The sequence below is a fragment of the Pseudooceanicola marinus genome (assembly GCF_002786295.1).
Taxonomy (GTDB): domain Bacteria; phylum Pseudomonadota; class Alphaproteobacteria; order Rhodobacterales; family Rhodobacteraceae; genus Pseudooceanicola; species Pseudooceanicola marinus.
The window spans coordinates 166361-222435 of the sequence record NZ_PGTC01000009.1; the positions used below are offsets into that span (position 1 = coordinate 166361).

A 56075-nucleotide genomic window follows, 5' to 3' on the forward strand; every position below is an offset into this window, starting at 1 on the left:
AGGATCCGCGGTCGGACATGCCGGCCACGCAGTTCAACATGAAATGGGTCGAACAGGCCGGCCTGGTGAAGTTCGACTTCCTCGGCCTGAAGACCCTGACGGTGATCCAGAACGCGATCCAGCAGATCCACCGCTCTGGCCGCGACCTGCACGTGGCCGCCGACGGCACCCAGCTCTATGAGCCCACGCCGGGCGGCGAGAACCAGATCAACCTGATCCCGCTGGACGACGAGAAGACCTACAAGCTTTACGCCCGCGCCAAGACGGTGGCCGTGTTCCAGGTGGAATCCACCGGCATGATGGATGCGCTGAAGCAGATGAAACCCACCTGTATCGAGGACATCGTGGCGCTGGTGGCGCTCTACCGTCCCGGTCCGATGGAAAACATCCCCGTCTACTGCGAGGTGAAGAACGGCCAGCGCGAGATCACCTCTGTCCACGAGTCGATCGACCATATCCTGGCGGAAACCCAGGGCATCATCGTCTACCAGGAACAGGTGATGCAGATTGCCCAGGAAATGGCGGGCTACTCGCTCGGTGGCGCCGACCTGCTGCGCCGCGCCATGGGCAAGAAGATCAAGGAGGCGATGGACGCTGAACGTCCCAAGTTCGAGGCGGGGGCCGCCAAGAACGGGGTCGACAAGAAGAAGGCGACCGAGGTTTTCGACCTTCTGGAGAAATTCGCCAACTACGGCTTCAACAAGTCCCACGCCGCCGCCTATGCGGTGGTCAGCTATTACACCGCCTGGCTGAAGGCCAACCACCCGGTGGAGTTCATGGCCGGGGTCATGAACTGCGATATCCACCTGACGGACAAGCTGACCATCTATTTCCAGGAGGTGAAGAAGGGGCTGGAACTGCCCTACGTGCCGCCCTGCGTGAACCGCTCGGACGCCATGTTCAAGGTGGTGGACGGCGCGCTGGTCTATGGCCTCGGGGCGCTGAAGAACGTCGGTGTCGAGGCGATGAAGCTGGTCGAACTGGGCCGGATGCAGGAGGGTGGGGGAGAGAAGCCCTTTGCCACGGTCTTCGATTTCGCCCGCCGGGTCGAGCTGAAGAAGGTCGGCAAGCGGCCGTTGGAAATGCTGGCGCGCGCCGGTGCCTTCGATGAACTGGACCGCAACCGCCGCCGGATCTTCGAGAGCCTGGAGCCGCTGATGGCCTATTCGGCCGCCTTCTGGGAGCAGAAAAGCTCCAACCAGGTGTCGCTGTTCGGCGATGCGGGGGACGACCTGCCCGAACCGCGCCTGGCGCCGGTCAATGACTGGATGCCCGCGGAACGGCTGGCGGAAGAGTTCAAGGCCATCGGGTTCTACCTGTCCGGCCATCCGCTGGACGACTACATGGGCGCGCTGAAGCGCAAGCAGGTGAAGACGCTGGACGAGGTGCACAAGCTGGCCATGGACCAGCCGGTGATCGCCAAGCTGGCCGGCATCGTGACCGGCCGGCAGGAGCGGAAGTCGGCCCGCGGCAATCGGTTCGCCTTTGCCCAGCTAAGCGACCCGACAGGCGCCTACGAGGTCACCATCTTCTCCGAGACGCTGGAGAAGTCGCGCGACTTCCTCGAAAACGGGTCGAAGGTGGTGATCCAGGTGGAGGCCAACGTCGAAGCCGACCAGCTGAAGCTGCTGGCGCGCTCCATCGCGCCGATGGATGGCGTGGTGACGGATGCCGGCGCCGTGGGGCTGAAGATCTTCATCGAGGGGACGGAGGCGATCCCCTCGGTCGCCACGGTACTGCAGGGCTCCGCCGAAACGGTGCGCGGGGTGACCAAGGGGCCGATCCTGTTCTGCCTGATGGATCCGGCCCTGCCCGGCGAGGTCGAGGTCGACGCCCATGCCGAGTTCCCGGTGACGCCCCAGATCAAGGGGGCGATCAAGTCGCTGCCGGGGGTGCTGGCGGTCGAAGAGGTCTAGGCCTGGGGGCCGGGGTGTGCCTGGCCCCCTGCGGTCTGGGTCGGGGCCGCCGCGCCCTGCGCCCTCAGTAGTGCGGCGGGCGTTCGTCGCCGATGAAGAGGCCGCCGGCGGCATTGGCCTCGCGCTCCGCCTCGCGTTCCATCAGAAGCTGGACCCGGCGGGTCAGCATCATGATCTCTCCCTGTTGCCGCGCGATCGTGTCGGACATGTCGTCGACCGCCCGGGTCAGGTGCGCGATCTTCTCTTCCAGGGCTGTCATTCATTATCCTCCGAAACCAGTAAACACTGCCCGGCGATGAGGCCGGGGCCTGTGACTCTAGCACGTCCATAGTCAGGTTCTACGGGAAACTCGGCGGTCTGCGCGGGCCGCCCCTGCTTGCCCCGTCCCCGCCCATGGGCTATGCCCCGCACGCGATAGACCGCGAGGGAAAACGATGGCCAAGGTGAAGAAGACCCCGCGTCCCAAGGCGGAGACCCCCAAGGGGTTCCGTGACTACTTCGGGACGGAGGTGACGGAACGGACGGAAATGCTGGCAAAGATTGCCGCCGTCTACCATCGTTACGGCTTCGAGGCGCTGGAAAGCTCGGCCGTCGAAACCGTCGAGGCCCTGGGCAAGTTCCTGCCCGACGTCGATCGCCCGAACGAGGGTGTCTTCGCCTGGCAGGAGTTCGACGAGAAGGATCAGGGCGACTGGCTGGCCCTGCGCTATGACCTGACGGCGCCGCTGGCGCGGGTCTATGCGCAGCACCGCAACGACCTGCCGACCCCCTACCGCCGCTTCGCCATGGGGCCTGTCTGGCGCAATGAGAAGCCGGGGCCGGGGCGGTTCCGCCAGTTCTACCAGTGCGATGCGGACACCGTGGGTTCCGCCTCCGTCGCGGCGGATGCCGAGATCTGCGCCATGCTGGCCGACTGCCTCGAAGAGGTGGGGATCCCGCGCGGAGACTACATCATCCGGGTGAACAACCGGAAGGTGTTGAACGGCGTGCTGGAGGCCATGGGCGTCACCGACGACGCCCAGGCCGCCGACGTGCTGCGCACCATCGACAAGTTCGACAAGGTCGGCGAGGAGGGCGTGCGCCAGCTGCTCGGCAAGGGCCGCCTGGATGCCTCCGGCGCCTATATCGACGGCGTGGGGCTGGACGAGGCCCAGGCCGAGCCAGTGATCGCCTTCCTGACCTCCAAGGGCGCAACCGTGGCTGAGACGCTGGAAAACCTGCGCGCCGCCGTGGGCGAGAGTGGCGTGGGCGCCGAGGGCGTGGACGAACTGGCCGAGATCGCGGGTCTGGTCGAGGCACAGGGCTATGGCGCCGATCGCATCGTCATCGACCCTTCGGTCGTGCGGGGTCTGGGCTACTACACCGGCCCGGTCTTCGAGGCCGAGCTGACCTTCGAGATCCTGGACGAGAAGGGCCGCAAGCGGCAGTTCGGCTCGGTCTCGGGGGGCGGGCGCTACGACGGTCTGGTGAAACGCTTCACCGGGCAGGAAGTGCCGGCGACCGGCATCTCCATCGGGGTCGACCGCCTGCTGGCCGCCCTGCATGCCAAGGGTCGGCTGGGCGGGACGCCGCAGGGGCCCGTCGTGGTCACCGTCATGGACAAGACCCGCATGGCCGACTACCAGGCCATCGTCGCGGAACTGCGCCAGGCGGGCATCCGCGCCGAGGTCTATCTGGGCAACCCCAAGAACTTCGGCAACCAGCTGAAATACGCGGACAAGCGCAACTCCCCCGTCGCCGTCATCGAGGGCGAGGACGAGAAGGCGCGCGGCGTGGTGCAGATCAAGGACCTGATCCTGGGCGCCAAGATTGCCGAGAACGCGACGCTGGAAGAGTGGAAGGAACGCCCGAGCCAGTTCGAAGTGCCCCGCGCCGAGATGGTGGCGAAGATCGCCGAGATCCTGGCCCTCTATGCCGATGCCGATGCCGGTGACGCCGAAGGGACCGCCTGATGGCCTATAGCCCCCCTGATCGCGCCCGGGTGAAGGCGCGCGCCGCAGACCTGCGTGCGGGGTTCGAGGCCGCCGGCGCCGCCGTGGTCGAGGCGCCCGTGCTGCTCTCGGCCGAGGCGCTGCTGGATCTCTACGGCGAGGACCTGCGCGCGCGGGCCTACACCACCTCCGACGCGCTGCGCGGTGAACAGATGCTGCGCCCCGACTTCACCGTGCCCGTGGTGCAGATGCACATGGCCGGTGGCGCCGAACCCGCGCGCTACACCTATTCCGGCGAGGTCTTCCGCCGCCAGGAAGAGGATGAGGCGCGGGCCAATGAATACCTGCAGGTCGGCTTCGAGATTTTCGACGGCTCCGACACCGAGGCCGCCGATGCGGAGGTCTTTGCCCGGATGCGCGACGCGGTGGAGCCGCTGCGCGAGAAGGTGGGCCTGCGCGCCACCACCGGCGACATCGGCATTCTTCGGGCGGCGGTCGAAGGTCTGTCGACCTCGGACGCGCGCAAACGCGCGCTGCGCCGCCACCTGTGGCGTCCGGCCCGCTTCAAGCAGTTGCTGGACCGCTTCGCCGGGCGCACGCCGTTCCCGCCCAGCCGTCTTGCCCTGCTGGAAAAGTCCGACCCCTTCGCCGAGGCGGGCCCGGAGATCGGCCTGCGTGATCGGGCGGAGATCGAGAGCCGGCTGGAGGCCCTGCGCGCCGATGCGGCGGAGACGCCGATCCCGGCCGCCGAGATCGAGCTGATCGAGGGCCTCCTGCAAGTGCGGGAGACGCTGCCCAATGCGCTGGAACACATGCGCGACATCGCCGTCGACCTGCCGGCCATCTCGGACGCTGTCGAGCGGCTGAAACGGCGCGCCGCCGCGCTGGCCCGCCACGGGGTCAACGTGGAGGCGCTGGAGTTCGAGGCCAGCTACGGCCGGACCCACATGGAATACTACGACGGTTTCGTCTTCGGCTTTGTCGTCGCTGGTCGCCCGGATCTGCCAGCCATCGCTTCGGGCGGGCGCTATGACGCGCTGACCCGCGAGTTGGGCCGTGGCGCGGGCAAACCCGAGGGCATCCCGGCCGTGGGAGGCATCCTGCGCCCGGGCCTGATGGTCGAACTGGAGGACGCGGCATGAGCCTGAAGCTGGGTGTGCCGTCCAAGGGGCGGCTGATGGAGAAGACCTTCGACTGGTTCGGCAGCCGGGGCATCACCCTGGGCCGCGCCGGGGGTGATCGCGAATACGCCGGCAAGGTCGAGGGAATCGACGGGGTGGAGCTGGTCCTGCTGTCGGCGGGAGAGATCCCGCGCGAGTTGAACGCGGGCCGCATCCATCTGGGCGTCACCGGCACCGACCTGGTGCGTGAAAAGCTGGGCCAGTGGGAGCAGCGGGTCGAGGAACTGGCCGAACTGGGCTTCGGCCATGCCGACCTGATCATTGCCGTGCCGCAGCTCTGGGTCGACGTGGAAACGCTGGATGACCTCGACGAGGCCGCCGCAGTCTTCCGTCGCCGCCATGGCTTCCGCCTGCGGATCGCGACCAAGTACCACCGCCTGATCCGCGATTTCATGAAATCGCACGGCGTGGCGGACTACCAGCTGGTCGACAGCCAGGGCGCCACCGAGGGCACGGTGAAGAACGAGACCGCCGAGGCGGTGGCCGACATCACCTCCACCGGGGAGACCCTGCGCGCGAACCACCTGAAGATCCTTGGTGACGGCCTGGTTCTGAAAAGCCAGGCGACTCTCTTCCGCTCGCGTACCGCGCCGATGGCGGAAGAGGATCGGGCCGCGATGGCACAGCTGATTCGACGTCTCGACCTGGACTGAGTGCCGTCTGGCGGCGGGACACAATCAGATCAGGCCAATTGAACGCGGGCGCCTTCGGGCGCCCGTCGGCTTTTTCGGCCAGGGAAATCCCGCCAGCGTGGCGTATTTGCCTGGTTTTGTGACGTGGGGGTGACATCTGGTAAGGGAGTCGTGTTTCAGCTTCCATGTTGCGAATTTGCCACGAACTCAACTGAACATCGCAGTTCAGTTTTTCGTTACTCGAACTCCGCGATGCCATGGCGCACAAGCAGCCCTGACGCAGGTTGCGTCGGTCAACCTTCCCTCGGTTCGGCCTTCCTGCGACACTCTCATACTTAGGACTACGATCATGACTGCATTCAAGCATACCGTCGCCCTGGCCGCTCTGCTGGCTGGCGTGGCAGGCACTGCCTCCGCGCAGGTCGCCTACACCGGCGCAGTGAACCTCGGCTACGCCGACATCGATGGTGACACCGACGCCACCAACCTGACCACCGATTTCGATGCCAACATCGCGTTCAACTCCGGCTTCGAGCTGGACCTGGGCCTGTCGATGAACCGCGTCGACGTGGACGAAGTGCCCTTCGACCTGCACATGGACCGTGCCAGCATCGCGCCGAAGTACAACTTCTCCAACGGTCTGACCGCTGGCCTGTACGTCGAGAAGTCGGAGCTGAGCATCGGCGAAGACGTTGACATGCTCTCCTACGGCCTGAACGGCGAATTCGCCATCGCCGGTGCCACCATCGGCGCCTTCTACGGCGAAACCGACATCGACGGCCTGGACGACGACACCACCGACTGGGGTCTGAACGCCACCTACGCCATGGGTGAAACCCTGGCCGTGGCCGGCGGCTTTGCCCGCACCGAGGTCGACGCCTTTGGCGAAGATCTGGACCTGGACCTGTGGAAGCTGGGCGCAGCCTACGACTTCGGCAACAACATCACCGTCTTCGCCGGCGCCAACTGGGGTGACTTCGAAGGCATGGACGTCGACACCTGGGGCCTGGGCGCCAGCTACGACGCCTCCGCCTACACCCCGATCCCCGTCATCGCGAGCATCGAATACGCCGAGACCGACGCGGACATGCTGGGTGACGTCGACGTGTGGCGCTTCGGCGTGACCCTGCCGTTCGGCAACAAGGGCACCGCCTCCGCACCGCTCAACAGCGTTGCCGGCTCGGCCTTCAACCAGTCGCCGAACACCATCTCCGACGCGCTGGTCACCGCCTTCTGAGGCTGTCACCGGACGGAATTTCGCGCCTCGGCGTGAAACGGAAACGGCCCGCGCATCGCGCGGGCCGTTTTTCGTTTCCTCGCCGCAATTCGCGGGCGGAACGGTCAGTCAAAGGGGCAGGCGGGATGGCCCGGTGGCTCAGATCACGCCGATCTCGGCCAGGGCCGCGTCCAGTTCGGGCGGCAGGCTGTCATCGCTCTTGCGGGCGGCGGACAGGTCGCGGGGGGCATCCTCGGGCTTCAGGTAGCGCCAGCCCTGGAAGGGACGCCGCTGACTGGGCGCCACGCGGTAGATCGTCGGGTCCAGCACGATGGCGCAGCGGCGGATGCCGTCGCCCCGGTCCACTTCCTCCAGCGCGACGACCTTCTGGCGCGCCTGGATCTGTCCCTTGATCACCCAGTAGATCGACCCGCCGTCGAGGAGTTCCGCCTCGCGCTTGGGCCACATGCGGGTGACGTGGCGCGGGGCCTGGCCGGTCTGTTCGATCCGCACGGCCTGCCAGGCGGCCAGATCCTCGACCGAGTCGGTGCCGACGGAGAGCTTGATCAGATGGACGGACATGGGCAACCTGTTTCAGTTTCTTTGACGGAGCAGCGCTCGCGAGTTATGGTGGCGGCAGCGCAGCAGAATACAAGATGTGGTGTGTGTTCCGCCACCATTCCTGATTGCAGCCGCGTTGCGTCACGACTAGGAAGGTAGCCCGCCCGACCGGGCGCGCAAGTCTCCGCTGCTGGAGGCTGGCCGCCAGCGGGTCGAATATGTAATCCTTTCGCTCGACCACTGCCACCCTGAAAGGGATCCCGATGAGCCGCTTTGCCGCCCCGATCGCCGAACAAGTCTGGGACATGAAATACCGGTTCAAGGAGGCTGACGGCAGCCCCGTGGACCGCAGCGTCGAAGACAGCTGGCGCCGCATCGCCCGTTCGCTGGCGACGGTGGAACAGGACGCGGATCACTGGGAAGAGGTGTTCTACGGCGCGCTGGAGGACTTCAAGTTCCTGCCCGCCGGTCGGATCACCGCCGGCGCTGGCACCGAACGCAAGGTGACGCTATTCAACTGCTTCGTCATGGGCACCGTGCCCGACAGTATGGCGGGCATCTTCGACATGCTGAAGGAAGCCGCGCTGACGATGCAGCAGGGCGGCGGCATCGGCTATGACTTCTCGACCATCCGGCCGCGCGGCGCGGATGTGAAGGGCGTGGCGGCGGATGCCTCCGGCCCGCTCAGCTTCATGGATGTCTGGGATGCCATGTGCCGCACCATCATGTCTGCCGGCTCGCGCCGCGGCGCGATGATGGCCACCATGCGCTGCGACCACCCCGACGTGGAGAAGTTCATCGAGGCCAAGAGCGACCCGGCCCGCCTGCGCATGTTCAACATGTCCGTGCTGGTCACCGATCCCTTCATGGAGGCCGTGAAGGCTGACGGCCCCTGGGAGCTGGTCTTCGACGGCAAGGTGTACCAGACCCTTCCGGCGCGTGAGCTGTGGAACAAGATCATGCAGGCGACCTATGATTATGCCGAGCCCGGCGTGATCTTCATCGACCGCATCAACCAGGCCAACAACCTGGCCTATTGCGAGACGATCGCCGCCACCAACCCCTGCGGCGAACAGCCCCTGCCGCCCTACGGCGCCTGCCTGCTGGGGTCGATCAACCTGGCGCGACTGGTGGCCCAGCCCTTCCAGGAGGGGGCGAAGCTGGACCTCGCCGAACTGGATCGCCTGGTGCGGACCGCCGTGCGGATGATGGACAACACTGTCGATGCCTCGGGTTTCCCGCTGGAGGCCCAGGCGCGCGAGGCCGAGGCCAAGCGCCGCATCGGCCTGGGGGTCACCGGCCTGGCTGACGCCCTGCTGATGGTCGGCCAGCGTTACGGCAGCGACGAGGCCGCCGCCCAGACCGAGGAATGGCTGCGCCAGATCGCCCGCTCCGCCTACCTGGCCTCTGTCGATCTGGCGAAGGAAAAGGGCGCCTTCCCGCTCTTCGACCGCGACAAGTACCTGGCGTCGGGCACGATGCAGGCCATGGACGAGGACGTGCGCGCGGCCGTGGCCGAGCATGGCATTCGGAACGCCCTGCTGACCTCGATCGCCCCCACGGGCACGATCAGCCTCTACGCGGGCAACGTCAGCTCCGGCATCGAGCCGGTCTTCGCCTATGAATATACCCGCAAGGTCCTGCAGAAGGACGGCTCACGCACTGAGGAGAAGGTCGTCGACTACGCCGTGCAGATGTGGAAGGACGTGAAGGGTGACGAACCTCTGCCGGACTACTTCGTCAACGCCCAGACCCTGGCGCCCGCCGATCACGTGAAGATGCAGGCGGCCGCGCAGAAATGGGTCGACTCGTCCATTTCCAAGACCATCAACTGTCCCGAGGACATCGACTTCGAGGCGTTCAAGGATGTCTACATGCAGGCCTATGAAACGGGCTGCAAGGGCTGCACCACCTATCGTCCGAACGACGTCACCGGGTCGGTGCTGTCGGTCGAGGACAAGAAGGAAGAGGCCAAGCCGGAGATGCCCGAGGAGGGCGGCGAGGTCGTCTACATGGCCGAGCCTCTGGACCGCCCGCAGGCGCTCGAAGGCAATACCTACAAGCTGAAGTGGCCCGACAGCGAACATGCCATCTACATCACCATCAACGACGTGGTGATCGGCGGCCACCGTCGCCCCTTCGAGGTCTTCATCAACTCCAAGAACATGGAGCACTACGCCTGGACCGTGGCGCTGACGCGGATGATCTCGGCCGTGTTCCGGCGCGGCGGCGACGTGTCCTTCGTGGTGGAAGAACTGAAGGCGGTCTTCGACCCGCGCGGCGGTGCCTGGATCAAGGGCAAGTACATCCCCTCGATCTTGGCGGCCATCGGCGGCGTGATCGAAACGCACCTGATCGCCACCGGCTTCATGGAAAGCGAGGGCCTGGGCCTGAAAACCGACCCGGCCGCGAATGTGGTGGGCCTGGACACCGGCGCGGGCGGCACCAGCCAGAACCGCGGCAAGGCCTGCCCGAGCTGCGGCCAATACAGCCTGGCGATGATCGAGGGCTGCATGACCTGCACTTCCTGCGGGCACAGCAAATGCGGCTGAGGCGCGGGCAGGGTGAAAGTCAGAGAAAGCAGATGAATGCGCAAACGGAAGCATAAGTCTGCGCAAGGGGTGTCAAGGGCGAAACGTACCGCCTGGTGTTCTTGGGCTACTCTCTGAAAGGCGGTGATAGAGGCGCTGGAGCTGACGCTCCGGCGCCTTTCGCGTATGAAGGGGATGTGCGGTTCGTGGTATGAAGCGGCGGATCTGGCGGAGGACCGTTGTGCCCTCCCTGTATGAGGCTGCGCGTGGCGCATTGGGGCTGGCGCAGCGCGAGACCCAGGGCCCAAGGCCTGGTCGCCTTAGCCCTGATCCCGCAACTGGCCACCTGCCTACCGCGTTTGCCGCAGCAGCGACGTGCCCTCCGGGCACTACAGCCGCCGCAGCAGGTAGGTGTCCATAATCCAGCCGTGCCGCGCGCGCAGCTTGGCACGGCGCTCCACGATCCGCCCGCCGACCTCGGCCAGAGATCCGGCCTCGAGCGCCTGCGCCTCGGAGCCCAGATAGGCGCCCCACCAGATCTGCAGTCCTTCGGGATCAAGGCCCTGAAAGCTGCATTCGGCGTCCAGCATCACCACCACCGTTTCCTCGCCTTCCGGCCAGCCATGGTCGCGCAGCTGCCGTCCAGTGGTGATCTTGACCGGTCCGTTCAGCGTGTTGAGCGGGATCGCATGGGCCGCCGTCAGCGCCTGTATCGCGGTGATCCCGGGCACCACCCTCAGACGGGGACGCGGCACTATCCGTTCGGCGATCCGCAGCGTGCTGTCGTAAAGCGCGGGATCTCCCCAGACCAGCAGCGCTACCGGCCCCGGCGGAGCGCTCTGAATCGCGGCGATCCAGCGCCGTGCAATTTCGTCGTGCCATTTGATGACCCGTTGACCGTAGGGCAGGGCGGGATCGCGCACAGGGTAGTCAAAGCTTCGGACTTCGGCCTGCGCCCCCGAGGCCTCGATAATCCCGTATCGCAGCGCGGCAAGCGTGTCCTTTCCCTCGCCCTTTTGGGGGACGAGGATCACCGCTGCGTCGCGCAGCGCCTGCAGCCCTTCGAGCGTGACATGCGCCGGGCTTCCGGTGCCGATGCCGATGAGCCAGAGATCGTCCATCCGTGTGATTCCTGCGTGAAAAGGCTGGCCTGCATGAAAGGCCGGAGCCCCGAATGAAGGGGCTCCGGCGGCAATGGCGTCAGGCCGCGTAGAGACGCGGGGTGAGCAGGCGGGCGATACCGCTGTCACGGGCGGACTTGGCTGCCGCGAGGGCTGCCAGGTCGGCCAGCGGCTCGATCAGGATCACCATCATGTAGGCCGCGCCGAAGGTGCCGACCGACGCCAGCGTGGTGGCCGAAACGCCCTGGCCGTAGAAGGCCCAGAACGCCACCCAGGCGACAACGCCGCCCTGGTAGACCGCCGAGAGTTTCAGCACGTCCGCATAGCGCAGATCGACATAGGCGGTGCCCGGTGCGACGACGCGGCTGGCCAGCGCGGAGGCTGCGAACAGCGGCACCAGCAGCGTGGTGACGTTGACGAAATACATCGGCAGGTCGGTCGGTGCAAAGAACATCCCCTGGATCAGCAGGCCAAGCGCCAGACCCATGGCCGCAGGAGCGGTGCCCAGCAACAGGAACAGGGTCGAGCCGAGGATGAAGTGCACCTCCGAGATGCCGACCGCGAAATGCGGCAGCAGTTCAAAGAAGACAAAGGTGCCGGCGGCCGCCAGAACGGTGCGCGGCAGCAGCGACAGGGCACCGCCCGCCTTGATGTCCTGGATAACTTCCTTCGCGGTATAACCTGCCGCGCCCGCCGCCGTGGCAACCGCGAGGATCATCTTGGCGCCGTCGACGACGCCGGGTTCGATATGCATTGATATGTCCTTTCTCGTTATGCTGCCCCACCGGCAGCGATGGCCCCTTGCGGGGCGGTTGAGGTGCCGAAGGGCAGGTCTCCTGACTTGCGTCTCATCGCGCCTCGGCCCTTCCCGGCAGGGTTGCCAGTGGGATGATCCTTGGCGCTCTTCGCTTACAGTTGCGGGGGCAGTCCGGGCCTTTCACCCGGTTCCCTGCGGCCGCGCATGGCGGCACACCCCCTCGGCGGTGGCCCCTTGCGGGGCCGGGTCGTGTCACTCCTCTGCCAAAGCTCCGAACAGGATGAGCCCGGCCTTGTCGCCGGGCTCGGTCGTAAGCCGCTCGGCCAGGCTCGCGACGGTATGGCGCGAGATCTCCTGGTCGGGGCGGCTGATGGATTCCGCCAGCATCGCGGGCGTATCGGGCGGCAGCCCACCGGCGATCAGGCGCGCGGCAAGGCTGGGAAAGGTGCGTTTGCCCATGAAAATGGCCGTGGTCGCCGTTGGATCGGCGAGGGCCGCGATATTGGCATCCTCGGGCAGGGCGCCGGTGATGTCGTGGCCGGTGGCGAACTGCACCCGCCGCGCGGTCAGCCGCCGGGTCAGCGGGATGCCCGCCGCTGCCGCCGCGGCGCAGGCCGAGGGCACGCCGGGGATGATCTCGTAGTCGATCTCGGCCTCCCTGAGCGCGGTCAGCTCTTCCTCGAGCCGCCCGAAGATGCCGCCATCGCCGGATTTCAGCCGCACCACGCGCTGACCGACCCTGGCATAATCCACCAGCAGGCGGCTGACGTGATCCTGCCGGGGCGAGGGCCGCCCGGCCCGCTTGCCGACGCCGACGAGGTCCGCCCCCTCACGCGCATGCTGGAGGATCGGCCCGGCCGAGAGATCGTCGTAAAGAACCGCATCGGCGCGGCCCAGACGGTCCACGGCCTTGAGTGTCAGCAGCTCGGGATCGCCGGGGCCGGAGCTGACGAAACTGACGAAACCGCTCATGACGGGGTCTCCTGCGAAATAAGGTGAAAGAAGGTGCCGGTGACGTTGCCGCGCACCGAACCTGTCTCGGGCACGGGAGCGCCGTCGGCATCGCTGACGCTTGCCAGCGGGGCGTCGGGCTGTTCAAGAATGGTCGAGTAGTGGAACTCGTGCCCGCGCAGCGCCGCGCCGGGGGCGATGCCGGGCATCGGCGCGCTCAGCACCGCGCGGCGGTAGCCGAGGTGGAACTTGCGCTTTTCGTAGCTTGTCACGAGACCGAGCAGGCCGGCCATCTCGTGCCGCGTGCCCTCCTTGTCGATCAGCCCGGCGCCAAGCGCCATGTAGCCGCCGCACTCGCCATGAACGGGGCGGGTCTCTGCGAACGTGCGCAAGCCGTCCCGGAAATTCCGGGCCGCAGCAAGTTGCCCGGCATGCAACTCGGGGTAGCCGCCGGGCAGCCACGCAAGATCGGCATCGGCGGCAGGAGGCTCGTCGGCCAGCGGCGAGAAGGGCAGGATCTCGGCCCCCGCCGCGTGCCAGCCTTCCAGCAGGTGCGGATAGGTGAAGGAGAACGCCGCATCGCGGGCAATCGCGATGCGCTGCGCCGGGGGGCCGGGCAGGGCGCTTGCAGCCGGCAGCGCATGTCCGCGCGCCGTCGCCCGGATCGCGCCAAGGTCCACGTGTTCGCGCAGGAATGCGGCATAGCCCGCGATGGCCTTGTCGAGGTCGGGATGTTCGACCGCTTGGATCAGCCCCAGATGCCGCTCGGGCAGCGCGAGGTCTCCGCGCCGTGGCAGAACGCCCAGCACCGGCAGCCCGGCGCGTTCCATCCCCGCACGGGTCAGGCGTTCATGCCGGGGCGAGGCGCAGCGATTTAGGATAACGCCCGCAAAGGGCAGCTCGGGCATGTAGTGCCGGAACCCAAGTGCGGTGGCGGCGGCGCTTTGGGCCTGGCCGCTGACGTCGATCACCAGCACCACCGGCCAGCCCATCGCAACCGCCGTCTCGGCGCTGCTGCCGAAGCCGCGCAGGCCTTCGGTGGCAACCCCGTCATAGAGCCCCATCGACCCTTCGGCGACACAGATATCTGCCCCCGCCGCCTGCGCCGCGATGGCGTGCCAGAGTCGGTCGCCCATCGCCCAACCGTCGAGGTTGAAGCTGTGCCGCCCCGCCGCCGCAAGGTGGAAGGCCGGGTCGATGTAATCTGGGCCGGACTTGAAGGGCTGCACCTTGAAGCCGTCCTCGGCCAGCGCCCGGAGCAGGCCCAGCATCACCGTGGTCTTGCCGGTCCCCGAGGCGGGGGCCGAGATCATCAGCCCGTCAGACATCCTGCGGCTCCGGGGTCCAGTTCTGCCACGGGCTGTCTGCGGTTTGCGGCCTGTAGCGCCGGTCGTAATCGGCAGCATAGAGGCAGCTTTCCGTGAATCCTTCGCCTTGCAGCGCCGGGCCGACGAGGATCAGCGCGGTGCGGGTGATGCCGGCGTCGAGACGGGTTTCGATGTCCGCCAGCGTGCCGCGAATGATACGCTCGTCCGGCCAGCTGGCTCGAAAGACCACGGCAACAGGGCAGTCCGCGCCATAAGCGGGCGCGAGGTCACGCACCACTGCGGCGATGTTCTGGATCGACAGGTGAATCGCCAGCGTCGCCCCGGTGGCGGCGAAATTGGTCAGCGTCTCGCCCTCGGGCATCGAAGAGGCCCGCCCCGGCGTGCGGGTCAGCACCAGCGATTGGGCCAGGCCGGGCAGCGTCAGCTCGGCCCCCAGAGCGGCGGCGGCGGCGGAAAAGGACGGAACGCCCGGCGTCACCGACACAGGGATTCCTTCGGCCTTAAGGCGACGCATCTGCTCGCCCATGGCGGACCAGACCGAAAGATCGCCTGAATGCAGCCGCGCCACGTCCTGACCCGCATCATGGGCCGTGCGGATCTCGTCGATGATTTCGTCGAGGCTCAGCGACGCGGTGTTGACGATGCGCGCGCCGGGCGGGCAATGGGCAAGGATCGCCTCGGGCACCAGCGATCCGGCATAAAGGCACACCGGACAGGAGGCGATGATGTCGCGGCCGCGCAGGGTCAGCAGGTCGGGCGCGCCTGGACCGGCGCCGATGAAGTGAACGGTCATGTGTCCTGTCCTTCGTGATCTTGCAGGGCGAGCGCGCAGCTCGCCATGCGGTCGGATGAAAAGACGCGCGTCCCCAGAAGCCGCGCACCGGGGCCTGCTGCAGCCAAGGCGGCGGCCTCGGCCACCGAGCCGGTGCCGCGTTCGGCCAGCACGCGGGCCGAACTGGTGGCGGTGGTCTGCGCGCAAAGCGCCTCGGGCGGAATCGCCCGGGTGGGCAGTGCCACGGCGCTGGCAAAGGTTGCAAAGGTCGCGGTCGCGACCTTGTCCTGCGCCGTGGCCAGCTGCGTCACACGCCGCCCCTGGCAGGCCTGCGCAAGCGCGTCGTGCAGGCTTTCCGGCCGGGCCTGCGCGCGGAATCCGAACCCCGCGACGATCATGAGACCGTGCTCCATTGCAGGATCGGGAAGGCGGTCTGCCAGCCCCGCTTGCGCCCCAGCGGGCGAGTCTCGGCCAGCTGCACCCGCAACAGATCGCCGCCATGCGCCGCCTGCGCCGAAATCAGCAAGTTTTCAGCTTCCAGCGTCACCGCGTTGGCGACGATCCGGGTGCCGCGCGGCAGCCGCGTGGTCAGCCATTTCAGCAGGTCCGCATCCAGCCCGCCGCCGACGAAGACCGCCTGCGGAGGCTCCAACTCCTCGAGCGCCGCCGGGGCCGCGCCGGGCACCACGCGCAGCCGCTCGACCCCTAGCCGCGCGGCGTTGGCGGTGATGCGCGCAGCCCGGTCGGGGCGGGGCTCGATGGTCGTGGCCGTCAGCGAGGCATCGGACAGCAGCCATTCGATGGCGATGGACCCAGAGCCGCCGCCGATGTCCCATAGATGCTCGAAGGGCCGGGGCGCCAGCGCCGAAAGTGTCAGCGCGCGCACCGGGCGCTTGGTGATCTGGCCGTCACTGTCGAACCAGTCATCCGCCCGGCCCGAGGCCAGAGGCAGCACCCGGCCCGCGCCGTCCACCTCGACGCCGACACAGACCGGTGCCTCGTGCGATCCGACAGCGGCATCGGCGCGCTGGCGGGCAAGACGCTCGGACGGGCCGCCCAGGCGTTCCATGATGTGCAGGTCCGACGCGCCGAACCCTTCCTGCGCGAGGTAGCCCGCAAGCTGCGCCACCGCCGCGCCGTCGCGTAGCAGCGCCAGCAGTCTGCGGCCCGGGGCCAGAGCGGGCCGCATCCGTGCCAGCGGCGCGGCGTGCAGGCCGAGGCAGACGGTATCCTCAAGCGGCCAGCCCAGTCGGGCGGCGGCCAGCGCGAAACAGGACCGCCCGGGCAGGGCGCGCCAGTCCCCGGGCGACAGCCTGCGTGCCAGTACCGCACCCGCGCCGAACCAGAACGGATCGCCCGAGGCCAGCGCGACAACCCGCCGGCCGCGCAGGCCAAGCAACTGCTCCACCCCGTCGGCAAAGGGCACCGGCCAGGACAGGCGTTCGGCTTCCCCCTCGGGCAGCAGCGCAAGATGACGGGGCGGTCCCATGACCACCTCTGCCGCGTCCAGCGCGCGTCGGCTTGCAGAGCACAGCCCGTCCGGGCCATCCTCGCCGACACCGACGATGGTCAGCCACGGAGCCTCAGACATGACATGCAACCTTCTGGTGCTGGGCGGTACCACCGAAGGCACGCGCCTGGGCCGCGCCCTCGCCGAGGCGGGGGTGACCGGCACGATCTCGATGGCCGGGCGCGTGGCCAGTCCCGCCGAGCAGGCGCTGCCGCTGCGCATCGGCGGTTTCGGCGGGGTCGAGGGGCTTGCGCAGTACCTGGTCGAGGCGCGCATCACCCATGTCATCGACGCCACCCACCCCTTTGCCGCGCAGATGAGCGCCAACGCCGTGGCTGCCTGCGCTCGGGCGGGCGTGCCGCTGATCGCGCTCACCCGCGCCCCCTGGCACGCCGGGCCGGCGGACCGCTGGATCCACGTTCCGGACATTGCCGGGGCGGTGCAGGCGCTTGCGGGCCCGCGCCAGCGCGTGATGCTTGCCGTGGGCCGCATGCACCTTGCGGATTTCGCGGACCAGCCGCAGCACCGTTACCTGCTCCGGCTCGTCGATCCGCCCGAGGCGCGGCCGCTGCCCGATTGCACCGTCATCGTGGACCGCGGCCCCTTTGCCCTCGACGACGATATCGCCCTCATGCAGCAGCACGACATCGAGATCGTCGTCTCGAAGAATTCCGGCGGCGCGGGGGCCCATGCCAAGATCGAGGCGGCGCGCCGTCTCGGCCTGCCGGTCCTGATGATCGACCGGCCGCAGGTGCCGCCCCGGCATGAGACACACGAGATCGCGCAGGTGATGGCGTGGCTGGCTCATGCGGGGACCGATCTTGGGGTGTAGACGATGGGCGCCCCCGCGCGTTCGATGATCCGTGTCGCAGAGTTGCCGACGATCACCATCGTCCGCATGTCCGCCATCTCGGGCCTGCACCGCGGAAGCGGCACCACGCGGATCTGTTCCTCGGGGGTCGAAACCGCCCGGGCAAAGATGACCGGGCGTGCGTCGCCGCAAGCCTCCCTGAGAACCTCCAGCGTGCGGGCGAACCCCTCGGGGCGGGACTTCGAGCGCGGGTTGTAGAAGGCCATGGCGAAATCCGCCTGAGCGGCAAGCTCTAGCCGGCGCTCGATCAGCGCCCAGGGCTTGAGGTTGTCCGAAAGGTTGATGGTGCAGAAATCATGCCCGAGTGGAGCGCCGGCCCGCGCCGCCGCTGCCAGCATCGCGGTGATGCCGGGCAGAACGCGGATATCGAGGTCACGCCAGGCGACCGGTCCCGCCTCCACCGCCTCGAACACGGCCGAGGCCATGGCGAAGATGCCGGGGTCCCCCGAAGAGACCACCACGACGCGCCGCCCCTCGGTCGCCAGCTCCAGCGCGTGACGCGAGCGGTCGAGTTCGACGCGGTTGTCGGACGGGTGCAGCGTCAGGCCGGGGCGGGGCGCGACGCGGGCGACATAGGGGATGTAGCCGATCACGTCGGTGGCCTCGGCCAGCGCGGCGGTGACCTCAGGGGTGACGAGCGCCTCGGCCCCGGGCCCGAGCCCGGCGATGGTGATGCTGCCGCTCATGGCCTGCGCCCCTGTCCGTGCACGATGACGATGGAGAAATACGGGGTCACGCGGCCCTCGGCCTCGGCGAGGCGTTGCACCGTCTGGTTCGGCATGGCGGCGTATTCCACCAGCCAGGCGTCCTCGTAGCGGCCCGCGCGGCGCAGGGCGCGGCGCACCTTGTCGATATTGCGCCCGATCTTCATGACCACCAGCGCATCGGCGTTGCGCATCTGCCGGGTCAGCACCTCTTCGGGCAGTGTGCCCATCAGCGTGCTGAGGATGTCGTCGCCCCAGGTAATCGGCGCCCCGGTCGCCGCCCAGGCCGCGGACATGCCGGTGATCGCCGGCACGATCTCGAGCGGGACCAGCCCGGTCAGCCGCGTGTAGAGATGCATGAACGAGCCGTAGAAGAAGGGATCGCCCTCGGCGAGCACCAGCACGTCATGGCCTGAGTCCGCCAGCGACTTGAGCCGCGCGGTGCACTCTGCATAGAACGCCGACAGGATCTGGTTGTAACGCGGATCGTCCAGCGGGATCTCCGTGGTGACCGGATACTCCATGGCGATCTCGACGACACCCGCGGGGAGCATCCCCTCGACGATGCGGCGCGCCTGACCCGCGCGGCCGGCCTTGCGGAAATAGGCGACATGGCGCGCGCTGCGCAGCAGCCGGTCCGCCCGGACCGACATCAGATCGGGATCGCCGGGGCCGAGCCCCACGCCGCGGATGGTGCCACGGACAGGGTTTGCCTGGGTACGGGCCAGGTCCCCCCGCACGTTCATTCCGCCCGGCTCGCGATGGCGTTGATCGCCGCGACGGTGATCGCGCTGCCGCCCAAGCGGCCCTGGACGATGCAGCAGGGCACCGGCTGCTCGGCCCAGAGCGCCTCCTTGCTTTCCGCCGCGCCGACAAAACCGACGGGGCAGCCGATGATCGCTGCCGGGCGCGGGCAGGCGGGGTCTTCGAGCATGTTCAGCAGATGAAACAGCGCGGTCGGTGCGTTGCCGATGGCCACGAGCGCGCCGTCGAGATGCGGCCGCCAGAGTTCCAGCGCCGCCGCCGAGCGGGTATTGCCCATCTCCTGCGCCAGCGCGGGCACGGAGGGATCGTGCAGGGTGCAGATGACCTCGTTCTCTGCCGGCAGGCGCTTGCGGGTGACACCTTCCGAGACCATGCGCGCATCGCAGAGGATCGGCGCGCCCTTGGCCAGCGCGGCGCGGGCAACGCGGGCAAAGCCGTCCGAAAAGCGCAGATGACGTTCCAGCCCGACCATGCCCGAGGCATGGATCATGCGGACGGCGACGGGCTCTTCATCCGCGTCAAAACGGCCAAGGTCGGCCTCGGCGCGGATGGTCGCGAAGCTCTCGGTGTAGATGGCAGCGCCATCCTTCTGGTAATCGTAGGGCATTCAGGCGCTCCGGATGGCGTCGGATATTTGCGATGGGTCAAGGCCCGTCAGGCTCGGCGGGTCCCAGGGCGCTCCGCCCCGGACAAGATCGAAACGGCCATCCCGCCCCACCAGCGTGAGGTCTGCACGGCGCGGATGGGCACAGCCCTTGGCGCAGCCCGACACGTGCAGGCTGACCCCGGTATTGGTGTCGGTGTCGGCACTGGCGCGACGCGCAAGCCTGCGGGCCAGGGACCGGGTCTCGACGCTGGCGGCGGGGCAGTAGGGGGCGCCGGGGCAGGCCGAGGCGCGCATCTCGGGCGCGCCCGGCGCCGCGACAAAGCCGGGGTGCAGCGCCGCTTCGGGCTGCGGGCAGAGAAGGCGCAGCATCCGGCCGGGCAGGGGGCGCAGCGCCGTCGCGCCGCATTGGGCGATGAGGCCGCGCAGCGCATCCGGTTCAAGCGCGCCGAAGGGGACGCCAAGCACCGCGCCAAGTTCAGGATCGATGCCCGGCTCCGGCCAGCCTAGCGCGCGCGGGGCGGCCCGCTGCCACATCTCGGGAAGCGCGGCCTTTGCGACATGGCGCGCCACGCGTCCGTTGTCGCGACCGCCGGTGGCGACGAACCATTCCGCAAGTTCGATGATCGCAGGGACCGCCTCGGCCTCGGAGACGGGCCGCCCGAGGGCCACACCGTCGGCGCGCAGCAGGAGCGCGCCGTTCTCGGCCAGTTCCAGCCGGAAGTCGCCGATCGCCTCGCCGAGCCAGGCCCGGGCGCCGGTGTCGATCACGTAGCCCATTTTTGCGGGCAGGTCGGGAAGCTGTGGCAGCGCCTCGATCAACCTGGTGCAGAGACGGTCCGTGAGATCGCCCGGGGACCGGTCCGGCGCGACAAGCATGTTTCGCCGCGCCTCGAGCGATGGATCGAGGTCGAGCAGGCCCAGCCCTTGCAGCGCTGCAAGAAGCGCCGGGTGATCCTCATGGGCGATGCCCCGCAGTTGCAGGTTGGCGCGTGATGTCAGCTCGATCAGCCCATTGCCGAACCGCTCGGCAAGATCGCACAGCCCAAGAACCTGCGCCCGGTTCAGCTCACCGCGAAAAGGGCGAACCCGGACGACGAGCCCGTCCCCGGACAGCATTGGCCGGTGGGCCCCCGGACACCATCCCTTGACCACACTCATGCTACCCCCCGCGCGTTGCGCTGCGACGTCCAGAGCCCTGCTGCCTGCAGCGCCGCAAAGCGGTCCAGCATCGCCGCATGGGCGCCGGGGTTTGCCCCGCGCAGGAAGGCGTCGGTTTCGGGATCGCCAAGCGTCTCTTCGTGGAAGAGATCGAAGAGCTGCGGGGCCACTGCTCCGGCGAGCTGCGCAAAGGCGGCCATATGATCGAGCGTCGCCGCGATCTCGGCGGCCCCGCGAAACCCGTGGGCGCGCATCGAGGCGATCCATGCGGGGTTCGCGGCGCGGGCATGCACGGTGCGGGCGATTTCTTCCGGCAGCGCACGGGCGCGGGGCCGTGCCGGATCCGTCGCATCCAGATGCCACAGCCGCGCATTGCCCCCCGTTACCGTCTGCGCGGCGGCAAACCCGGCTTCGTGGGCGGCGTAATCGGCCGCCATCAGGAGGTCGGTTTCGGGCAGGTCCTGAAGGTGCACGAAGGCATCCGCAGCCGCGACCTGCGCGCACAGCGCCTCGGGCTCGTGGCGCGCGGTCTCGCCGTCGAGTGCCCAGGACGACCCGGCAAGCCAGGCCTGTCCGGCGGCATGGCGGTCCCCCTCCGGCAGGTGTCCCATCCCGAGCCCGTAGCGCCCCGGCTCCGGCCCGAAGACCCGCGCGCCGGCATCGCGGCCGGCATAGGGGTTCCAGTCCGGCGCCTCGTCGCGTTGCGACAGCGCGCGCACCGCCTGCGAGAACAGAGACGAAAGCGGTGCGAACACGTCGCGAAAGAGGCCGGAGACCCGCAGCGTCACGTCGATGCGTGGACGGTCCAGCTCTGCAACGGGGAGGATTTCGAAACCGCTCACCCGGCCCGAGCCTTCGTCCCAGCGCGGGCGCACGCCCAGAAGGTGCAGCGCCATGGCGAATTCCTCGCCCGCCGTGCGCATCGTGGCCGAGCCCCAGAGATCGACCACCAGCCCGTGCGGCCAGTCGCCTTCGTCCTGCAGGTGGCGGCGCACCAGCTCTTCGGCCAGCGCGACGCCCTGCGCATGGGCGGCACGGGTCGGAACGGCGCGGGGGTCGGTGGTGAAGAGGTTGCGCCCGGTGGGCAGCACATCGCTGCGCCCACGGTAGGGTGAGCCCGACGGCCCCGCCGCGATCCGCCGCCCGTTCAGCGCGGCCAGCAGCCCATCGCGCTCCTGATCCGCGCAGGCACCGGTGCGGGCCCAGACGTGCAGCCCCTCGGGAAAGCGGCTGTCCTTGATGTCGCAAACAAAGCGGTCGATGCGGGTGATCGCCTCGGCGCCGCAGACCTCGCCCAGTCCCAGATCGGCCCCGAGACCCCGCGCCTGCGCCTCGGCCCGGATGTCCTGCATGAGCCGGTCACGGCGGCGCGGGTCGAGGCCGTCGGCGGTGGAGAACTCGTCCAGCAGCGCCTCCAGCGGGCCGAGCTTGTCGGGCGTTCCGGTCTCGCGCAGGGGCGGCGGCAGATGCCCGAGGGTCAGCGCCCCGATGCGCCGCTTGGCCTGTGCCGCCTCGCCGGGATCGTTGACGATGAACGGGTAGAGCACCGGCAGCGCGCCGGTCAGCGCCTCGGGCCAGCAGCCATCCGACAGGGCGACCGACTTGCCCGGCAGCCATTCCAGCGTGCCATGGGCGCCGATGTGGACCAGCGCGTCGGCCTCTTCGCGCAGCCAGAGGTAGAGGGCGACATAGGCGTGGCAGGGCAGGCGGGAGAGGTCGTGGTAGTCCTCCGCACGCCGCGCCGGGTTGCCGCGTTCCGGTTGCAGCAGCACCAGCGCCTTGCCAAGGCGCAGTCCGGAAAGGTGGAACGCGCCGTCGTGGCACAGGGCGTCCTCTTCGGGCGCCCCCCAGGCCTCGGCCAGACCTTTGCGCAACTGCGGCGACAGGGTCTGCAGTGCGGCGCGGTAGCGCTCCAGCGGCAGGCGGATATTCGCGGCCTGCAGGTCCGCCTCGAGCCCGGCAAAGGGCGGCACGTCGTGGCCGGCATCGCGCAGGTCCGACAGTATCGCCTCGGCGGAGGCGAGCGCGTCGAGGCCCACCGCATGGCCGACGTTCCAGTCCTTGCCGGGATAGGTCGAGAGCATCAGCGCCACACGGCGTTCCGAAGGCGCCTGTCCCGCCAGCGCCATCCAGCCGCCGATCCGCGCCACCAGCGCTGCGATGCGCGTGGGCTCGGGGCAGTGACGGTTGCGCGCATGCTGCAAATCGGGGTCGCGCCGGCCCGCCTGCTTGAACGAGATCACGCCGCCCATCAGCCGCCCGTCAACCTCGGGCAGCACAACGTGCATCGCCAGGTCAGCAGGCGAAAGACCGCGCTCCGCCTCTGCCCAGGCGAGCCGGGAGGAGGTCGCCATCACCGCCTGGAATACCGGCACGCCCGCCGCGTCCAGCACCGGTGCGGTTTCGCCCGAGGCGGCGGAAAAGGCGGTGAGATTGACGATCACGTCCGGTTCCGCATCACGGATCGCCTCCGCCAGCGGCCCGGATTGCGCCGCACCCTTCAGCGACGGCGCGTAAAGCCCCGTCACCTCGGCCCCCTCGGCGCGGAACGCCTCGAACAAGGCCTCCACCGGGGCCATGTCGGCGGCCATGAGATAGGAGCGGTAGAACACGATGAGCACCCGCCGCCCCTTCATCTTTCCGCACATGCTCCGGCAGGCGCGAGGGGCCGCGCCTTTCGCCGCCGCAGGCGCCAGTGCGCCGCCTTCGGGCGTCCATAGGCCGACCGTCGGCAAGGCCTTCGAGCCGGGAACCGGCGCGGCGTAAAGCCCCGAGGCAAGTGCCATCTGCGCCAGCGCCGCCTGCGCGGCCACCGCGCCGCCAGTGTCGCACAGCTCCGCCAGCCGGCGCAGGGTCGAGACCGGCAGGGTCGAGACCGCATCCAGCCGCGCATCTTCCCGCCCGTCGGCCGGCAGCACCGCCAGCGCGATGCCACGTGCCTGGGCCAGCACCTGCACCTGCCGCAGCCCGTAGTCCCAGTAGGGCATCCCGCCGATCACCCGCACGAGGATGCCCTTCGCCCCCGCCAGCGTCTGCTCGACGTAGGTGTCGACCGACAGCGGGTGCCGCAGCGCCGAGAGGTTCGCCAGCCGCAGCGAGGGCAGACCGCCGTCCGCCCGGTGCCAGCCTTCCGCAAAGGCCCCCAGATCGCTGTCCGAAAAGGACAGAACCACCAGATCCGCCGGATCCTGCGCGAGGTCGGTCGGAACCGCGCTGTCCTCGAGCCCGTGGCTTTCGCGGAAGACGACGTGCATCGGTCAGCCCGCTGCTACGGGGGCCAGCGCCGCGCGCAGTGCCGCGGCGTCGAGCCGGTCGTCCTCGGCGATGAACACCAGCTGACCATTGCGCGCCTCATCCGCGGCCCACATGCGGTCGTACTGGTGACGCACCCGTGCGCCCACCGCCTGCACCAGCAGCCGCATCGGCTTGCCCGAAACGGCGGCGTAGCCCTTGATCCGCAGGATGTCGTGCTCGCGCGCCAGACGTTCCAGCAGCGCGGCGAGACCCGCCGCGTCGGGCACCTCGGGCAGCGGCAGCACGATGCTCTCGAAATCTTCGTGGTCATGCTCGGGCACGCCATCGTGGTGGCTTGGACGCGCATCGAGGTCAGTTTCGGCGGCGGCCCCGAGCCCGAGGATCACCCGTGCATCCACCACGCCCTCGGCGACCTCGACCACCGGCAGCGGGCGGGGGGCTTCGGCTGCGATGATATCGCGCGCCTTGGCGACGCCTTCCGGCCCGGCGAGGTCGGGCTTGGTGAGAAGCACGATGTCGGCGCAGGAGAGCTGGTCCTCGAAGACCTCGGACAGCGGTGTCTCGTGATCGATGCTGTCATCCGCGGCACGCTGCGCGTCCACCTTCGCCACGTCGGGGGCAAAGCGGCCTGCCGCCACCGCCTCGGCATCCGCGAGGGCAATCACGCCGTCGACGGTGATCTTCGCGCGGATCTCGGGCCAGTCAAAAGCCTTCAGCAGCGGTTTCGGCAGCGCCAGGCCCGAGGTCTCGATCAGGATGTGATCGGGGCGCGGATCGAGCTTCATCAGCGCCTCGATCGTCGGGATGAAATCATCGGCCACGGTGCAGCAGATACAGCCGTTGGCCAGCTCGACGACGTTCTCGGCGGGGCAGTCGGGGATCGCGCAGCCGCGCAGGATCTCACCGTCGACACCGACATCACCGAACTCGTTCACCACCACTGCAAGCCGCCGCCCGCCGGGATTCTGCATCAGCTGCGAGATAAGCGTGGTTTTGCCCGAGCCAAGAAAGCCGGTGATCACGGTGACGGGAAGCTTGGACAGATCGCTCATGGATCAGGACTCCTTGGGGCGGACGGGAGGAATGCGCGCAAGGCAATTGCGCTTGAAATGCTCGGGGCGCTCGCGCCAGGGGATCACCCCGTCGGGCGCGGCATGATACTGCGCGGCGCCGGCGACGATCATCGCGGCATGATCGGTCTCGTCGACGTTGGAAAAGACGTAGGTCCATTTAGCATCCCCCCCGCGCAGCGCGACGGTGCAGGATTGCGAACAGTTCTGCAGGCATTCCACAGGGGTCACCCGCAGGCCCTCCGGCCTGTCCTGCGCGGTGATGGCGTCGAACAGCACGCGGCCCGGACGACGCGCGTCGTCGGGCGGCGCCCCCTTGCGGCGGCAGGTCACGCAGACCAGCAGCTCGGTCTCTGTCGTAAGGACGTCTTTCATTCTCGCGGCCCCATCGGTTTGGCAAACGGGGGCACAGGCGGAAACGCGCAGGGGCACAGCAGGCCGGGCGCACTCCGACACCGGCACACCCCGTCCGGTCGGTCAATATACGGGCTGGCAGGTCTCCCGGCTCACGGCATCCCGGGCACATGGCCCTGCGGTGCTCCGCCTTCCCGGCCCTTGGGCCAGTGGCATCGAAGCACCTTCTCCGTTCACGGTCGCGGGGGCGGCTGTCTTGACCCGCAATGCCGACAGGCACCGCAGGCTGACCATTCCCTTTTCACCTGTTTACACAGGCACCAACACCGGGCCAGATGGCGCCAAATCCGCTGACAGGTCAAGCCCGGAGTTTCCAATGACGAATGAGACCGCCGCCCGCCACAACGAGAAGATGAAGAAGATCAAGGCGGCCCGTGATCGCATGATGGCAGGCAAGACCGGCGAAAAGGGGCTCATCCTCGTGCATACCGGCAGCGGCAAGGGCAAGTCCTCGTCCGGGTTCGGGATGATCCTGCGCTGCATCGGGCACGGGATGCCCTGCGCCGTGGTGCAGTTCATCAAGGGCACCTGGATCACCGGCGAGGCCGAGATGATCCGCTCGCGCTTTGCCGACGAATGCCGCTTCTTCGTCTCCGGCGAGGGCTTCACCTGGGAAACGCAGGACCGCGACCGTGACATCGCCGCCGCAAGGCGTGGCTGGGAGATCGCGAAGGAACAGATCCTCGATCCCGAGATCCGCTTCGTGCTGCTGGACGAGATCAACATCGCGCTGCGCTACGATTATCTGGATATCGACGAGGTGGTCGATTTCCTTCTGACCTCGAAGCCCGAGATGACCCATGTCTGTCTCACCGGGCGCAATGCCAAACCCGAGCTGATCGAGGCGGCGGACCTCGTAACCGAGATGACGCTGGTGAAGCACCCGTTCCGTGACGGTATCAAGGCCCAGCAGGGCGTCGAGTTCTGAATGCGGGCCCTGGTGATCCAGGGCACGGGCTCCAATCTCGGTAGGTGGATACGGTTGGCGGGGATCGCCAACCTGTTCTGTATTGACCTCGAAAGTGCCGCTTGGCTTCGGTCATGCGGTTAGTTCGAGAGCGTAGCTCTGCCATGGATCGAAAGCACCTGATCCGGCATGGCGGTATGCTGTGGCGGAGAGGCGATCGCCGCGGGGCCTTGCAATTCTGACAGCAGGGTCTCTGCTTCAGACGGTTTCGACGTCGACGCCACAGATTGCGGCGCGGCTGGCGATCGGGGCAGGGGGCGGCGCGTCGGAGATCAACAGGTCGACGTCCCGCAAGCTGCCCAGCTGGACCAGCCCGCGGTGGCCGAACTTGCTGCTGTCCACCGCCAGCAGCACGCGGGCCGACTGGCGGATGGCGGCGCGGACCGTTTCGACCTCGGCGCTGTCGTCGTCACCCAGGTCGCCCTCGTCGTCCACGCCCGAGACCGACAGGATGCCAAGGTCGAACTTGAACCCTGCGATAAAACTGTCTGCCTGGCCCTGGAAAACCCCGCCGTCGACCTGGCGGACGAAGCCGCCGGGGATGGCGATGGTGAAATCCGTGGTCTCGCGCAGGTAGGCGGCGATGCGCAGGCTGTAGCTGACCACGCGCAGGTTGCGTCGGGCCAGCAGGGCGCGGGCGATGGCCTCGCAGGTGGTGCCGGTGTCGAGGAAGATCGACGCGCCATCGGGCACCAGACCCGCGACGTGGCGCGCGATCCGCTCCTTCGCCTCGGCATTGCGGATGCGGCGCCGGCGCAGCTCCTCTGGGCCGACGGCATCGGCGATCATGGCGCCGCCGTGCAGGCGACGCAGGCGGCCCTGCTTCTCCAGCTCCATGATGTCGCGGCGGGCGGTCTGGGTGGTGACCGAGAACCGGCGTGCGACCTCCTCCAGCGAGACATGCCGCTGCCGGGCCAGCTGCTCCATCAGCAGTTCCTGCCGCTGGGTCTTCTTGTCTGATCCTGTGCCGTCCATCGTATCCGTCTTTGCCCGCGCTGCGCCCCGCCTGTGTAAAGGGGCGCGGTTCGATCTTGCAACAAAAGGCCGCGGCGTTGCCACCGCGGCCCGGTTGTTCAGGGGGAGGAGCGCGTCAGAAGCGCAGGCCGACCCCGGCGGTCACCGCGTTGGCGCTGCCCTGGTCGCCGAAGCGGCCCTGGTAGCCGACCGACAGGCTGGCGGTGTCGCTGATCGCGATGGCCGCGCTCAGGCCCAGGGTCACGACGTCCTCGGCCAGGTCGGTGCCGTCCACGTGGAAGGTGTCGCCCCCGGCGAAGGCCATGTCGGCGCTGCCAGTTTCACCGTCCATGACGTGGCGCCAGGACAGTTCACCGCCCAGCGTGGTGCCCTGATCCAGCGCATGCTCGGCGCGCAGACCCAGCTCAGCCAGGGTGGCGGAGGCGTCGATGCCCCGCAGGACCAGGGCCGCGTCGCCACCCGTCTCGGCGCCGGTGCCGCCGTCGACCTCGATATGCGACAGGCCGGCGAAGGGGGTCAGGCGGGTGCCGCCCAGCTCCAGCTCTTGGGACAGCTCGGCGAAGACCTGGGTGGTGTCGGCCGTGTAGCCGCCGCGCAGGACCTCGGTCGTGCCCGCGTAATCCGCGCCGCGCCAGACCGACACGTCGCTGCGGGTGTAGAGCAGGCCGCCGGTCAGAGCCGTCTGGCCGAACCGCTGACCTGCCACGAGGCCGAAGTGGGTGTCGTCGCTGTCGGCCTTGCCAGCCAGACCATCGAGGCTGGCCTCGGAACTGCCGAACCCGGCCATCACGCCCAGGGTCAGGCCGTTTTCCAGCATGCCGTTGACGCCCAGAAGGGTGCCGGTGGCGCTGCGGTCCAGGTCGCGCAGGTCGCCGGTGCCGTCAACCTCGGCATCCTCGCCGTAGCCCTTCAGCCAGAAACCGGTGGTGCCCGGTGCCAGGTCCAGCGCGGCGTCCAGCTGCGTGCCGGCGATGCCGCCGACCAGGGCGCTTTGCCCTGCCAGGGCCCCGGCGGAGGCGGCGTAAAGCTCCCCCGAGAGGCTGTTGAAGGCGGCGGAGGCATTGGCCTCGCCCAGCATCACCACGCTGTTGTAGAGCGCGTTGCCAAAGCCCAGGCTCTCGATCCCGCCAGCGGCGGCGCGCCCGTTGGCCGTGTCGGCCACGCTGTCGAAGGCGGTATCGTTGCGCGCCAGTTGCAGGGTCAGGGCGTTGCTGCCGTAGGCGAGATCGGCATCGAGGAAGGCCAGGGTGGAATTGACCTGATCGAAGGTGCCCGTCAGCCCGCCATCGGCGGTCAGGATCTGCATCGACAGTTCGGGCGCGTAGTTCAGGCCCTCACCGATCACCAGGGCGGTGCCGCCCAGGATGTCGACCTGGCCTGTCACCGCAACCGTGTCGGCATTGCCGTCCTCGTCCGTCTCCACCTCGAAGGTGGAGCCGCTGGCGAAGCTCAGATCGCCATCGACGGTCAGTGCGCCGATGCTGTTACCCGCGCCAAAGGTGCCGCCCGACAGGACGGAGACCGACCCGGTGGTGCCGTTGCCGCCCAGGTGTGCGCCGTTCATGACGTTGGTCAGGGCGGAGCTGGCGGTGGAGCCGTTGACGACCAGCGTGCCGGCCTCGACATCGGTGGCGCCGGTGTAGCTGTTGTCGCCCGACAGGATCAGGGTGCCCGCGCCGCGCTTGGCCAGCGCGCCGGTGCCGGTGACCTCACCCTCGGCATCGACCGCGGCCTCGGCATCGCGGATCTCGATCCAGCCGCCGGTGCCTTCCAGAGACACGTCGCGCGACAGGCTCTGCATGGCGGTGCCGCGCACGGCCAGGCCGCCGTTCGACAGGCGCAGGGTCGCGTCGCTGCCGCCCAGGGCCGCGTCTTCCTCGACCAGGACGGTCCCGCCCGAGGTCACCAGCGTCTCGTCGATGAAGCTGTGATCGTCGATGCAGTAGTCCACGATGGCCTGGGCCAGGCGCGGGTCGTCGCTGGTGCAGTCCAGCAGGGTTTTCTTCTCGGCCTCGGTCAGGCCGGTCAGGATCGGATTGCCGTTGTCGTCGGCGATCTGGCCCAGGTAGACATCGGTCCGCATGTTGTTGCGGGTCAGGAAGAACTCGTTGCCCTTGGCGAAGGTGGTGGCCTCGTCGCTCCAGACCAGGCGGGTGCGTTCGTCCACGGTGCCGGCGTTCTCATGCTCCAGCTTCGGGCCGATCCAGCGGAAGTCATGCGCCACGACCTCATGATCGGTGAAGGCGGTGCCATCGGGCAGGACGTCGGTCTGGTCCAGGGTGCCGGTGTAGGCGTCGGCGGGGTCATCGGTGATGACGAACCATTTGCCGAAGGGGCGCGAGGCGATGAAGTGGTCGATGCGCACGCGGTCCCAGCTGGGCCAGGTGTTGGTGCCGTCCTCCTCGGCCGAGGGCCAGGATACGGAGCCATCGCCCAGCTCATGCGGGGCGAAATGCTCTCGCTCGGCCTCGGTCTGCAGCAGGATGAAGTTCCGCTTCAGATAGTTCATCGTCACCGGGGTGTTGTTTTCCACCGGGTACATCTCATCCGCGAACAGATCGTCGGGGATCTGGTCGAGGCTGAGATTTTCGCCGTCATGGGCGTCGATGAAGTCGGCGATGGCGTCGGGGTCGACGGCGTATTCCTCCAGCAGGGTCCCGTAGAAGCTGTTGCCCGTGCGCAGGTAGTTCTGCAGGATCAGCTTCTGCTGCGAGGCGCGGTGAAGGCCGCGTTCGGAGACGTCACCGGCGTTCCAGTCGCCGGTCAGGATCACGGGGCGGTTCGTCGACAGGGCCCATTCGGTGATGCCATGCGCCTCCTTCAGGCGGGTGGCCGAGGGGTCGCGGTAGTCGAGGTGCAGCGAGCCGATGACGGTCTCGGGCGCGCCATTGCCCAGCTCGGCGTGCTGGTAGGCTACCGCATCGCCCAGTGTGTTGGTGTCGAAGTCGCCGCCGATCCGGCTGAGCACACCGCTGTCACCCTGGCGGATGTATTCGTATTCGCCCAGGCCTGCGTCGCGCAGGATCTGCTGCAGGCCAGCCAGGTAGGTGTCGTTGCGCAGCTCCTGGAAGGCGATCACGTCATAGTCGCCATTGATGAACAGCGGCGCGATGGCGTCCAGGTTGTTGCGGAACTGATCGCCCCAGGTGTTCATCGTCAGCACGCGGACGGTGCCGGCGGGGGTGGCGTCCTGCGCCTGCAGGGCGGCGGGGGCGGCCAGCAGGCCGAGGGTCGCGACACCACCCAGAAGCGCGGCGCGCAGCCCGGTCGTCAGACCGGCGCGGCGCGAAAGGGGAAGGGGAGAGAGAGGCATGAAGATGTCCCTGAGTTTGACTGGCAGACAGAAATGGGTCGGTGCAACTGCACCCGCCGCCCCTCATGACAGCTGCATATGTAAGTTTTCTTACATTTTGTAATTTGGATAACATTTTTGCTGGGCCGCTGCCCGCCTGAGCGCCCGGGCGAGAGCCTGAAGGGGTAGGGCGGCCAGGCCTGCCGGTGTCTCCCTCCGCGATCCGTCGCCGGTTTCGACGCTAACCTGTTGGCAAGGGCGGCCTCTGTCTGGCTATATCGGCTGAGAGGTCTGCCCCGGGGCCGATGCGCCACCCGGCGCCGGTGGAGAGGGGCAGGCACCGGAGGAGAACATGAACACGATTTTCGACGTGGATCTGGACGCTTGCGCGGCGAACCATGCCCCGCTGACCCCGATCACCTTCCTGGACCGCAGCGCGCGGGTCTATCCCGACCGCATCGCGCTGGTGCACGGCGACCGCCGCCAGGACTGGGCCGAAACCTATGCCCGCTGCCGCCGCCTCGGATCCGCCCTGGCCGGTCGCGGCCTGGGGCGCGGCGACACGGTCGCGGTGATCGCCGCCAATATCCCCGAGCTGTTCGAGGCCCACTTCGGCGTGCCGATGATCGGGGCCGTGCTGAACGCCATAAACACCCGGCTGGACGCCGAGGCCATCGCCTTCATCCTTGACCACGGCGAGGCGAAGGTGCTGATGGTCGATCCCGAGTTCGCGCCCGTCGCGGCAGAGGCGGTGGCGATGTGCCATCGCAGCGACCTGCTGATCGTCGACATCGAGGACCCGGTGCATGGCCCGGCCGATCCCATCGGCGCGCTGACCTATGAGGCCCTGCTGACCGAGGGGGATCCCTCCTTCGCCTGGTCGCCGCCGGGCGACGAATGGGATGCGATCACGCTGAACTACACCTCCGGCACCACGGGCAACCCCAAGGGCGTCGTCTATCACCATCGCGGCGCGCATCTGAACGCCCTGGCACAGATCCATTCCTGGGACATGCCGACCCATTCGGTCTACCTCTGGACGTTGCCGATGTTCCACTGCAACGGCTGGTGCTTCCCCTGGGCGATGGCGGCCAATGCCGGCACTTCGGTCTGCCTGCGCCATGTCCGGGCCGAGCCGATCTTCGAGCTGATCGCGCAGGAGAAAGTCACCCATTTCTGCGGCGCGCCCATCGTGCTGAACATGCTGGCCCAGAACCCGGAGCTGAAGCAGTTCGACCACGAGGTGAAGGTGATGACCGCAGGCGCCTCGCCGCCCGCCGCCGTGATCCAGGCGATGGAGGCCATGGGCGTGGAGGTCACCCATGTCTATGGTCTGACCGAGGTCTACGGCCCCGCCCTGATCTGCGCTTGGAAAGGTGAATGGGACAGCCTGCCGCCCGAGCAGCGGGCGAAGATGAAGGCGCGCCAGGGGGTGGGCAACATCGCCCTGAACGAGATCATGGTGGCCGATCCCGAAAGCCTGGCACCGGTGCCCCAGGACGGCCAGACCATCGGGGAGATCTTCCTGAAGGGCCACATCGTGATGCGCGGCTACCTGAAGAACCCCAAGGCCACGGCCGAGGCCTTCCGCGGCGGCTGGTTCGCCACCGGCGACCTGGGGGTGATGCACCCCGACGGCTATGTGGAACTGAAGGACCGGCTGAAGGACATCATCATCTCGGGCGGCGAAAACATCTCATCGGTGGAGATCGAGGAGGTGCTCTATCGTCACCCCGCGGTGCTGGAGGCGGCGGTGGTCGCCCGGCCGGACGCGAAGTGGGGCGAGACCCCCTGCGCCTTCGTCGACCTGAAGCCGAGCCTTGAGGTCGATGCCGCCGACATCATCGCCTATTGCCGCGATCACATGGCGCATTTCAAGGCGCCCAAGACGGTGGTCTTCGGCCCGCTGCCCAAGACCTCGACCGGCAAGATCCAGAAGTTCCAGCTGCGTGACCGCGCCAAGGCGCTGCCCGACGGCTGACGTCGCGAAACCGCCGAAGCCCGCCGCGGCGCGATAGGCGCGCGGCGGGCCGTTTTCCTCGCTCGCGGGGCCGAATCCCCCCTCGCATCCGCGCCCCCAACTTCCTATAAGCGGGACAAACAGCGGGAGACGCAGGATGAGCGGAGAGCTTTCCCCCATCGACAAGGCCAAGTTCGTGGCCGCGAAGAGGGCCACCGATTTCGTCGAGGACGGCATGCGTGTCGGCCTGGGCACCGGCAGCACGGCCGCCTGGATGGTGAAATGCCTGGGCGAACGGGTGCGCAAGGAAGGACTGAAGATCACCGGCGTGCCCACCTCGACCCGCACCGCGGACCTGGCCCGCAGCCTCGGCATCAAGGTGGTGTCGCTGGAAGAGGCGAAGTGGCTGGACCTGACCATCGACGGCGCCGACGAGATCGACGGCGACCTGAACCTGATCAAGGGCGGCGGCGGCGCGCATCTGCAGGAAAAGGTCGTGGCCACGGCCAGCGACCGCATGGTGGTCATCGCCGATGCCGCCAAGGAGGTGGAGACGCTGGGCGCCTTCCCCCTGCCGATCGAGGTGATCCGCTTCGGCTGGCGCACCACCCAGGCGCTGGTGGAAGAGATGCTGATCTCGATGGATGTGCTGGGCCGTGACGTGACCCTGCGGATGCAGGGCGACGCGCCCTTCATCTCCGACGAGGGCAACCACATCCTCGATCTTCACCTGAACCGCATCGGCAACCCGCGCGAGCTGGCGCTGGTGCTGAATCAGGTCCCGGGCGTGGTTGAAAATGGCCTTTTCATCGATATCTGCGATACGGTGGTGATCGGCCACGGCGACGGCCGGATCGAGACCCGCGATATCAACAATGGTACCACCGAGGACACGCGCCTCGACTTCGTGGAAGAGGACAACCTTTTCAAGGATCTCTCCGACTGACATTTCCCAGCCGCAGCGGGCCGCCCGGTCCGCCGCGCCCCGGGTTCGGCTGTCCTCCCCCGGCCGCCAGGGGCGCGCGGTACAACGCAAGGACAACGGCCCATGGCATCCGATACCCCTTCGACCTTCGACTATGACCTCTTCGTGATCGGCGCCGGATCGGGCGGCGTGCGCGCGGCCCGCGTGGCCGCCGGCGAAGCGGGCGCCAAGGTCGCCATCGCCGAGGAAAGCCGCTACGGCGGCACCTGCGTGATCCGGGGCTGCGTGCCGAAGAAGCTGATGGTCTTTGCCAGCGGCTACGGCACCATGGCTGCCGAGGCTCAGGCCTATGGCTGGGACATCACCGAGAACGGCTTTGACTGGGGCGTCTTCAAGCCCAAGCTGGAGGCCGAGCTGGACCGCCTGGAAGGCATCTACCAGAAGCTGCTGGATGGCTCCGGCGTCGACAAGTTCGACCAGCGCGCGACCTTGGCCGACGCCCATACCGTGCGCCTGGCCGACGGCACCACCAAGAGCGCCAAGACCATCCTGATCGCCACCGGCGGCCGCCCGGTGAAGCCAGAGATCCCGGGCGCCGAGTTGGGCATCACGTCGAACGACATCTTCCATGTGGATGAGCTGCCCAAGCGGATCCTGATCGTCGGCGGTGGCTATATCGGCTGTGAATTCGCCGGTGTTCTCAACGGGCTGGGCAGCCATGTGACCCAGTACTACCGTGGCCTGCAGGTGCTGCGCGGCTTCGACGAGGAAGCCCGGACCCTGATCGCGGACGAGATGAAGATCGCCGGCATCGACCTGAAGACCGGCATCGACGTCGAGAAGCTGGAGAAGACTGACGACGGTATCCTGGTGCACGACACTCTGGGCGGCACGGCCACCTTCGACCAGGTACTCTTCGCCACCGGGCGCGCGCCCAACACCGAAGGGCTGGGCCTGGAAGAGGCGGGCGTGACGCTGGGCAAGAAGGGCGAGGTCGTGGTGGATGAATTCAGCCACACCGGCGTGCCCTCGATCTGGGCCATCGGCGACGTGACCGACCGGGTGCAGTTGACCCCCGTCGCGATCCGCGAAGGCATGGCCTTCGTCGAGACGGTGTTCAAGGGCAACCCGACGAAGCCGGATCACGAGTTGATCCCCACGGCAATCTTCACCCAGCCCGAAATGGGCACCATCGGCCTTTCCGAGGAAGAGGCGCGGGATACGGTAAAGGAACCGCTGGAAATCTATGCCACGTCCTTCAAGCCGATGCAGCAGAGCTTCGCCGGCGGCGCGGCGCAGAAGATCCTGATGAAGCTGATCGTGGGCGCCCACAGCCGCACCGTTCTGGGCTGTCACATCGTCGGCCCCTCGGCAGGCGAGATGATCCAGATGGCCGGCATCGCCGTAAAGATGGGGGCCACGAAGGAGGATTTCGACCGGACCGTGGCGGTGCACCCGACCGCGGCGGAAGAGATGGTGACCATGCGCAACCCGGTCCGTACCCTGAGCTGAGGGCGGCAAGTGGTCGCGAAAACTTGAAATTCACGCCTCGGCTGCACAGCTAGGGGCAAAGCATATTGACTGAGAAGGGGAGACAATGGCTGGAGAGAATGGCGGCCCCTGGGGCGGCGGCGGCGGCGGCCGACCCACACCGCCCTCGGGAGGCAATGGCGGCAACCGCGGTGGCCAGAATGGTGGCCAGGGCGGCGGCGGTCGGGATGACAAGCCGAATATTCCGGATATCGATGAACTGGTCCGCAAGGGCCAGGACCAGCTGCGCGTCCTGATGGGCGGTCGTGGCAACGGCGGCGGCCAGTCCGGCGGCGGTGGCGGCATGGGGGGCGGTGGTCCCCTGGTCTCGCGCTCCATGGTGGGCCTGGGCCTGATCCTGGCCTTTATCGGCTGGCTCTTCGCCAGCGTCTACACCGTGCGGCCGGACGAACAATCGGTCGAGCTGTTCCTGGGCGAGTATTCCTCGACCGGCCAGCCGGGCCTGAACTTCGCCCCCTGGCCGCTGGTCACGCACGAGGTGATCGCGGTGACCCGCGAACGCATCGTCGACGTGGGCGTCGGTGGTCGTGGCGCACAGGCGGGCCTGATGCTGACCGGGGACGAGAACATCGTCGACATCGACTTCCAGGTCGTGTGGAACATCACCGATCCGGCGCAGTTCCTGTTCAACCTGCGCGATCCGCAGATGACGATCTCTGCCGTGTCCGAATCCGCCATGCGCGAGATCATCGCGCAGTCCGAGCTGTCGCCGATCCTCAACCGGGATCGTGGGGCCATCGCCTCGCGGCTTCAGGATCTGATCCAGTCGACGCTGGACAGCTATGGGGCCGGCATGAACGTGATCCGCGTCAACTTCGACAAGGCCGACCCGCCGTCGGAGGTGATCGATGCCTTTCGCGAAGTGCAGGCCGCCGAGCAGCAGCGTGAACGGCTGACCAACGAGGCCGATGCCTATGCCAACCGCGTCACCGCCGAGGCCCGTGGTCAGGCGGCGCAGCTGCGTCAGGAGGCCGAAGGCTATCGCGCCCAGGTCGTCAACGAGGCCGAAGGTCAGGCCAGCCGGTTCTCCGCCGTTCTGGATGAGTACCGCAAGGCCCCCGAGGTGACGCGCAAGCGTCTGTACCTCGAAGCCATGGAAGAGGTGCTGGGCGATGTGAACAAGGTGATCGTCGACGGCGAAGCCGGTTCGGGCGTGCTGCCCTACCTGCCGCTGAACCAGCTTGCGCCCGGTTCTGCCGGCCAGTCGAACCAGTAAGGGAGCGAGATCATGAAAAAGACAACGATCCTTCTGCCCCTGGTGGTGGTCATTGGCCTTCTGGGCTTCTCCTCGCTGTTCATCGTCGATGAGCGCGAGAACGCCCTTGTTCTGCAATTCGGGCGCGTTGTGGATGTGAAGGAAGAGCCCGGTCTCGCCTTCAAGATCCCGCTGATCCAGGAGGTCGTGACCTATGACGACCGTATCCTGTCGCGCGATATCGACCCGCTGGAAGTGACCCCGCTGGACGACCGCCGCCTGGTGGTGGATGCCTTCGCCCGTTATCGGATCACCGATGTGCGCCAGTTCCGCCGCGCCAACGGTGTGGGGGGCATCGCTGCGGCGGAGTCGCGGATCGACTCGATCCTGCGGTCGCAGACCCGGGAGATCCTCGGTTCGGTCCGTTCGGACGAGATCCTGTCGGCCGACCGGGCCGCGCTCATGGCGCGGATCCGTGACGGTGCCTTCGACGAGGCGCAGTCGCTGGGCTTGGAGATCATCGACGTGCGCCTGAAGCGGACCGACCTGCCGGCCGAGAACCTCGACGCCACCTTCGCCCGGATGCGCGCCGAGCGGGAGCGTGAGGCGGCCGACCAGATCGCCCGCGGTAACGAACGCGCACAGGAGATCCGCGCCGGGGCAGACCGCCAGCGGGTCGAGGTCGTGTCCGAGGCACAGCGTGAGGCCGACATCATCCGTGGTCAGGCCGATGCGCGCCGCAACGCGGTCTTCGCCGAGGCCTATGGCGCCGACGAGGAGTTCTTCGAGTTCTACCGCTCGCTGGATGCCTACCGCGCGGCCCTGTCGGGCAATACCTCTACGATGATCATGTCCCCGGACAGCGAGTTCTTCAGCTACCTGAAGTCCAACAATCCCTCCGGGGTGGCGCTGTCGCCGGCCCCGGCCACGGAGGCAGCCGCCTCCGACGAGGGTTCGGCCAACGAGGACGGCGCGACGTCCTCGGACGCGGGTTCGGAGCCTTCCGGGCAGACCGCTGATGAGGGTGCCGAGGCGCCCGAGGCCGGCAATGCGGGCGGGGCGGGCAACGCCTCGACCATGCCGCTGGACGACAGCGCGACCGAATGATCATCGAGGCGCTTGCCACGGGCTGTCTTGCCCTTGGTCTGGTGTTTCTCCTGGAGGGGCTGGCCTGGGTGCTGGCCCCTTCTTTCGTGGAGCGCCTGCTGGCCTTCATGGCGACCCTGGCCGAGGCGGACCGGCGCCGCGTCGGCGCCCTGGCGCTGGTCGCGGGGCTGGCGCTGCTTTGGCTTGCACATGCCCTCGGGGCGTGACGTGATTTGCCAAGAGCGGCACCAGGGGACAGTCCAGACGCCCCTTGAAACCCGGAAAGCGGGGTTCAATATATTGAAAAGTCATGCGTTTTGTCCCGGTGACTCCTGCGGCCCCGGGACGTGGTTGCGGCCCCGCGCGCTTTCACCCGGCTTTCACACCCTGTTGACGGGGCGCGATAGTCTTTGTGTTGCGGCGCGGCAGGCCTACATTAGAAACAAGGAACACGGCGGCTCCCCCGGGCGCCTCCGAGGCATCTTCAGCAAGAAGAAGGAGAATTGGGAATGATGAGACAGGCACAGGCCCTGCGATCCCCGATGGATCGAGGCGCCATGGCAGAGGCTCGGACCCTGTCGGTGCGCTCCGCGCGCGCCATGTGGATGGGTCTTCTGGCGGTCGCGCTGCTGCTGGCACAGGCCATCTCGGCCCGCGCGCTGCCCGAGAGCTTCGCCGACCTGGCGGAAAAGATCAGCCCGGCCGTGGTGAACATCACCACCTCCACCACCGTGACCGCGGGCACCGGCCCGTCGCCGATCGTCCCCGAGGGCTCCCCCTTCGAGGATTTCTTCCGTGAATTCCAGGATCGCAACGGCGGTGATGGCGGCGAGCCGCGTCCGCGTCGCAGCCAGGCGCTTGGCTCCGGGTTCGTGATCTCGGAAGACGGCTATATCGTCACCAACAACCACGTCATCGAAAACGCCGACGAGATCCAGATCGAGTTCTTCGACGGCGACGTGATCGACGCGGAACTGGTGGGCACCGATCCGAAGACCGACATCGCGCTGCTGAAGGTCGAGGCGGATCAGCCGCTGCCCTTCGTCAGCTTCGGCGACAGCGACACTGCCCGCGTCGGCGACTGGGTCGTGGCCATGGGCAACCCGCTGGGGCAGGGCTTCTCGGTTTCCGCGGGCATCGTGTCGGCGCGCAACCGGGCACTGTCGGGCACCTATGATGATTACATCCAGACCGACGCCGCCATCAACCGCGGCAACTCCGGCGGGCCGCTGTTCAACACCGACGGCGAGGTGATCGGCGTGAACACCGCGATCCTGTCGCCCAACGGTGGTTCGATCGGCATCGGCTTCTCCATGGCGTCGAACGTCGTGAACCGCGTGGTCGGCCAGCTGCAGCAGTATGGCGAGACCCGTCGTGGCTGGCTGGGCGTGCGCATTCAGGACGTGACCCCCGACATGGCCGAGGCCATGGGTCTGGAAGAGGCCTCCGGTGCGATGGTCACCGACGTGCCCGAAGGTCCCGCGATGGATGCCGGCATGGAGTCGGGTGACGTGATCACCGTCTTCGACGGGGTCGAGGTCGAGGATACCCGCGCCCTGGTGCGCCAGGTGGGCAACACCGAGGTCGGCAAGACCGTCCGCGTCACCGTCTGGCGCAATGGCGATACGGAAACGCTGCGCGTCACCCTGGGCCGTCGCGAGACCTCTGAAGGCACCATGCCAGAGGCCGAGCTCCAGGACGAAACACAGCCGCAGGTCCTCGACCTGATGGGGATGTCCCTGTCCGAACTGACCCCCGACCTGCGTCAGCAGCTCGACCTGGGCCAGGACATTGATGGCCTGGTGGTGACCGACGTCGACGAGATGGCCGAGGCCTATGAGAAGGGCGTGCGCGCGGGTGACCTGATCACCGACGCGGGCCAGCAGAAGATCTCCACCGTGGCCGAACTGGAAGAGCAGATCTCTGTCGCCGAGGAGGCGGGGCGGAAATCCATCCTGCTTCTGATCCGTCGCCAGGGCGATCCGCGCTTCGTCGCGCTGCCGCTGTCTGAGGACTGATCGCAGGTCTTCCGGACCTAGGAGAAGACAAAGGGGCGCCTTCGGGCGCCCCTTTTGCATGTCCGCCCAGGGTGGCTCAGTCCTCCGGCGCGATCTCCAGTTCCGCCAGTCCCAGCTGGCGGGCGGCAGCCAGGGACAGGATCCCGCTGTCCAGGCCCTGGGGCGCCTGGTAGGCTCGGATGGCGCGGCGGGTGCGCGACGACATCTCGCCGTTGACCGGGCCGTTGTAGTGGCCGCGCACGGCCAGGGCGCGCTGCACCGAGGCGATGAAGGCGGGCGTCATGGCTTCGTCGCAGGGGACGCGGAACCAGATCTCGCGCCGCTCGCGGACGATCTCCTGCCGGGTTTCGGTCTTGTAGACCGCTGGCTGCTCGACCCGTCCGTCGCTGTGGACCTGGGCCGGTTGCAGCATGATCTGGCGTGTCACGGTTTCCACCACCGCCGGCTGCACCTCCTTGCCCCAGCAGTCGCTTGGGTCCGATCCGGGGGGCGGTCGGTCGTAGATGCGGGTGATCTCCGGCGTGCCGAGGGTGGGGAACTCGGGCAGCACGGGCTGACAGGCCGTCGCCAGCGCCGTCAGCGTCAGGGCGGCGCAGCCGCGCGTCACGGCCGCGCGCAGGCGCGCCGCCGGGCGGGCCCCGGGGGGCGGTGTCGCAAGGTCGCGGCCTGGCTTTGTCATGCCTATCGGGGTCTGCTGCTTTGCCTCTTTCGCGGCATCCTAGTCGCTTTGCCGCCCCCCCGGAAGCCTGCCTGTTGGTCGCAGGCGGGCGCGCGCCCCGGCCCGATCGCGTGGCACCTGTCCCGGCTTGGGAAAAAGGCTGGTCTGGAACGGAACTCGCGGCTAGGACACGGGGACGATGTCCGGGCCGCCAGCGCAGGCGTTGCCGCGCGCGAGGCCGGCCCTCAGAACAGGAGAGACGCGGCAATGGCAAAGATCACCTATATCGAACACGACGGGACCGAGCATGTGGTCGAGGTGAAGCCGGGGCTGACCGTGATGGAAGGCGCCCGCGACAATGGCGTGCCCGGGATCGAGGCCGATTGCGGCGGCGCCTGTGCCTGTTCCACCTGCCATGTCTATGTTTCCGCCGACTGGGTCGAAAAGCTGCCCGAGCGTGATGAGATGGAAGAGGACATGCTGGATTTCGCCTATGAGCCCGATCCCCTCCGCTCGCGCCTGACCTGCCAGATCAAGGTGACCGAGGCGCTGGACGGGCTGGTGGTCACCATGCCCGAGCGGCAGATCTGATGGCCCGCGCGTGGCGCCGGGGCAGGGGCGGGCGACACGCCGCGCTGCTGTCTCTGGCCGCCGCGCTGCTGTGGACCGCGCCGGACCTGCCCGCGCAGGAGGTGTCGCAAGTCCTTTCGGCCCGCTACTTGGACCCCACCACGCGCTACGCGCACGGGGTTCTGGGGGATGAGATCGAGCATGGCACCCTTGAGCTGACGCTCTCCAACGGGGTGATCCGTCGCTTCACCCTCGATCCCTCGCTGGTCTTTGAAGATGTGGCACCACGGCTGGCGGACCTGGATGGTGACGGCGCGCCGGAGGTGATCGTGGTGGAAAGCCACCGGAGCCGCGGCGCGCGGCTGGCCGTCTGGGCGGCTGAAGGACGGATCACCGCAACACCCGCCATCGGGCAAGCCTTCCGCTGGCTGGCCCCGCTGGGTGCCGCGGATCTGGACGGGGATGGCCGTGTCGAGATCGCCTATGTCGACCGCCCGCATCTCGCCAAGACGCTGCGGATCTGGCGATACGACCCGACCTCCCGGACGCTGGACGAGGTCGCGCAGGCCCCGGGCGTCAGCAATCATCGTATCGGCTGGGCGTATATCCCCGGGGGCCTGCGGGACTGCGGCACGGGCCCCGAGATGATCCTGGCCGACGCGGACTGGCAGTCGATACTGGCCCTGCGCCTGACGAAAACAGGGCAGATCACCCGCCGCCCCCTCGGTCCCTATCTGGGGCCGGACAGCCTGGATGCGGCCCTCGTGGCCTGTGACTGACGCCGGCCGGGCCTAGCCCGACTTGCCGAAGGCCTCCGGCAGGTCACGCCCCTCGGGCAGGCGCGCCGGGCGTGGCCCGCCCAGTGTCCACAGAATGAAGGGCAGGGTGGCGATAGGGTATTCCTCCGGCTGCCGGAATGGCCAGAACCGCCATGCGGCGACGGCCCCCGCGACCTTGATCGACAGAAGTCCCGGCAGCGCCATCAGGAAGATCCGGGGTTGATGCTGGAAGCCGACCCCCAGAAGCAGCGTCAGGGCCACGCCGACCAGCAGGGCTGCCGTACCGATCAGGAAGAAAGCCAGCCGGGCCCGCCCGGTTTCCTCCATGCGGTAGGTCAGCCCGGGCCGTACCTCGGCCAGCCGTTCGGAAATCTCTGACAGCAGGGCCAGGAAGGCGGTGTGGTCGGGATCCTCCTGTCGCCGGCGGGCCGAGGTCGTGATCTGCAATCGTGCGATCTGGCTTCCGGTTTCCAGATCGAAGCGCATCATCCGCATTCCACCGCTGCGCATCTGCACCAGCGTCAGGTGCTGCACGCTGCGCAGCGCGACCGAGCCGCCCGGTCCGGTCAGCCTGTCCCCGCGCAGCGTCCAGCTTTGCGTTCTCCGCAGCTTGGCTGGGCGAAACACATGCGTCTGGTCCTCTGGAGGCGTGGCAGCAGCGATCATGCGGCCGAAGGGTAGCCTAAAGGGTGAGTCGCGCAAGAAAACTCGCCCGTGCCCGGAGGGCGGTCGCAAAAGCGCGTCGCGGCTGCTACACTCCGGCGAAAATGCCATGAAGTTGCCGCAATTGCGCCTTGAAAATAAGGGTATTTGGGCGCTGCGCGCCGTAGCGCGCGCCGACGACTCTCCCCTGATCGGGGGGTCAGTCCAGGATGCGCCAGCCGATGTCGCGCCGCAGGAAGCCGTCGGGCCAGTCCAGGGCATCGGCCATCGCATAGGCCCGATCCCGCGCCTCGGCCAGGGTGGCACCGCGCGCCGTCAGGTTCAGGACACGTCCGCCATTGGCCAGCACGCGGCCGCCGTCGCTCCGGGTGCCGGCGTGGAAGCAGTATTGCGACGCGGTCTCGGGCAGGGCCTCCAGCCCCTTGATCTCGGTGCCCTTCTTGTAGGCGCCGGGATAGCCCTTGGCGGCCATGACCACGGTCATGGCATGGTCGTCGGCCCAGTTGACCTTGGCCTCCGGCAGGCGGCCTTCGGCGGCGGCCTGCATCAGGTCCAGCGCCTGCCCGCCCAGGCGCATCATCAGCACCTGGCATTCCGGATCGCCGAAGCGGCAGTTGTATTCCACCAGCCGGGCCTGGCCGTCCTTGATCATGAACCCGGCATAGAGGACGCCCTGGTAGGGCGTGCCGCGCTTCGCCATTTCGGCCAGGGTCGGGCGGATGATCTCTTCCATGGCGCGCTCGGCGATGGCGTCGGTCAGCACGGGGGCGGGGGAATAGGCGCCCATGCCGCCGGTGTTGGGGCCCTCGTCGCCTTCGCCCACGCGCTTGTGGTCCTGGGCGGTGCCGATCGGCAGGGCATCCTCGCCGTCGCAGAGGATGAAGTAGGAGGCCTCTTCGCCCTCCATGAACTCCTCGATCACCACCTCGGCGCCCGCGGCACCGAACTCGCCGCCGAACATGTCGTCGATGGCGGCCAGGGCCTCGGCCTCGGTCATGGCGACGATCACGCCCTTGCCGGCGGCCAGCCCGTCGGCCTTGACCACGATGGGCGCGCCCTGCTGGCGGATGTAGTCCTTAGCGGCCTCGGCGTCATCGAAACGGGCGTAGGCGGCCGTCGGCGCGCCGGCGGCGTCGCAGACCGCCTTGGTGAACCCCTTGGAGGCCTCCAGCTGCGCCGCGGCCTGGCTGGGGCCGAAGACCAGCACGCCCGCCTCGCGCAGGCGGTCGGCCACGCCGGCGGCCAGGGGCGCCTCGGGGCCGATGATGACGAAGTCGATGGCGTTGTCCTGGACGAACTCGGTCACCGCGCCACCGTTCAGGATGTCGAGGTCGGCGCATTCCGCGATGTTCGCGATCCCGGCGTTGCCCGGCGCCACGATCAGCTTGTCGCATTTCGGGTTCTGCAGCACGGCCCAGGCCAGCGCATGTTCGCGGCCACCGCCGCCGAGGATGAGAATGTTCATGGAAAGCCTCCGCCGGTTTCGCCGGGGTTTAGCGGTGGCAGGCCCCATGGGCAAGCACCGAGGACAGGGGAGCGGTCCCGCGCCTGGTGTGCCGGAGGGTATGCTCGGCTCTCTGCTCTCCGCAGGGGGTGCAGGCGCAAGGGCCGCGCTATCCTGCTGTCGTCACCCGGGCCCGCCCGCGCTCTGGTCAAGCGCGCGCCGCCACTCCGCTGCATAGCCTTGCAAGGCGTCGGCGTTGGACAGGGGCACAGTATCGCCGCCGGTGGCCCCGCGGCCCTCGGCGAAGAGCAGGGCGGCCCCGATGCTGGTGCCGGTGGCCGAGGTCATCGCGCGAACGCCCTCGGGCCGCAGCGCCGCCAGCATGTCGAGGTAATCGGCATTGCGTGCGAAGGGCCCCTCTATTATGACCGGCCCCGCAGCGCCAGCAAGGCCCAGGCAGGTGTCGGTCATCAAGGCGAGGTACCAAGACAGCGCAAGCATCTTCTCTCCCGCCGTCGCAGGTGTGCCCTCCCAGCCGCCCGCCCGTCCGGCGAAGGGTCCCGAGCCACGCTCGATCCCCGGCAACAGCCGAAGGCCACGGCGCAGCACGGCGCGCCGGTCGTCGTCGGTCGGCACGGCCTCGCAGCCATCGCGGATGATCTCGTATTCCCGTCCCCCCATGAAGCGGGCGGAGGGCACGGGCGCCCCCAGGGCGTTCACGTTGACCAGCGTGTCGCGCGAGGGGTCCAGCGTGACGGGGGCTCCGCCGACGGCCATGGCGACGACCCAGGTGCCTGTCGAGACGACGGAGAAGGGCGGCGTTTCCGACAGGATATGCGGGTAGAGCGAGGCGTTGCTGTCGTGGATGCCCGTCACCACCGGCGTCGCGGTCGAAAGCCCGGTCTGGCCTGCCACCTCGGGCGTGACGGTCCCCAGGATCTCGGTCGCGCGTTTCGGCGGGGCCAGTCGGCCCGTCAGGCCGAGCCGGTCCACCAGGGCCGAGGGCTGCGCGCGCCAGGGATCCCAGAGGTCGGTGTGGCAGCCCAGAGAGGTCACGTCGCTGGCCAGCGCGCCGGTCAGGCGGAAGCCCCAGTACTGCGGATAGGTGACGACATGGGCCAGCCGCGCGTCCAGCCCCGGGTCGCTGCGCAGCATCCAGTGCAGCTGCGCACCGAGGTTCAGCCCCGCCGGCAGCCGGGGCGATCCGGTCTCGACGAAATCGGGGCGCAGCGCGTCATAGTCGGTGCGCAGGCTGTCCGGGCCGTCGTGTTCGTAATCCAGCATGGGCGCCGCCAGATCGCCATTGGCATCCAGCAGCACCGCCGAGGCGCCGTGGGTCGTGACCGAGATGGCGTCGATGCCATGGGCGGCGTGGAAACGGGCCAGCCCGTCGAGGAAGAAGGCCCAGTGCCCGTCGAGGTCGAAATGCGGCCAGGGCGGCCCCGGTCGCACGCTGTTGGGCCGGGTCTCGACGGCGATTTCGCGCAGGCTGGCGGCATCGACGAGCGCCAGCTTGGCGTTGGTCTTGCCCACGTCGAGGACGGCGATGTGGCGCAGCTCGGTCATGGCAGGTGAAAGACCGTCCGCAGGTCCACCGACTTCGGCGAGTTGTCGGAGTTCGTTTCCATGATGTCGCCCATGTAGACCCACCACTTCTGCATAACCGGATGGTCGGGCAGGTCGTCCATGCCATGCCCCTCGGCCCGCCAGAGCACGGCGAAAAGCGCGTCTGTCTCCGGGTCGAGGTGGATCGAGTAATCCTGCACCCCGGCGTCGCGCAGCAGCGCCACCAGGTCTGGCCATATCTCGTCATGGCGGCGCTGGTATTCCGCGGCCATGCCGGGCCGCAGAGTCATGCGAAAGGCGATCTTCTCCATCACGCCCTCCGCAGTTTCGCGACCAGCCGCGGGATGGCGATCACCCCGATCAGCAGCGCGCCGATGAAGATCGACATGACGATGCCCGGCACGTTCAGCAGGCCCAGGCCAAAGGTGACCATGCCCATGACCAGTGCCGCGATGACCACGCCCAGAATGGAGCCGGAACCGCCCAGGATCGACACGCCGCCCAGGACGACCATGGTCACCACTTCCAGTTCCCAGGCGTAGGCGATGGAGGGGCGGGTGGAGCCGAGCCGGGCGGTCAGGCAGATCGCGGCGATACCGGACATCAGGCCGGTCAGAAGGAAGAGGATCATCTTTACCCGCTCCACCCGGATGCCGGAAAACCGTGCGGCCGTCGGGTTGTTGCCGATGGTGTAGACGTGCCGGCCGAAGTTCGTCTTGTGCAGCACCAGGGCGTAGATCGCGGCGAAGATCGCGAACAGTGTCAGTTCGAAGGAGATCACCCAGAAAACGTAGCCGCGCCCGAACCAGGCGAAGCTGTCGGGGTAGCCGTTGAAGGCCTGGTCGCCCAGCACGATGTAGCTGATGCCGCGAAAGAGGCTCATGGTGCCGATGGTCACGACGATCGACGGCAGGCCCAGCCGGGTGACCAGCACGCCGTTGAACGCCCCGCAGAGCAGGCCGACGGCCAGGCCGATGGCCACGAGGCCGGGCGTGCCCACCCCGAATTGCAGGGCCCAGCCCATGGCGGTGGAAGCCAGGGCGATGATGCCCGCCACGCTCAGGTCGATCTCGCCCGAGATGATCAGCAGCGCCATGGCGAAGCCGATCATCGCCTTTTCGGTGAAGTTGAAGGTGGCGTCCGACAGGTTCCAGGGATCGAGGAAATAGGGGCTGGCCTGGGTGTTGGCGACAAAGATCAGCACGGCGATCCCGAAGAGCAGCAGCTCCCAGCTTTTCAGGATACGGGTGCCGCGCCCGTGCAAGCGGTCGGGCAGGCTGCGGCTGCGGGTGTCTTCGGCCAGGCTCATTGCGCATGCTCCGCGGATTTCAGGATGATACGGCCCTGCTTGCGGTTGCTTTGGGCGTTGAAGGCCACGGCGATGATGATCGCAGCGCCCGAGATGGCGAGTTGCCAGAAGGGCGAGATGCCGGCGACGGGCAGGGCGTTCTTGATCGTGCCGAGGAAAAGCGCCCCCAGCACCGCGCCGGTCACCGTGCCAAGGCCCCCGGCGATGGAGATGCCGCCGATGACGCAGGCCGCCACCACGTCGAGCTCGAACCCGCCGGCGACATCCACATAGGCCACGGCGTAGCGCGACACCCAGAGATAGCCGCAAAGCCCGGCCAGACCGCCGGCGATGGTGAAGGCCGCAAAGCGGGTCTTGCCCACGTCGATGCCGGTGTAGACGGCGGCATGGGGGTTGCCGCCCACGGCGTAGAAGGCGCGGCCCAGGGCCGAGCGGTTCACCAGCACGGCAAAGCCCGCGATGACGGCGATGGCGATCCACGACAGTACCGGCAGACCCAACAGCTCGAAGCGCGGCACCGCCTTGTAGGCCGCGCCCATCTCGTGGCTGTTGACCCATTCGCCGCCCGAGATCAGGAAGATCAGCCCGCGGTAGATGGTCAGCGTGCCCAGGGTCACCACGATGGGCGGGATGTCCAGTTTCCACACCAGGATGCCGTTGAACATGCCCATGATGACGCCGAGCGCGATGGCGATGGCGATCAGGGCGGCCACCGGCACGCCCGGCATGGCGGCGTTGATCATCGCCGTGACCATCCCGGTCAGCGCCAGGTTCGACGCCAGCGACAGGTCGATGCAGCGCGTCAGGATCACCAGCGTCTGGCCAAGCGCCAGGATGATCAGGATCGAGGTGTCGTTGAACACCGAGGCTAGGTTGCCCGGCGCGGCAAAGCCGGAAAACCGGCTTTCCACCACCAGCACCAGGGCGATGAGCGCGGCGACCAGGATCGCCTCGCGCGATTTGATGAAGTCGCGGATCATGCCGCCTCCCCTCCGTCGTAACCGGCCGCGGCGCGCACCAGTTTTTCGGGCGTCAGCCCCTCGCGGTCGTATTCCGCCTCGATGCGCCCCTCGCGCATCACGATCACCCGGTCGGACATGCCCAGGATCTCGGGGATCTCCGAGCTGACCATGATGACCGACAGGCCTTCGGCGGCCAGTTCGGCCATGAACTCATGCACCGCCGCCTTGGACCCCACGTCGATGCCCTTGGTGGGCTCGTCCAAGATGATGACCTTGGGCTTGGTGGCCAGCCACTTGGCGATCACCACCTTCTGCTGGTTGCCGCCCGACAGTTCGCCCACGTTCTGGTCGAGCGAGGCGGCGCGCAGGTCCAGCCGTTCGGTATAGCTGCGGGCCAGGGCGAATTCCTCGGCCATGCGGGTGAAGCCCTCTTTCGAGGTGGTCTTCAGCGAGGGCAGGGTGACGTTCTGGAAGATCGGCATGGCCGTCACCGCCCCCTGCGCGCCCCGGTCCTCGGGGACATAGACGATGCCGCGCGCGATGGCCTCGGCGGGGGAGCGGATCACGGCGATATGCCGGTCGATGCGGCAGGCCCCCTTCGAGGGCTTCGTCACCCCGAACAGCGCCTGCATGAACTCGGACCGCCCGGCGCCGACCAGCCCGTAGAAGCCCAGGATCTCGCCCCGGCGCAGGGTGAAGCCGATGTCGGCGAATTCGGTCGGGTGGGAATAGCCGGAGACGGTCAGCACCTCCTCGCCCGGGGTGCTGTGGCGCTCGGGGAAGATTGTGTCGACGGCGCGGCCGACCATCTTCTCCACCAGCTGGTTCTCGGTCACTTCGGCGATCAGCCCGGCATCCACCATCTCGCCATCACGGAAGACGGTGTAGCGGTCGGCGATGCGGAAAATCTCGTCGAACTTGTGGGAAATGAACAGGATCGCCTTGCCCTCGGCCTTCAGCCGGTCGACCAGCTCGTAGAGCTCCTCGATCTCGGCGGCAGAGAGCGAGGCGGTGGGTTCATCCATGACGACGACGCGGGCATCGACCGACAGGGCGCGGGCGATGGCAACAAGGTGCTTCGACGCGATGCCAAGCTCGCGGAGCACCGTCTTCGGGTCGATCTGCGCGCCGATGCGGGTCAGGATCTTCTGCGCGTTCTCGTTCATCGCGGCCCAGTCGATCAGGCCGAACCGGCCCCGGGGCGCATGGCCCAGGAAGATGTTCTCGGCCACCGTCAGCTCGTCAAACAGCACGGTTTCCTGGTGGATCGCCGTCACGCCCGCCTCCGCGGCGGCGGTGGCGGTGGGAAAGCGGGTCGGCTGCCCGTCGACGGTGATCGTGCCGGCGTCGGGCTGGTAAATGCCGGTCAGGATTTTCACCAGCGTCGACTTGCCCGCGCCGTTCTCGCCCACCAGGGCGGTCACCTGGCCGGGGTAAAGCGCCAGTTCGACGTCCCCCAGGGCGCGCACGCCGGGGAAGGTCTTGGTGATGCCGTCGAGCCGCAGGATCGGATCGACGGAGACCGGGGCGCTGGCGATGTTCTCGGAATAGTTCATGGACCCCCCGCAGGACGGTGGATGAAGCAGGAGCGGCCGCGCGGGGCAGGGGATCTGCCCCGCGCGCGAACGGGATCAGAGGATCAGAAGATGCTCTTGAACTCGTCGATGTTGCTCGCGTCATAGGTGAAGGGCTCGGACATGGCGGCGGTCTTGTCTTCGTCCAGCGTCACGCTGCCCATGCGGCCTGTCGGGATCTCGGCGCCCGGCTCCGCGGTGGCGGCGTCGGTGGCCAGGGCATGGGCGATCATCGCCGTGGTGTAGCCCAGGTCGACCGGGTTCCAGATGGCGAAGGACTTCGATGCGCCGCTTTCGACCGCGCCGGCCATTTCCGACGGAAGGCCCAGGCCGGTGACGTTCACCTGGCCCACCTTGCCGGCATCCTGCACCGCCTGGGCGGCGGCGACGATGCCGACGGAGGTCGGCGCGATGATCGCGTCGAGGTCGGGGTAGGACTGCATCAAGCCCTGCGCCTCGCGGTAGGACTTGTCCGCCAGGTCGTCGCCATAGACCGTCGCCACGACTTCGATGTCGGGATACTGGTCCATGACCTTGTTCATTTCCTCGATCCAGGTGTTCTGGTTGGTCGAGGTCGAGGTGGCCGACAGCAGGGCCACCTTGCCGCCGTCGGGCAGCTGGTCGGCGGCCAGCTTGATGATCGTCTGGCCGATCAGCTCATCCGACGAGGGCGCCAGGTGCATTTCCCGGCCCTCGGGCGCGACGCCGGAATCCCAGGAAATCACGGTGATGCCGCGCTGCATGGCCTTCTGCAGGGCCGGGGCGACAGCATCGGGGTCATTGGCGGAAATCGCGATGGCGTCGACCCGCTGGGCGATCAGGCTGTTGATGACCTCGATCTGGCCCTCGGCGGTGGTCGAGGTCGGCCCGGTGTAGATGATCTCGGTATTGCCGAGCTCCTCGGCGGCTTCCTCGGCGCCACGCGCGGCGGCCTCGAAGAACCCGTTGCCCAGCGACTTGGCCACCAGCGCGATGCGGACATTGTCCTGCGCCATGGCGGTTGATCCCATCAGCGACGCGGCAAGGCCGAGCCCGATGGCGAAACGTCTTGTCAGTGTCATTTGCATTCCTCCCTTGAAATGACTCCCGAAATGACCGGACGGGTCAGCCCGCCTCGGCCTCCTCCTCACTCGCGGCCCCCGAGGGCGCCACGATCAGTGTCACGCCGGCGCTTTCCAGCATGGCGGCGTGGACATCTGTGATGCGGTCGTCGGTGATCAGCGTGTCCACCCGTTCAAGTGGGCACAGGATCAGGCTCGACCGTTTCTCGAACTTCGAACTGTCGGCCAGGATCACCACCTCCTCCGCCTGTCCGATCAGCTTCTGCTCGGACTGGATGACCAGCGGGTCGGGTTCCATGATCCCCAGCGGTGCGATCCCCTGGCAGCCCATGAACATGCGCCGCGCGTAGAAATTGCGGGTCACGTCGTTGTCGAAGGGCGACAGGATGATGTTCTGTTCGCGGTAGATCGTGCCGCCCGGCAGGACGACGGTGTTCTTGGTCTGCTTCAGTAGGTGTTCGGCGATCGGAAACGAGTTGGTGAAGACCTGGCAGCGGCGCGTGGCCAGCGGATGCACCATCTGGAAGGTGGTCGTGCCACCGTTGATGATGATCGCCTCGCCGTCTTCCAGTATCTCGACCGCGGCGCGCCCGATGGCGCGTTTCTGCGCGGCATTCTTCGACTGGTTCACCGAAAACGGCCGGCCCAGCAGGCCGGTCACGGCAGGCGGCGCGACCGACTCGGCCCCGCCACGCACCCGGCGCAGCTTCTTCTGCATGTGCAGCGTCGCGATATCGCGCCGGATCGTCGCCTCGGACGATTCCGTCATCTCCACCATCTCGGCAACCGACACGAACGGCTTGGCCTCGACGGCGGACAGGATCACGCGATGTCGCTCATTCTCGTGCATGGATGCCTCCCTTGGTGGTTCAGCATGACGCGGTGTTTCGATCATTGTCAATCATAAATGATCGTAACCGATCTTTCTGCATCTGCATAATGATTGGTATTGATCGTTTGTGATTGACAATGGCGGGCGGCGAACTCATCCTGTCCTCGACATCACGACCGGCCCTCGCGGGCCTGATGGGAGGAAACGCCATGCTCAAGACAGTGTCCGGAACCGGGCTCGATAACCTGTGGGACGATGCCAGGACGTCCGGGATGACCGAGTCCGACAAGTTGCTTTACCGTTCGAACCTGCTGGGCTCGGACAAGCGGGTCACCAACTACGGGGGCGGCAACACCTCCGCCAAGGTGATGGAAACCGACCCGCTGACCGGGGAGGCGGTCGAGGTGCTTTGGGTCAAGGGCTCTGGCGGGGACATCGGCACCATGGACAAGTCGGGGTTCGCCACGCTTTACATGGAGAAGCTGGAGGCGCTGAAGGGCCTCTACCGCGGCCTCGAACATGAGGACGAGATGGTGGGCTACCTGCCGCATTGCACCTTCGATCTGAACCCGCGCGCCTCCTCCATCGACACGCCGCTGCACGCCTATGTGCCGAAGAAGCACGTCGATCACGTCCACCCGGACGCGATCATTGCCATCGCCGCCTCGAAGAACTCGAAGGAGCTGACGCAGAAGATCTTCGGGGATGAGATCGGCTGGCTGCCCTGGAAGAAACCGGGGTACGAACTCGGCCTCTGGCTGGAGGATTTCTGCAAGACAAACCCGGACGCAAAGGGCGTCGTGCTGGAAAGCCACGGGCTGTTCACCTGGGCCGATGACGCGAAAGAGTGCTACGCGCTGACCCTCGACACCATCAACCGCGCCATCGCCTGGTTCGAGGAACAGACCGAGGGCGTCGCGCCCTTCGGCGGGTCCGTGCACCCGACGTTGCCGGAGGCCGAACGCCGCCGTGTCGCCGCAGCCCTGATGCCCGCGATTCGCGGCATGATCTCCGAAGACAGCCACAAGGTCGGCCATTTCGACGACCAGGACGCGGTGCTGGATTTCGTCGGCGCCCAGGACATGCCGCGCCTCGCGGCGCTCGGCACCTCCTGCCCGGACCACTTCCTGCGCACCAAGATCCGGCCGCTGGTGGTGGATTTCGACCCGTCGAATCCGGACATCGACGGCACCCTGGACAAGCTGAAGGGCATGATCGAGGACTACCGCGCCGACTACGCCGCCTATTATGACCGCTGCAAGCATGCCGATAGCCCGGCCATGCGCGATCCTAACGCGGTGGTCTACCTGGTGCCCGGCGTCGGCATGATCACCTTTGCCAAGGACAAGGCGACGGCGCGGATCTCGGGGGAGTTCTACGTCAACGCCATCAACGTGATGCGTGGCTCGGACGCCGTCAGCGATTACCAGGGCCTGCCAGAGCAGGAGGCCTTCGATATCGAATACTGGCTTCTGGAAGAGGCCAAGCTGCAACGCATGCCCAAGCCCAAGAGCCTGGCGGGCCGCATCGCCATCGTCACCGGCGGCGCGGGCGGCATCGGCATGGCCACGGCCGAACGCTACCTCGCGGAAGGCGCCTGCGCCGTTCTGGCCGACATCGACGCCGAGGCCCTGGCCCAGGCGACCGAGGCGCTGGTACAGCGCTATGGCCGCGACATGGTGCGCAGCGTGCAGATGAACGTGACCTCGGAGGAAGCGGTGGCCGCCGCCTATGCCGACATGGCCGTGGAATTCGGCGGCGTCGACATCGTGGTGTCCAACGCCGGGATCGCCTCCTCGGCCAAGGTCGAGGACACCACGCTGGAGCTGTGGAACAAGAACATGTCGATCCTGTCGACCGGCTATTTCCTCGTCGCGCGAGAGGCCTTCCGCGTGCTGAAGGCCCAGGGCATCGGCGGGTCGATGGTCTTCGTGGCCTCGAAGAACGGGCTGGCGGCCAGCCCCGGCGCCTCGGCCTATTGCACCGCAAAGGCGTCCGAGATCCACCTGGCCCGCTGCCTCGCGCTGGAAGGCGCGCCGGAGGGCATCCGGGTGAATGTGGTGAACCCCGACGCGGTGCTGCGCGGCTCGAAGATCTGGACCGGCGAATGGCTGGATCAGCGCGCCGCCACCTATGGCACCGACAAGGACGGGCTGGAACAGATGTACCGCGACCGCTCGCTGCTGAAACGCAGCGTGCTGCCCGAGGACATCGCCGAGGCCTGCTATTTCTTCGCCGCCGACACGAGCGCGAAATCGACGGGCAACATCCTGAACGTCGATGCCGGCAACGTGCAGGCCTTCACGCGCTGACACTGACGGGGCCGCGCCCGCCCGATGGGGCGGCGCGCGCACCCCGAGGGAGGAAACCCATGATCGACGCAACCACCATCACCGCCGCCAACGCGGCGGCGGACGCCGCCCTGCGCGCGGATTACGACGCGCTTGGCGATCACCTGGCTCGTCGCGGCATCGACATCGCCACCATCAAGGACAAGGTCGCCGCCTATGGCATCGCGATCCCCTCCTGGGGCGTCGGCACCGGGGGCACGCGCTTTGCCCGTTTCCCCGGGGTGGGGGAGCCGGCCAATGTCTTCGACAAGCTCGACGACTGCGGGGTGATCCACCAGCTGACCGGCGCCACGCCGCGCGTGTCGCTGCACATCCCCTGGGACGATGCCGACCCGGCCGACCTGCTGGCCAAGGCCGAGGAAACCGGGCTGGCCTTCGACGCGATGAATTCCAACACCTTCCAGGATCAGCCGGGGCAGGCGCACAGCTACAAGTACGGCTCGCTGTCGCATAGCGATGCCGCGACCCGCGCCCAGGCGGTGGAGCATAACCTCTACTGCATCGAGCTGGGGCAGAAGATCGGGTCGAAGGCGCTGACCATCTGGGTTGGCGACGGATCGAACTTTCCGGGGCAAAGCAACTTCACCCGCCAGTTTGAACGCTACCTGGGCAGTGCCAAGGAAGTCTACGCCGGGCTGCCCGACGACTGGCGCCTGCTGACCGAACACAAGATGTTCGAACCTGCCTTCTATTCGACCGTCGTGCAGGACTGGGGCACCAACTACATGATCGCGCAGGAACTGGGTCCGCAGGCGCAGTGCCTCGTCGATCTGGGCCACCATGCGCCCAATGTGAACATCGAGATGATCGTCGCGCGGCTGATCCAGTTCGGCAAGCTGGGCGGCTTCCACTTCAACGACAGCAAGTATGGCGATGACGATCTCGACACCGCGTCGATCGACCCCTACCGCCTGTTCCTGGTGTTCAACGAGTTGGTGGAGGCCGAGGGCACGCCCGATTTCGACCCGGCGCATATGCTGGACCAGAGCCACAATGTCACCGACCCGATCGAAAGCCTGATGAATTCGGCGATGGAGGTGCAGCGCGCCTATGCCCAGGCGCTGCTGGTGGATCGCGAGGCGCTGGCGGGCTTCCAGGACGGGAACGACGCGCTGATGGCGTCGGAAACGCTGAAGGCGGCCTTCCGCACGGATGTGACCCCGATCCTGAAGATGGCCCGGCTGGAGAAGGGCGCGGCGATTGATCCCGTGGCCGCCTACCGGCAGTCAGGCTACCGCGCGGCGGTGGCCGAAACGCGGCCCGTCTCGGACGGCAGCGGCGGCGGGATCGTCTGAACCCGGTGTAAACCCCGGTCCTGCCTGTCCCCGCGGCGGGCAGGGCCCCCGGGAGGGCAGGGCCCCGGGGCGGGCTGTCGTATCGCGTCAGAGGCTGGCGGCGGCGCGGGCGGCCTGGTCATAGCCGCCGGACATGGCCCGCAGGAGGGCGGCAAGGCGCGACACCTCCGCCGGGTCGATGCCCGTGGCCTTCAGTGACCGGATCAGCAGCGCCTCTCGCACCGTACCGTACTTGCGGCACAGCTCGGCGCCCGCGTCGGTGATCGAGACGGTCTTCTCCTTGCCCTTGCGCCCCGTGGTCACCAGCTTGCGCTCCACCAGCTTGCGCAGGGCGTAGTTGACCGTGTGGGTGTCCTCGATGTTCAGGACCAGGCAGATGTCGGCCAGGGTCTTGGGCCGTTCGCGGTGATGGACCAGGTGCAGAACCTGGATCTCCAGCGGGGCCATGCCGGACGCACCGGCGGCGTCCATGCAGCGGGTCATCCAGCGCTGGAAGGCGTGATTGCCCATGGCCATGGCGAACTCCATCTCCGAGACCTCGGGCATGGCGGAGTTCGCGAGGTGGGCCGATGACACCACCGGCCCTACGTTGAAACGGTCTTCGTCGGTCATGGTCACATCGTCCTCGGCAGCCACAGCGCGATTTGCGGGAAAACCGACAGAAGTGCAACGGCCGCCACCAGGATCAGGAAGAAGGGCAGGGCGTAGCCCGCCAGCTGCAGGATGTCGCGCCCGGTGATCTTCTGCAGCACGAAGAGGTTGAAGCCGACGGGCGGGGTGATCTGGCTCATCTCCACCACGATCACCAGGAAGACGCCGAACCAGATCGGGTCGAGGCCCACGGCGGTGACCATCGGCAGGATGATCGACACTGTCAGCACCACGATGGAAATCCCGTCGAGGAACATCCCCATGATGATGAAGAAGACCGTCAGGGCCGCCAGCAGGGCGTAGGGCGACAGATCCATCGCGCCGATCCAGGCGGCCAGGGCGCGCGGGATGCCGGTGTAGCCCATGGCGACGGTCAGGAACCCCGCGCCGGCCATGATGAAGGCGATCATGCAGGTGGTGGTCGAGGCGGCCATCAGGCTGTCGCCGATGCCGCGCCAGCTGGCCGCGCCTGTGGCCCAGGCCAGGATCATCGCGCCCACGACGCCGATCACGGCCGCCTCGGTGGGCGAGGCGATGCCTGCGTAGATCGAACCGATGACGGCGATGATCAGACCCACCACGGGCAGCAGCCGGGCCAGCGCCCGCAGGCTGTCGCGACCGTTCACCGCCGGTTCGATGTCGGGCATGCGGGTGGGGTTCAGCATCGCCCAGATCATGATGTAGCCCGAGAACATCGCGGCCAGCATCACGCCCGGCACGAGGCCGGCGAGGAAGAGCTGCGCGATGGATTGCTCGGTCGCGGCGCCATAGACGATCAGGATGATCGACGGCGGGATCAGGAAGCCGAAGGTGCCGGCGCCGGCCAGGGTGCCGATGGCCATCTTCGGGTCATAGCCGCGCGCCGTCAGTTCGGGGATGGACATGCGGCCGATGGTGGCCGTGGTCGCGGCCGACGATCCAGACACGGCGGCAAACAGAGCGCAGCCCAGCACGTTGACGTGCAGCAGGCGCCCCGGCAGGCGGCGGGTGAAGGGGGCCAGCCCCTCGAACATGTCCGACGAGAGCCGCGAGCGGACCAGGATTTCCCCCATCCAGATGAACATCGGCAGCGAGGTCAGGTCCCAGACGGTCAGGCTGCCCCAGACCTTGGTGGCGAAGACCAGCGTGACCGGCGCGGTG

General features: G+C 67.8%; 49 protein-coding genes and 2 riboswitches (2 of these 51 running past the window's edge). Of the genes, 19 read left to right on the plus strand and 30 right to left on the minus strand.

Translation table 11 applies throughout. The features are described 5' to 3' along the window. On the plus strand, nt 1-1916 hold the 3' portion of the coding sequence (gene dnaE / locus CVM50_RS02040; protein WP_085886357.1) for a DNA polymerase III subunit alpha. The gene continues 1597 nt to the left of window position 1, outside the view; the window shows 1916 of its 3513 coding nt (coding positions 1598-3513); its start codon lies beyond the left edge, outside the window; it ends in the stop codon at nt 1914-1916. A gap of 64 nt (nt 1917-1980) precedes the next feature. Here dnaE and CVM50_RS02045 read toward each other — a convergent pair whose 3' ends face one another. After that, entirely contained in the window at nt 1981-2175 is a 195-nt protein-coding gene (locus CVM50_RS02045) for a SlyX family protein (RefSeq protein ID WP_085886356.1), read from the minus strand. A gap of 175 nt (nt 2176-2350) precedes the next feature. Between CVM50_RS02045 and hisS the strand changes: the two genes are divergently transcribed. From hisS to CVM50_RS02065, 4 genes are all read left to right on the plus strand, one after another. Further along, complete coding sequence (gene hisS, locus CVM50_RS02050) at nt 2351-3868, plus strand: histidine--tRNA ligase (protein WP_085886355.1); 1518 nt, start codon at nt 2351-2353, stop codon at nt 3866-3868. After that, on the plus strand, nt 3868-4989 hold the full coding sequence (locus CVM50_RS02055) for an ATP phosphoribosyltransferase regulatory subunit (RefSeq protein ID WP_085886354.1): 1122 nt from the start codon (nt 3868-3870) through the stop codon (nt 4987-4989). Before hisS ends, CVM50_RS02055 begins: the two co-directional genes overlap by 1 nt. Next, entirely contained in the window at nt 4986-5681 is a 696-nt protein-coding gene (hisG, locus tag CVM50_RS02060) for an ATP phosphoribosyltransferase (RefSeq protein WP_085886353.1), read from the plus strand. The genes CVM50_RS02055 and hisG overlap by 4 nt, the downstream gene beginning before the upstream one ends. A 328-nt stretch (nt 5682-6009) precedes the next feature. Beyond that, on the plus strand, nt 6010-6897 hold the full coding sequence (locus tag CVM50_RS02065; protein WP_085886352.1) for a porin: 888 nt from the start codon (nt 6010-6012) through the stop codon (nt 6895-6897). A gap of 138 nt (nt 6898-7035) precedes the next feature. Here CVM50_RS02065 and CVM50_RS02070 read toward each other — a convergent pair whose 3' ends face one another. After that, on the minus strand, nt 7036-7458 hold the full coding sequence (locus tag CVM50_RS02070; RefSeq protein ID WP_085886351.1) for a DUF1489 family protein: 423 nt from the start codon (nt 7456-7458) through the stop codon (nt 7036-7038). A gap of 242 nt (nt 7459-7700) precedes the next feature. Here CVM50_RS02070 and CVM50_RS02075 point away from each other — a divergent pair, with 242 nt between their 5' ends. Further along, nucleotides 7701-9989 (plus strand): adenosylcobalamin-dependent ribonucleoside-diphosphate reductase, encoded by a 2289-nt coding sequence (locus tag CVM50_RS02075; protein ID WP_085886350.1) that lies wholly within the window; start codon nt 7701-7703, stop codon nt 9987-9989. Between the two features lie 368 nt (nt 9990-10357). On the opposite strand, the gene cobF is transcribed toward CVM50_RS02075, so the two are convergent. From cobF to cbiE, 7 genes are all read right to left on the minus strand, one after another. Next, the gene (gene cobF, locus CVM50_RS02080; protein ID WP_085886349.1) at nt 10358-11089 is read right to left on the minus strand and encodes a precorrin-6A synthase (deacetylating); all 732 of its coding nucleotides are present in this window, start codon (nt 11087-11089) and stop codon (nt 10358-10360) included. Nucleotides 11090-11168: 79 nt separating this feature from the next. Then, nucleotides 11169-11843: an energy-coupling factor ABC transporter permease gene (locus CVM50_RS02085; RefSeq protein ID WP_085886348.1), complete on the minus strand. Its 675-nt coding sequence runs from the start codon at nt 11841-11843 to the stop codon at nt 11169-11171. A 69-nt stretch (nt 11844-11912) separates the two neighbouring features. Beyond that, nucleotides 11913-12066: riboswitch (cobalamin riboswitch) on the minus strand. A 32-nt stretch (nt 12067-12098) separates the two neighbouring features. Beyond that, entirely contained in the window at nt 12099-12818 is a 720-nt protein-coding gene (gene cobA, locus CVM50_RS02090) for a uroporphyrinogen-III C-methyltransferase (RefSeq protein ID WP_085886347.1), read from the minus strand. Next, a complete protein-coding gene (locus CVM50_RS02095; RefSeq protein ID WP_085886346.1) occupies nt 12815-14125 on the minus strand; it encodes a cobyrinate a,c-diamide synthase in 1311 nt (436 codons plus the stop codon). Before CVM50_RS02095 ends, cobA begins: the two co-directional genes overlap by 4 nt. Beyond that, a complete protein-coding gene (gene cobM, locus CVM50_RS02100; protein WP_085886345.1) occupies nt 14118-14918 on the minus strand; it encodes a precorrin-4 C(11)-methyltransferase in 801 nt (266 codons plus the stop codon). Before cobM ends, CVM50_RS02095 begins: the two co-directional genes overlap by 8 nt. Then, the gene (locus CVM50_RS02105; RefSeq protein WP_085886344.1) at nt 14915-15295 is read right to left on the minus strand and encodes a cobalamin biosynthesis protein; all 381 of its coding nucleotides are present in this window, start codon (nt 15293-15295) and stop codon (nt 14915-14917) included. Before CVM50_RS02105 ends, cobM begins: the two co-directional genes overlap by 4 nt. After that, nucleotides 15292-16488, minus strand: a complete 1197-nt coding sequence (gene cbiE / locus CVM50_RS02110; protein WP_085886343.1) for a precorrin-6y C5,15-methyltransferase (decarboxylating) subunit CbiE — start codon at nt 16486-16488, stop codon at nt 15292-15294. Before cbiE ends, CVM50_RS02105 begins: the two co-directional genes overlap by 4 nt. Between cbiE and CVM50_RS02115 the strand changes: the two genes are divergently transcribed. Continuing rightward, a complete protein-coding gene (locus CVM50_RS02115) occupies nt 16487-17239 on the plus strand; it encodes a cobalt-precorrin-6A reductase (protein WP_085886342.1) in 753 nt (250 codons plus the stop codon). The two genes, cbiE and CVM50_RS02115, sit on opposite strands and share 2 nt — an antisense overlap. On the opposite strand, the gene cobJ is transcribed toward CVM50_RS02115, so the two are convergent. The 7 genes from cobJ to CVM50_RS02150 are packed head-to-tail and all read right to left on the minus strand — an operon-like array spanning nt 17212 to nt 25212. After that, nucleotides 17212-17964, minus strand: coding sequence for a precorrin-3B C(17)-methyltransferase (gene cobJ / locus CVM50_RS02120; protein ID WP_085886341.1), 753 nt, complete (start codon nt 17962-17964; stop codon nt 17212-17214). The two genes, CVM50_RS02115 and cobJ, sit on opposite strands and share 28 nt — an antisense overlap. Next, on the minus strand, nt 17961-18728 hold the full coding sequence (gene cobI / locus CVM50_RS02125; RefSeq protein WP_085886340.1) for a precorrin-2 C(20)-methyltransferase: 768 nt from the start codon (nt 18726-18728) through the stop codon (nt 17961-17963). The genes cobJ and cobI overlap by 4 nt, the downstream gene beginning before the upstream one ends. Beyond that, nucleotides 18725-19354, minus strand: a complete 630-nt coding sequence (locus tag CVM50_RS02130) for a precorrin-8X methylmutase (protein WP_085886339.1) — start codon at nt 19352-19354, stop codon at nt 18725-18727. Before CVM50_RS02130 ends, cobI begins: the two co-directional genes overlap by 4 nt. Continuing rightward, a complete protein-coding gene (locus CVM50_RS02135; RefSeq protein ID WP_232618127.1) occupies nt 19355-20470 on the minus strand; it encodes a cobalamin biosynthesis protein CobG in 1116 nt (371 codons plus the stop codon). Between the two features lie 38 nt (nt 20471-20508). Continuing rightward, nucleotides 20509-23766 (minus strand): cobaltochelatase subunit CobN, encoded by a 3258-nt coding sequence (cobN, locus tag CVM50_RS02140; RefSeq protein WP_085886337.1) that lies wholly within the window; start codon nt 23764-23766, stop codon nt 20509-20511. 3 nt (nt 23767-23769) lie between these two features. Beyond that, the gene (gene cobW / locus CVM50_RS02145) at nt 23770-24819 is read right to left on the minus strand and encodes a cobalamin biosynthesis protein CobW (protein WP_085886336.1); all 1050 of its coding nucleotides are present in this window, start codon (nt 24817-24819) and stop codon (nt 23770-23772) included. A gap of 3 nt (nt 24820-24822) precedes the next feature. After that, the gene (locus CVM50_RS02150; protein WP_085886335.1) at nt 24823-25212 is read right to left on the minus strand and encodes a DUF1636 family protein; all 390 of its coding nucleotides are present in this window, start codon (nt 25210-25212) and stop codon (nt 24823-24825) included. Between the two features lie 99 nt (nt 25213-25311). Further along, a riboswitch (cobalamin riboswitch) is annotated at nt 25312-25531 on the minus strand. Between the two features lie 36 nt (nt 25532-25567). Between CVM50_RS02150 and cobO the strand changes: the two genes are divergently transcribed. After that, a complete protein-coding gene (gene cobO / locus CVM50_RS02155) occupies nt 25568-26179 on the plus strand; it encodes a cob(I)yrinic acid a,c-diamide adenosyltransferase (RefSeq protein WP_085886334.1) in 612 nt (203 codons plus the stop codon). A gap of 237 nt (nt 26180-26416) precedes the next feature. On the opposite strand, the gene CVM50_RS02160 is transcribed toward cobO, so the two are convergent. Both CVM50_RS02160 and CVM50_RS02165 read right to left on the minus strand, forming a co-directional pair. After that, nucleotides 26417-27193, minus strand: a complete 777-nt coding sequence (locus tag CVM50_RS02160; protein ID WP_085886333.1) for a DeoR/GlpR family DNA-binding transcription regulator — start codon at nt 27191-27193, stop codon at nt 26417-26419. A 115-nt stretch (nt 27194-27308) separates the two neighbouring features. Further along, entirely contained in the window at nt 27309-30506 is a 3198-nt protein-coding gene (locus CVM50_RS02165; RefSeq protein ID WP_085886332.1) for an autotransporter domain-containing protein, read from the minus strand. A 331-nt stretch (nt 30507-30837) separates the two neighbouring features. On the opposite strand from CVM50_RS02165, the gene CVM50_RS02170 reads away from it, so the two are divergent. The 7 genes from CVM50_RS02170 (at nt 30838) to CVM50_RS02200 (ending at nt 39220) form a co-directional block, all read left to right on the plus strand. Next, nucleotides 30838-32466, plus strand: a complete 1629-nt coding sequence (locus CVM50_RS02170) for an acyl-CoA synthetase (protein WP_085886331.1) — start codon at nt 30838-30840, stop codon at nt 32464-32466. A gap of 136 nt (nt 32467-32602) precedes the next feature. Next, entirely contained in the window at nt 32603-33391 is a 789-nt protein-coding gene (gene rpiA, locus CVM50_RS02175) for a ribose-5-phosphate isomerase RpiA (RefSeq protein ID WP_085886330.1), read from the plus strand. A 102-nt stretch (nt 33392-33493) separates the two neighbouring features. After that, on the plus strand, nt 33494-34882 hold the full coding sequence (gor, locus tag CVM50_RS02180) for a glutathione-disulfide reductase (RefSeq protein ID WP_085886329.1): 1389 nt from the start codon (nt 33494-33496) through the stop codon (nt 34880-34882). Between the two features lie 85 nt (nt 34883-34967). Then, entirely contained in the window at nt 34968-36137 is a 1170-nt protein-coding gene (gene hflK, locus CVM50_RS02185; RefSeq protein ID WP_085886328.1) for an FtsH protease activity modulator HflK, read from the plus strand. 12 nt (nt 36138-36149) lie between these two features. Further along, nucleotides 36150-37223, plus strand: a complete 1074-nt coding sequence (gene hflC / locus CVM50_RS02190) for a protease modulator HflC (protein WP_085886327.1) — start codon at nt 36150-36152, stop codon at nt 37221-37223. Next, nucleotides 37220-37429 (plus strand): DUF2065 family protein, encoded by a 210-nt coding sequence (locus CVM50_RS02195; protein ID WP_085886326.1) that lies wholly within the window; start codon nt 37220-37222, stop codon nt 37427-37429. Before hflC ends, CVM50_RS02195 begins: the two co-directional genes overlap by 4 nt. 330 nt (nt 37430-37759) lie before the next feature. Further along, a complete protein-coding gene (locus CVM50_RS02200; RefSeq protein WP_408634044.1) occupies nt 37760-39220 on the plus strand; it encodes a Do family serine endopeptidase in 1461 nt (486 codons plus the stop codon). 76 nt (nt 39221-39296) lie between these two features. On the opposite strand, the gene CVM50_RS02205 is transcribed toward CVM50_RS02200, so the two are convergent. Next, nucleotides 39297-39899, minus strand: a complete 603-nt coding sequence (locus CVM50_RS02205; protein WP_143515550.1) for a peptidoglycan-binding domain-containing protein — start codon at nt 39897-39899, stop codon at nt 39297-39299. A gap of 246 nt (nt 39900-40145) precedes the next feature. Here CVM50_RS02205 and CVM50_RS02210 point away from each other — a divergent pair, with 246 nt between their 5' ends. Both CVM50_RS02210 and CVM50_RS02215 read left to right on the plus strand, forming a co-directional pair. Next, nucleotides 40146-40469, plus strand: coding sequence for a 2Fe-2S iron-sulfur cluster-binding protein (locus CVM50_RS02210; RefSeq protein ID WP_085886325.1), 324 nt, complete (start codon nt 40146-40148; stop codon nt 40467-40469). Continuing rightward, nucleotides 40469-41227 (plus strand): FG-GAP repeat domain-containing protein, encoded by a 759-nt coding sequence (locus CVM50_RS02215; RefSeq protein WP_143515549.1) that lies wholly within the window; start codon nt 40469-40471, stop codon nt 41225-41227. Before CVM50_RS02210 ends, CVM50_RS02215 begins: the two co-directional genes overlap by 1 nt. Nucleotides 41228-41239: 12 nt before the next feature. Here the strand turns inward: CVM50_RS02215 and CVM50_RS02220 are convergent, their stop codons facing one another. From CVM50_RS02220 to CVM50_RS02260, 9 genes are all read right to left on the minus strand, one after another. After that, nucleotides 41240-41854, minus strand: a complete 615-nt coding sequence (locus tag CVM50_RS02220; RefSeq protein WP_085886324.1) for a hypothetical protein — start codon at nt 41852-41854, stop codon at nt 41240-41242. 235 nt (nt 41855-42089) lie between these two features. Next, complete coding sequence (gene purD, locus CVM50_RS02225; RefSeq protein WP_085886323.1) at nt 42090-43355, minus strand: phosphoribosylamine--glycine ligase; 1266 nt, start codon at nt 43353-43355, stop codon at nt 42090-42092. 162 nt (nt 43356-43517) lie between these two features. Next, nucleotides 43518-44900 carry an FGGY-family carbohydrate kinase gene (locus CVM50_RS02230; RefSeq protein WP_085886322.1) on the minus strand — a complete coding sequence of 461 codons (1383 nt, stop codon included), beginning with the start codon at nt 44898-44900 and terminating at the stop codon, nt 43518-43520. Next, nucleotides 44897-45211 (minus strand): L-rhamnose mutarotase, encoded by a 315-nt coding sequence (gene rhaM, locus CVM50_RS02235; RefSeq protein ID WP_100148416.1) that lies wholly within the window; start codon nt 45209-45211, stop codon nt 44897-44899. The genes CVM50_RS02230 and rhaM overlap by 4 nt, the downstream gene beginning before the upstream one ends. Further along, nucleotides 45211-46209, minus strand: a complete 999-nt coding sequence (locus CVM50_RS02240; RefSeq protein WP_100148417.1) for an ABC transporter permease — start codon at nt 46207-46209, stop codon at nt 45211-45213. Before CVM50_RS02240 ends, rhaM begins: the two co-directional genes overlap by 1 nt. Next, nucleotides 46206-47189, minus strand: a complete 984-nt coding sequence (locus CVM50_RS02245; RefSeq protein ID WP_085886320.1) for an ABC transporter permease — start codon at nt 47187-47189, stop codon at nt 46206-46208. Before CVM50_RS02245 ends, CVM50_RS02240 begins: the two co-directional genes overlap by 4 nt. Continuing rightward, complete coding sequence (locus CVM50_RS02250) at nt 47186-48727, minus strand: sugar ABC transporter ATP-binding protein (RefSeq protein ID WP_085886319.1); 1542 nt, start codon at nt 48725-48727, stop codon at nt 47186-47188. Before CVM50_RS02250 ends, CVM50_RS02245 begins: the two co-directional genes overlap by 4 nt. An 83-nt stretch (nt 48728-48810) precedes the next feature. Beyond that, nucleotides 48811-49806: a rhamnose ABC transporter substrate-binding protein gene (rhaS, locus tag CVM50_RS02255; RefSeq protein ID WP_085886318.1), complete on the minus strand. Its 996-nt coding sequence runs from the start codon at nt 49804-49806 to the stop codon at nt 48811-48813. A gap of 43 nt (nt 49807-49849) precedes the next feature. Continuing rightward, nucleotides 49850-50656: a DeoR/GlpR family DNA-binding transcription regulator gene (locus tag CVM50_RS02260; protein ID WP_085886317.1), complete on the minus strand. Its 807-nt coding sequence runs from the start codon at nt 50654-50656 to the stop codon at nt 49850-49852. Nucleotides 50657-50847: 191 nt separating this feature from the next. Here CVM50_RS02260 and CVM50_RS02265 point away from each other — a divergent pair, with 191 nt between their 5' ends. Then, on the plus strand, nt 50848-52950 hold the full coding sequence (locus CVM50_RS02265) for a bifunctional rhamnulose-1-phosphate aldolase/short-chain dehydrogenase (protein ID WP_085886316.1): 2103 nt from the start codon (nt 50848-50850) through the stop codon (nt 52948-52950). Nucleotides 52951-53009: 59 nt separating this feature from the next. Further along, nucleotides 53010-54284 carry an L-rhamnose catabolism isomerase gene (gene rhaI, locus CVM50_RS02270; protein ID WP_085886315.1) on the plus strand — a complete coding sequence of 425 codons (1275 nt, stop codon included), beginning with the start codon at nt 53010-53012 and terminating at the stop codon, nt 54282-54284. An 87-nt stretch (nt 54285-54371) separates the two neighbouring features. On the opposite strand, the gene CVM50_RS02275 is transcribed toward rhaI, so the two are convergent. Beyond that, nucleotides 54372-54896: a winged helix DNA-binding protein gene (locus tag CVM50_RS02275; RefSeq protein WP_222476388.1), complete on the minus strand. Its 525-nt coding sequence runs from the start codon at nt 54894-54896 to the stop codon at nt 54372-54374. 2 nt (nt 54897-54898) lie between these two features. Beyond that, nucleotides 54899-56075, minus strand: partial view of a TRAP transporter large permease gene (locus CVM50_RS02280; protein WP_085886314.1) — the 3' portion only. The gene runs 119 nt beyond the window's last position; the window shows 1177 of its 1296 coding nt (coding positions 120-1296); the start codon falls outside the window, past its right edge — the gene reads right to left on this strand; the stop codon is at nt 54899-54901.

Excerpts from the sequence above, each read along its gene's own strand:
- hisS (WP_085886355.1), top strand. The coding sequence starts at position 2,351 with ATGGCCAAGGTGAAGAAGACCCCGCGTCCCAAGGCGGAGACCCCCAAG.
- CVM50_RS02150 (WP_085886335.1), bottom strand. The coding sequence starts at position 25,212 with ATGAAAGACGTCCTTACGACAGAGACCGAGCTGCTGGTCTGCGTGACC.
- CVM50_RS02045 (WP_085886356.1), bottom strand. The coding sequence starts at position 2,175 with ATGACAGCCCTGGAAGAGAAGATCGCGCACCTGACCCGGGCGGTCGAC.
- CVM50_RS02130 (WP_085886339.1), bottom strand. The coding sequence starts at position 19,354 with ATGCCCTACGATTACCAGAAGGATGGCGCTGCCATCTACACCGAGAGC.
- CVM50_RS02115 (WP_085886342.1), top strand. The coding sequence starts at position 16,487 with ATGACATGCAACCTTCTGGTGCTGGGCGGTACCACCGAAGGCACGCGC.
- cobJ (WP_085886341.1), bottom strand. The coding sequence starts at position 17,964 with ATGAGCGGCAGCATCACCATCGCCGGGCTCGGGCCCGGGGCCGAGGCG.
- CVM50_RS02215 (WP_143515549.1), top strand. The coding sequence starts at position 40,469 with ATGGCCCGCGCGTGGCGCCGGGGCAGGGGCGGGCGACACGCCGCGCTG.
- CVM50_RS02240 (WP_100148417.1), bottom strand. The coding sequence starts at position 46,209 with ATGAGCCTGGCCGAAGACACCCGCAGCCGCAGCCTGCCCGACCGCTTG.
- CVM50_RS02070 (WP_085886351.1), bottom strand. The coding sequence starts at position 7,458 with ATGTCCGTCCATCTGATCAAGCTCTCCGTCGGCACCGACTCGGTCGAG.
- CVM50_RS02265 (WP_085886316.1), top strand. The coding sequence starts at position 50,848 with ATGCTCAAGACAGTGTCCGGAACCGGGCTCGATAACCTGTGGGACGAT.
- cbiE (WP_085886343.1), bottom strand. The coding sequence starts at position 16,488 with ATGTCTGAGGCTCCGTGGCTGACCATCGTCGGTGTCGGCGAGGATGGC.
- cobW (WP_085886336.1), bottom strand. The coding sequence starts at position 24,819 with ATGAGCGATCTGTCCAAGCTTCCCGTCACCGTGATCACCGGCTTTCTT.
- cobN (WP_085886337.1), bottom strand. The coding sequence starts at position 23,766 with ATGCACGTCGTCTTCCGCGAAAGCCACGGGCTCGAGGACAGCGCGGTT.
- cobF (WP_085886349.1), bottom strand. The coding sequence starts at position 11,089 with ATGGACGATCTCTGGCTCATCGGCATCGGCACCGGAAGCCCGGCGCAT.
- CVM50_RS02195 (WP_085886326.1), top strand. The coding sequence starts at position 37,220 with ATGATCATCGAGGCGCTTGCCACGGGCTGTCTTGCCCTTGGTCTGGTG.
- gor (WP_085886329.1), top strand. The coding sequence starts at position 33,494 with ATGGCATCCGATACCCCTTCGACCTTCGACTATGACCTCTTCGTGATC.
- cobM (WP_085886345.1), bottom strand. The coding sequence starts at position 14,918 with ATGACCGTTCACTTCATCGGCGCCGGTCCAGGCGCGCCCGACCTGCTG.
- CVM50_RS02205 (WP_143515550.1), bottom strand. The coding sequence starts at position 39,899 with ATGACAAAGCCAGGCCGCGACCTTGCGACACCGCCCCCCGGGGCCCGC.
- CVM50_RS02275 (WP_222476388.1), bottom strand. The coding sequence starts at position 54,896 with ATGACCGACGAAGACCGTTTCAACGTAGGGCCGGTGGTGTCATCGGCC.
- CVM50_RS02245 (WP_085886320.1), bottom strand. The coding sequence starts at position 47,189 with ATGATCCGCGACTTCATCAAATCGCGCGAGGCGATCCTGGTCGCCGCG.
- rhaS (WP_085886318.1), bottom strand. The coding sequence starts at position 49,806 with ATGACACTGACAAGACGTTTCGCCATCGGGCTCGGCCTTGCCGCGTCG.
- CVM50_RS02210 (WP_085886325.1), top strand. The coding sequence starts at position 40,146 with ATGGCAAAGATCACCTATATCGAACACGACGGGACCGAGCATGTGGTC.
- CVM50_RS02055 (WP_085886354.1), top strand. The coding sequence starts at position 3,868 with ATGGCCTATAGCCCCCCTGATCGCGCCCGGGTGAAGGCGCGCGCCGCA.
- hflK (WP_085886328.1), top strand. The coding sequence starts at position 34,968 with ATGGCTGGAGAGAATGGCGGCCCCTGGGGCGGCGGCGGCGGCGGCCGA.
- rhaM (WP_100148416.1), bottom strand. The coding sequence starts at position 45,211 with ATGGAGAAGATCGCCTTTCGCATGACTCTGCGGCCCGGCATGGCCGCG.
- hisG (WP_085886353.1), top strand. The coding sequence starts at position 4,986 with ATGAGCCTGAAGCTGGGTGTGCCGTCCAAGGGGCGGCTGATGGAGAAG.
- CVM50_RS02160 (WP_085886333.1), bottom strand. The coding sequence starts at position 27,193 with ATGGACGGCACAGGATCAGACAAGAAGACCCAGCGGCAGGAACTGCTG.
- CVM50_RS02200 (WP_408634044.1), top strand. The coding sequence starts at position 37,760 with ATGGCAGAGGCTCGGACCCTGTCGGTGCGCTCCGCGCGCGCCATGTGG.
- purD (WP_085886323.1), bottom strand. The coding sequence starts at position 43,355 with ATGAACATTCTCATCCTCGGCGGCGGTGGCCGCGAACATGCGCTGGCC.
- CVM50_RS02095 (WP_085886346.1), bottom strand. The coding sequence starts at position 14,125 with ATGTCTGACGGGCTGATGATCTCGGCCCCCGCCTCGGGGACCGGCAAG.
- CVM50_RS02135 (WP_232618127.1), bottom strand. The coding sequence starts at position 20,470 with ATGCTGTCCGGGGACGGGCTCGTCGTCCGGGTTCGCCCTTTTCGCGGT.
- cobI (WP_085886340.1), bottom strand. The coding sequence starts at position 18,728 with ATGAACGTGCGGGGGGACCTGGCCCGTACCCAGGCAAACCCTGTCCGT.
- CVM50_RS02105 (WP_085886344.1), bottom strand. The coding sequence starts at position 15,295 with ATGATCGTCGCGGGGTTCGGATTCCGCGCGCAGGCCCGGCCGGAAAGC.
- CVM50_RS02260 (WP_085886317.1), bottom strand. The coding sequence starts at position 50,656 with ATGCACGAGAATGAGCGACATCGCGTGATCCTGTCCGCCGTCGAGGCC.
- cobA (WP_085886347.1), bottom strand. The coding sequence starts at position 12,818 with ATGAGCGGTTTCGTCAGTTTCGTCAGCTCCGGCCCCGGCGATCCCGAG.
- rpiA (WP_085886330.1), top strand. The coding sequence starts at position 32,603 with ATGAGCGGAGAGCTTTCCCCCATCGACAAGGCCAAGTTCGTGGCCGCG.
- rhaI (WP_085886315.1), top strand. The coding sequence starts at position 53,010 with ATGATCGACGCAACCACCATCACCGCCGCCAACGCGGCGGCGGACGCC.
- CVM50_RS02065 (WP_085886352.1), top strand. The coding sequence starts at position 6,010 with ATGACTGCATTCAAGCATACCGTCGCCCTGGCCGCTCTGCTGGCTGGC.
- CVM50_RS02250 (WP_085886319.1), bottom strand. The coding sequence starts at position 48,727 with ATGAACTATTCCGAGAACATCGCCAGCGCCCCGGTCTCCGTCGATCCG.
- CVM50_RS02075 (WP_085886350.1), top strand. The coding sequence starts at position 7,701 with ATGAGCCGCTTTGCCGCCCCGATCGCCGAACAAGTCTGGGACATGAAA.
- CVM50_RS02165 (WP_085886332.1), bottom strand. The coding sequence starts at position 30,506 with ATGCCTCTCTCTCCCCTTCCCCTTTCGCGCCGCGCCGGTCTGACGACC.
- hflC (WP_085886327.1), top strand. The coding sequence starts at position 36,150 with ATGAAAAAGACAACGATCCTTCTGCCCCTGGTGGTGGTCATTGGCCTT.
- CVM50_RS02085 (WP_085886348.1), bottom strand. The coding sequence starts at position 11,843 with ATGCATATCGAACCCGGCGTCGTCGACGGCGCCAAGATGATCCTCGCG.
- cobO (WP_085886334.1), top strand. The coding sequence starts at position 25,568 with ATGACGAATGAGACCGCCGCCCGCCACAACGAGAAGATGAAGAAGATC.
- CVM50_RS02230 (WP_085886322.1), bottom strand. The coding sequence starts at position 44,900 with ATGACCGAGCTGCGCCACATCGCCGTCCTCGACGTGGGCAAGACCAAC.
- CVM50_RS02170 (WP_085886331.1), top strand. The coding sequence starts at position 30,838 with ATGAACACGATTTTCGACGTGGATCTGGACGCTTGCGCGGCGAACCAT.